Genomic DNA, 57,671 nt, shown 5'->3' on the forward strand with positions numbered 1-57,671 from the left:
ACGATGGCATTGTTCGACTATGGTTCGCTGTAGGTGATTCGATAGATCACCCCGGCCGAATCGTCTGAAACCAGCAGCGCTCCATCGGGCATCACGAGGACATCAACAGGGCGACCCCATGCCCGTTGCCCTTGAAGCCATCCTTCCGCAAAAACCGAATATCGCGTTCGCCCTTGCTCATCCCGCGACACAAGCGTGACCCGATATCCGGCTTTCTCGCTCCGATTCCAAGACCCATGTTCGGCGATAAAAATTTGATTCCGATATTCCTTCGGGAACATGGTGCCGTTGTAAAAACGCATGCCCAGGGACGCGACGTGCGGGCCCAGTTCGGCGGCAGGCGCCGTGAATTCGCCGCAAGCATGTGTGCGGCCGTACTCCGGGTCTGCAATCGTTCTCCCATGGCAATAGGGATAGCCGAAGTGCAGTCCGGCCTTCGCCGCACGGTTGAGTTCGTCCGGCGGTTGATTGTCTCCGAGATAATCGCGGCCGTTCTCCGTGAACCATAAGTCATGGGTGATCGCATCCCAGTCGAAGCCGACCGAATTTCGAACTCCGCGCGCGACGATTTCATATCCGCTCCCGTCCGGATTGAGACGGCCGATGAGCGCATAGCGATCGGGGTCGGGTTCGCAGATATTGCAGGGCGCTCCCACCGGCACATACAATTTCCCATCGGGACCGAATGCGATAAACTTCCATCCGTGCCCGGTCTCTTTCGGAAAGCGGTCCGTGATGACCACCGAAGGCGGCGGATCTTTCAATTGCGTATCGATATCGTCGAACCGCAAGATGCGATCCACGGAGGAGACGTACAACGAGCCTTTTCGATACGCCACGCCTACCGGCATGCGCAACCCGCGCGCGATCGTCAGCACTTCATCGGCGCGCTGATCGCCGTTCTTATCCAGCACAGCGTAGACCTCGCCTTTGTCTTTTGTCCCCACGAAGAGCACACCGTCTTGCCCTCGCACCATGCCGCGCGCATTCGGAACATTGTCCGCGTAGAGGGCAATGGTAAAACCAGAAGGAAGCTTGATCGTCTCGAGAGGAAGACTGCTCGCTTCGATCCGGCTCCCGAAGAAGAACAGTGTCAGCGACGCGCAGATCGGCCCGACCAGGCGATTCATAACCGTGCTGGTTCTCACGCGCTTTGTGCTCATGATGACTTCCTCATGAATGGATTATAAGGCAGGATCTTCCGATCTCTTCACGCTTCACGAGATACGAACCATTCGACCGGTCCGATGCTCGAACAGGACCGGGACTCCGGCGTTGCGACCGGCCTGAGCTTTTGCCGACTCAATGACGTCATGGCCGGGAGCGAGTGAGCAGGCAGGGTCGGTCATCCCGGCATCTCCGATGAGATGAAACGCTTGGCAGCGACAGCCTCCGAAGTCCACGGCGCGTCGCGCACAGGTCCTGCAAGGATCGGGCAGCCATTCGTCGCCACGGAATCGGTTGAATCCCGCTGAATGGCGCCAGATATCCGCAAGCCGGCGCTGCGTGACATGCTCGAAGCGCAATCCTGGTACCGTATGCGCAAGATGGCAGGGCAATGCGAGCCCTTCCGGATTGATCACGATGAACCGGCGCCCCCATCCTTCCATGCAAGATTTGGGATACTCCGTGTAATAGTCGGGCGTGACGAAGAGCACTTCCATTCTGCCGCGAAGACGCGTTTTGGCCTCAGCCGCAACGGTTCGCGCGCGCTCGATTTGTTCCCGAGCGGGCAGGAGCGCGACACGATTCTTCAATGCCCATCCCAGATATTGCGTATTCGCCAACTCGAGCCGCTCGGCGGAGACACGTTCCGCCAGAGCGATGATCTCTTCGATTTCAGAAATATTTTCTCGATGGAGCGCGACGTTCAGGGTCAAGGGAAGTTCGAGCGACACGGCCCATCGCATGGCCTCCAGCTTGCGGCTGAAGGATGTCGCTCCGGCGATTCGGTCCGATGCGGACGATCTCGTGCTTTGAATAGATATTTGCACACTATCCAGACCCAGCGCGCGAAGTCGGGAGAGCCGCTCGAATGTAAGTGGAATACCGCTCGTAATGAGGTTCGTATAGAGGTCGAGCTTGCGGGCCTCCTCGACAAGCCGTTCCAAATCATCCCGCAACAACGGCTCGCCTCCCGTGAGGTTGAGTTGAACCACGCCAAGTTCTTCGGCTTCCTGAAAGACCCGCATCCAGGTGTCGGCGTCGATTTCGCTCTCATGCCCTACAAGGTCCGACGGATTCGAACAATAGGGGCAGTGAAGCGGGCACCGATAGGTCAGTTCGGCGATCAACGTATAGGGGCGATACGTGTTGTTCATGTCGCGCATCGAAGCAGGCCACGATCGGCAAGAATGCCCAGAAACTCGCGCACCCCTCGCTTGATTTCGGCAGGAGACACGTCATCATAGGCTCGGGCGAGATGATCGACCATGTCATCGATCGTCCATTCGCCCGTGCAAAGACGGGCAATCGCCGCGGCGGTGTCGTTCAGGGCAAGCCCTGTTTCTGGGTATAACAGCAGGTGGCGGCCGGTATGCCGATCGACTCGAAGGCGAACTTTCGGGCTAAGCCGAGGTCTGATCGCGATGATGGGCATAGGCTCTGCGCTTTCGTTCTGATCCCGTTTCGACATAGGCCAAGAAGAGATGATCGAGCATGGTCCACAAAATATCGGCCTTCTTGATCAAGGCATTCACGCATCGTTCTTGGAGGGCATAGGTGGTCGCGTGCTGAACCACGAATTCGACGGCCTGGTTCGAATCAAGCGTTGCGCGAGCGATGCGCAACTGAAAATACTCCAAGCACTCCGCGCTCACCCAGGGATAATGTCGTCTCCAGGCTTCGAGGCGCCGCGCCATGAGAGAGGGCGCAAACAATTCCGTGAGCGAGGAGGCCACCGCTTCGATAAGCGGAGCCTCATGGACGAATCCGACATATTCGTCGCATGCGAGCCTGACTCCCGGGAGCACGTATCGATGGCTCTTCACCTCCTCGGCGTCGAGTCCGACGCCTCGCGCCAATTCAAGCCAGAGGGCGAGTCCGCCTTCCCCTTCCTGGTCGCCGTCATGGTCCCGAATGCGGCGGAGCCACATTCGCCGAAAGGCCGGGTCATCGGATTTCGCGATGACGAACGCATCCTTGATGGGAATTCGTGTTTGATAGTAGTAGCGGTTCAGCACCCACTGCCGTAGCTGGGTCTTCGTTAACTTCCCGTCGTGCATCAGTGTATGGAAAGGATGGTGGTCATGGTAACGACGAGAGCCTTCCCGCTTGAGCCATTCGATAAAGACATCCTGTGGGAGTCGATCCCGATGGTGATTGTCCTTCATCGTCACAATAGGATCTCCATCCCGTCCCATGCGACTCCCCACCCTGCCGCCGCAACGAGTTGTCGTTCGTGAGAATCCTCTCGTATCATGGGATTGGTGTTGTTGATATGGGTGAACACCCGGCGAGGAGCGGCGATATTCGAAAGCCGCGACAGACTTCCCTCTGATCCGCCGACGGGACAATGGGCGAGATCTTCCGCCGATTTTTCAAGGAAGCCCGGCGCGGAGAGCTCATCACTCGACCAGAACGTCCCGTCGAACATCACGCAATCGGCACCTTCGAGCGCATTGAGAACCGAGGGCGTGATCCGGCCGACAGCGGGGAAATAGGCCAGCACTCCTCCCGTGAGCAAGTGGCGAAATCGGAGTCCGATATTCACCTCCGTCTCGACGGATGAAACGAGTCCTTCCAAATGGATCGGAAGCTTGCCCGGAGCGGCCACGGCCGTCACCGTCAGATCCGACGGTCTTCCGGCCGCATCCGACACCGGTTCCTCGACATCGAGTTTCAACGTCCGCCACGTGACCTGTCCGGCGAAACGCTGGAGTGTCCGATAGAAGACGTTGCCTTCGGTGAATCCGCGACGCACGGAGTCGGTCGCATAGAGAACGAGCCGATGATTCTCCCGTAGCGAGAGGAGTCCCAAACAATGGTCCAGATCTCCGTTGGTCAAAAAGATGGCTTGGATCGGCGTCGAACGGGATCGACGAGGATGGAGGAAGGCACAGCTTTCGATCTGAGCGCGAATGTCCGAAGAGGCGTTGACCAGAAACCAGTTATCCTCATCCGCGCTGAGACTGATGGATTCTTCTGTCCGATGGCTCGCAGCGATCAACCCTTTCCTCATGTCTCCGCAATTCACACAGGCGCAGTTCCACTGCGGGAAGCCTCCTCCCGCAGCCGAACCTAGGACCCGAAGGCGCATCACATCCTCTCACCAACCTTGACAAGTAGCACGGATGACTCCGTCGGTGGTTCCTTCGCGCCGGGAGCATCGCGTAAATCATCCTGATACGAATTGATCTCGGCATCCATTTTCACTTCCACGAATGAAGGCCCTTCCCAGTTCATGACGGGTCCTCCTTTATCGACAATGTGGTATAAACGCTCGAACCATGGCCACAAACAATCGTTGGTCAGCCGTTCTTCCGAACGTCGAGACTAATGGTCCGTGGTCGGCGTTCGAACCAATCAAGACCAAACAATTACCGCTACGGCGCAGACACCTGCTGAAGCATGGCCGTAGTTCGGCCGTCGTAATGATCCTCATGGTCGCGGACGGCATCCTGCTTTGCAACATGCACCACGCCGTCTTTGTGTTCCGGTGGGCTGTAGATGGTATACAGCTTCAATGCCTCATGACCTGAATTTCTGATGTTGTGTTCGGTCCCTGCCGGAATGACGACCGCTGAGCCGTCTTCGAGCGGATACTCCGCGCCGTCGAGGTACGCGGTGCCGCGACCCGCCTCGACTCTGATGAATTGATCCAGCCGATGGGTTTCCGTACCGATATCTTCCCCCGGTCTGAGGCTCATCAGGACCAGCTGACTGTGCGCTGCGGTGAACAAGACCTTGCGAAACATGTCATTTGTAATCGTCGCTTCTTCAATATTCGTGATGTAGTGGCCCATGTCGGACTCCTCCTCTGGGAAGGGAATGTCATTCGAATGTGTAGCGGGATTCCGGCAGATTCGATACTGGTACTTCCCCTAGCGCGGTCGGTCTTCACTATTTCGCAATGGTAATGCCGGGAACGGGGGCTCCAACGGGCTGCACCATCATTTGGAACAGTTGATATAACATGCCGAAAGCCTTGGCATTGCGGATCTCTCTCGGCTTATCCGGCGTCGGCTTCCGGATCCCGTAGTATCGGTCTGCATACCGTACCGACACGGCGGCGTTCTCCAATGCGCTTTCGGATTCTTCAATCGTCAAAAGGCGAGTCGTATCCAGATCATGGCCGGTGAATTCCCGCGCGACCCGCGCCAGGAACTCCAAGATGGAGTTGAAGCTACGTAGCGTGATCTGCCCCGTCATGGGAATTTCCCCGCCTGGAAACCCGGGCCGAATGTCGACGAGAATGTCGTTCGGCGGCCATTCCCTCAGACGATCCGCCAATTCTCGACGCACCGCATCGTCCACTTCATGCGGGCGATAGTTTGCGATCAAGATGCGCATGCGGTTCAGCCGATACCTCTTGTCTCCGGCCGACTTCCATTTATAACCTTTGTCCAAGGCGGCCAACACATCTCCGGGAGCGAGACCCCCCGGCAACGCCCCGATCCAAGCTTCCTCCGACATGACAGGATCGATATGTAGCCGATGCTCGTCATAGAGCGATGCCAAATGACCCACGCGTCGTTGGAATTCTTCATATTCCTCGGGGCGTCCAGGATCATTCAAGTACACAACCGTTCCGGCGTCGGATTGAATCCGCAAGGAACTGGCCGCCATTTGCAGCGCCATGCCGACGTCCGCGCCGACCTCGAGCAATTTGAGAACTTTTCTTTCATCCAAGGGAGTTAGAAGGCGCGTGGTGAATTCCTCACCATCGATCGGCACGATGGTGATGGTCGGGTTTTCAGCGGCTGTCGCACTGAACAGCGGGCCGACCAATCCTCGAGCATCTCCTTCCGGTGGTGTAATACCCGCGCTTACGCGGAAGTCGAACGTAGCCGCGACACTGGAGACCTTCGTGAAATGTAGCGGCTGGTAAAATCGAGCGCGAATGATGTTCAACAACAGTTGCTCGCTGGTCACCCGTTCTACGCTTCGATCATAAGCCAACACCGCGTGATGAAGCGCGGTCGGCGAGATACATCCCATGAGAAGAGACATCACGCCCACTACGCACGCGGGCGTGAAAGCATATGTGCATCCTGAGAAAGGGCGGCCCACAATTGTATCTTATCCAGATAATTGGGCAGACCCACTAGGGAAATCCACAGTACGCCTTTATTCAACTGTAGGGCATGTTCTCGATTGGCTTTCAAGCTAGGACGCGGGCGATCCGCATCAGCACCGCATCACGAATGTCGTCGGAATTTATCATATCTCGTCGCGTGCAGAGGGATATGCATTTTATTGAGATATGTATTTTGTTGAAAGGCGCGGCTTCTCGACAGGAGCGATATAGAAGCGGCGGAAGATCATAAACAGTTGCGGCAAGACATATCATCTCAACGCTCGGTCGGCCGCCGAGCTGAGTTGCAGAAAACGAGCTGAAACGTTTCCGTATGGGAGGGCAGCATGAAAGACAAACCAGCCGATCAGACCACCTCGATATGGATGGCAACGGCGAATCCACCGGAGTTGTCGCCGCTCCAGCAATCATCGCGCGCCGACGTATGCGTCATCGGCGCGGGTATAGCGGGGCTCTCCGTGGCCTATGGCCTGGCGCGCGAGGGAAAGTCTGTCATCGTCTTGGATGACGGCCGCATCGGGAGCGGAATGACCGAGCGCACGACAGCCCATCTTTCGAATGAAATCGACGACACCTATACGGAGATCGAACGGTTGCACGGCCGAGAAGGCGCGCGCATTGCGGCCGCAAGTCACACGGCGGCTATCGATCGAATCGAAACCATCGTGCGAGAAGAGGAGATAGACTGTGATTTCGAACGCCTGGATGGATATCTCTTTCCGACAGGGGAACAAGCCGAGCATTTCCTCAAACAGGAAATGGAAGCCGTTGAGCGCGCCGGTCTCGGGGTGGAGCGGCTCGATCGCGCCCCCGTAATCCCGCTCGCGCCTGGTCCTTGTTTGCGCTTTCCCCGCCAAGGACAGTTCCACCCGTTACGATATCTCATCGGCCTGGCCGCCGCGATTCACCGGCAAGGAGGCCGCATCCATACCGGAACCCATGTCCGCCGAGTGCAGGGAGGAGCCGAGGCGCAAGTGGAAACAGACGACGGACGGCGCATCATGGCCGGCTCGATCGTGGTCGCCACCAACAACCCTATCAACGACCTTGTCGCCATTCATACCAAGCAAGCCCCCTACACAACCTATGTCATCGGCGCACGGGTGCCGGCCGGCTCCGTGCCCAAAGCCCTCTATTGGGATACGGAAGATCCGTACCATTATGTCCGGACCCAGCGGGTCAAGACGGCGAAGAACGCATATGATTGTTTGGTGGTCGGTGGAGAGGACCACAAGACAGGACAGGCTCAGGATGGTCAGGCCCGTCATGCGCGCCTGGAACAATGGGCACGAGAGCGGTTTCCCATGATTGAACATATCGAGTATCGTTGGTCGGGACAGGTCATGGAGACGGTGGACGGCATTGGATTCATCGGGCGAAATCCCGGTGACGAAGAGAACGTCTACATCGCCACGGGCGACTCGGGGATGGGCATGACGCACGGCACGATCGCCGGCATCCTGATCACGGATCTCATCATGGGACGTCATTCCGCATGGAGTACGCTGTACGACCCGGCCCGTAAGTCATTGGGCGCCGCCGGGGAGTATGCGAAGGAAAATATCAACGTGGCCGCGCAGTATACGGATTGGGTGACGGCCGGAGACGCGCAGTCCGTCGAAGAAATCCGAAACAACAGCGGAGCAGTCATTCGTCGCGGACTGGCGAAGGTCGCCGTCTATCGTGATGACGCGGGATCGCTTCATGAACGATCGGCGGTTTGCACGCACTTAGGATGCATCGTGGGATGGAACGACACCGAGAAAACTTGGGATTGCCCTTGCCACGGCTCTCGGTTCGACAAGCTGGGCAAAGTTATCACCGGTCCGGCCAACAGTGATCTTGCTCCTTCCTAATTGCGAAAGAAGGCCTCGACGATCCGGACAAATTGCAGACGAGTCCGCCGGTCGAGCGGCGCGATTCGACGATCAACGTCACAAACAATCCACAAAACGAAGGCGAGTGGTGTATCATTCGTTTATCACAGCGAGGGCGACTTCACGCGAACGAGCGTTGGTTTCCGGACCGGCGGCCGTTTGATTACCTGCTCATGCGTGGGCCACTGCTTCTTGTCGGGAAGTGAGACGGACAGGGGGCGGCCGGTTTTCGCCGATCGGTACAGGGCCTCGACAATCGCCACATCGATCAGGCCTTCCAGCCCGGAGGGTTCCGGAGTGCGATCGTTGAGAATGCAATCCGAGAAATACAGAAGCTCCGGCGCAAACTGATCCCGGCTTGCGTATCGCCGGGATCGGCTTTTGCCGTTGAGCGCGATGTTTTGCTCGAGTTCGCCCACATATTCATAGGCCGGATCCATCCGCACATGGCCTTTCGTGCCGACCACTTCATAGGCCGAGACATCGGCTGCGCCGAAACTACAGACAAAGGTCGCGAGCCGGTTGCCCGGAAATTCCAGCCAGGCCGTCGTCATCTCATCGACTTCTCGAAAACGACGGTCGGTTCCCTTGACCATAGAGGCGCTGACTTTTGTCGGGTTGGCTTGATAGATGTACCGGGCCGCATTGATGCAATAGACGCCGATGTCATACAGCGACCCACCGCCTAACTCGGCCTCCACCCGAATGTCCCCTTCGCGGACTTGCATGGTGAAGACCGAATTGAACAGTCGGAGGTTGCCGAGCTTGCCGGACCTGGCCAGCTCAACGGTGTTCATGTTGGCCTCTTCGAAATGCAGCCGGTACGCGACCATCAATTTGGTATCGGCCTTGTCGGCCGCTTGGATCATGCGCCGGCATTCCTGCGCCGTGACCGCCATGGGCTTTTCGCACAGCACATGGATTCCCGCCTTGGCCGCGCGGACGGCATAGTCGCAATGCAGGCTGTTGGGCAGCGCGATGTACACGGCGTCGATATGACCTTCCCGCAGGCATTGGTCGTACTCGCGATACGAATAGCAGTAGGGAACCTCATACCGACGGGACAACTGCTTCAGTTTTTGGGGATCATCCGAGACCAACGCCGTCAGTTCGGAGTTTCTTTCCGCGTTGCCGAAGGCTGGTATCACCGCCACCTGCGCAATGTGGCCAAGCCCCACGACGGCATAACGGACCGGCCTCGCTTGAGAACGAGAGCCGGGACGACGAACGGTCGATGGCTTTGTGGGCACGGTTCGTAATGGCATTCGCCTCACCTTTCGAGAGGTTTTCGAACATCCTTCACACCATCGCTTTGCGGGAGGCCTTGGCGCGGGCCGCATCTTCGGCGGTTTTGACATCCTGTTCCTCCTCGGGAGGCGGCAAGACCGCCGGCAGGCCGAGAGACTCCATCCACAGCTCTCGGCTCCATCCCATGGAATGGTACAGGTGCTCGTCTTCCTGGTCCTCGACCTCGTCGTGGGCCTCCTTGATCGCCGTGCCTTCGGCGCCCAGATCCTCCGCCGCTTGTCCGAGCAGTTCCCAATTCTGATGATCTTTCGTCTCGGCGGTGACGACGCATTCCGCGGCCACCAATTGCGCGGCCTGGGGATTGTTCTTTTTCAACGCCAGTTTCATCACTTCCACCAGCGATTCGCCTTTGCGCCGGACGATCTGGCGGCCCGACGTTTCTTTCGCCGGATCCAACCCCATCTGCTCCAGCAATCGGCGCATCATCTGCTCGTGCGTGCGCGTCTGTTCCAAATATTTCCGCCATTCTTCCTTCAGATCCGGGTGCACGGCACACTGCAGGGCCGTCTCGTACACTTGCACGCCGCCCGCTTCGGTCTCCAAGGCTTGATACAACAACTCGTGAAGTTGGTCCTTTTTCATGACGACTCCTTTGTGATTTGATTGTGGATCCGGCCACACCTCATTGCTTATGCCGGGACTTGCCCCTTCAGTTCGCGGTCCCAATGCCGATGTTGCCCGACGGCTTTGATGAACTGCTCGGCGAGAGGGACGATCTTTGCGCCACGACCGACGATGATGCCGGAATCCGTGTTCAGGGGAGCGGTCGGATCCTGGATGGCGGCCTCGGCATGACTCTCCGATCGTCTGTCTTGGCCGGGGTGAGCGGCCAGCAGCAACTTGACGCCCGCGTCGGTGGCGGCGATGGTCTTACAGTGAAGAAACGCCTCCAGAACGAAGGTCAGGGCTTTGGCATCGCCTTTGAGGATCTCGACGGAGGCCTCGCCTCCTGGAATGTAGACGGCATCGAAGAGAGGCGATCCCGCCGTGAGAAAACTGAAATCGATGGGCACCTGCGTTCCCTTCACGCCGGTCACCGTGCCGAGTCTCGGAGCGACGACTTTGGCTTGCGCGCCGGCGGCGGTCAGCGCCTTTTTCATGCCCGCAAGAGCCGCGTCATCGACTCCGTCGGCGGCAAGAATGGCGATCTTGCGGGTGTCGATGCCCTTAATGGTGTTCGCCATGCTGAGGGCTGGTGACCGATCGAGCGACGGGGTTTTAGGCTTCGGTTGAAACTGTTTGATATTGCCGTCCGCCGGAATGCTCATGTTGAGGGGTCCTTCTATTCTAGCCGGCACCTCCGTCCCAAGCCCTTGGGCGACCAGGCCCGCCAATGTGCGATCCACCTGCGCGAGCATTCCCAGCATCCTTGTCCTGATGGCCGCGGTTTCAACCTTTCCCAATTCGAACCGAAAGGCCTGGACAATATGCGCCTTCTCGGCATGGGATTGACTGTTCCAAAACAATGCGGCCTGCGTGAAATGATCGAAGAACTTCTCGCTCCGCGCGCGCGCTTTCTGCCCTTCCAACCGTTGCGCAAAACTGACGAAGCCGCCCATATCGGCCTTGGCCTGCATCGGACATCCACCGCCGAGGGAATTGGGATGGTAGCTCACGCGACCCTGATTGATGGTCTGGCGCATGTGTCCGTCGCGTTGATTGTTATGCACCGGCGCGATGGGGCGATTGATGGGAATCTCATGAAAGTTCGGACCGCCGAGCCGAATCAGCTGCGTGTCGAGGTAGGAGAACAGCCGTCCTTGCAACAGCGGATCGTCGGAAAACTCGATGCCCGGTACCAGGTGTCCTGGGTGAAAGGCGACTTGCTCTGTCTCGGCAAAGAAATTGTCCGGATTTCTATCCAGGGTCAGTTTGCCGATGCGTTTGACCGGCACGAGTTCTTCCGGAATGATTTTCGTCGGGTCCAGGAGGTCGAAATCGAACGCATGTTCGTCTTTCTCCTCGACGAGTTGGACGCCCAGTTCCCATTCCGGGAAATCCCCGTTTTCGATCGCTTCCCACAAGTCGCGGCGGTGAAAGTCAGGATCGAGGCCGGAAATCTTTTGAGCTTCATCCCATACGACGGAATGCACTCCCAGGAGGGGTTTCCAATGAAACTTGACGAACCGGGATTTACCCTTCTCATTGACGAATCGAAACGTGTGCACGCCGAACCCTTCCATCATGCGATAGCTTCGAGGAATCGCCCTGTCGGACATCACCCACATCACCATGTGCATGGACTCCGGCATCAATGAAATGAAATCCCAGAAGGTGTCATGAGCGGCGGCCGCCTGCGGCATCTCATGATGCGGCTCCGGTTTGACGGCATGAACGAGGTCGGGAAATTTCACCGCGTCCTGAATGAAAAACACGGGAATGTTGTTTCCGACCAGGTCGAAATTTCCCTCCTGCGTGTAGAACTTCACCGCGAATCCTCGGGCATCCCGCGCCAAATCGGTCGACCCGCGCGAGCCCACCACGGTGGAAAAACGCACGAAGACAGGAGTGCGTATCGAGGGATCATGGAGAAATGCCGCCTTTGTGTAGGGAGCCATCGACTCGTAGACCTGGAAAAATCCGTGGGCTCCCGCGCCCCGGGCGTGAACGACCCGCTCGGGGATGCGTTCATGGTCGAAGTGCGTGATCTTCTCTCGCAGATGAAAATCTTCGAGCAGCGACGGCCCCCGTTCTCCCGCTTTGAGGGAATTCTGATCGTCGTTTACCCGAAGACCCTGGTTCGTCGTCAGCGATTGGTTGGCGCTGTTCTCTTTGTTCTCCGCGAGGTGCTCGACTTTGCCGTTGTCCTTGCCCTTCTTGGTCCGTTTCATCATGACCGCCCCTTCGTAAATGGTCGCTCGTCGACCCGCCAAATGCTATTGCCATATAGTGGTAATTTGATGGTGAATCAACCTAGGAATAGTCCTAGGCTGATGCGCGCATAAGGAAACAATATATTGAGAAGCGGCTTATGGTATTGAGACTAGGTGTTCACTAGGCATTCTGTTTCGTGAAGCGTATCTCGTGATACGTGAAACGCAGGATCCGGGATTCTGTTCAGCCTGCGCTTCACGCTTCACGAACGACGTGATACGTCGGAATGCATTCCGTCATCCGGCTCGTCGGAACTCTGCTCGATCGCCATATTCTTCCGCCTGCACTTCGAGAGTGAGTGTCTCCGGTGTGCCGGTCATGCCGCCTGCGATCGATACACCTAACGTGACGAGGCCAAGTGCGGCGAGCCACATCGCAATCGTTCCCATACGATCCAGCGCGCGATTGCCGGCTTCAACGGATTGTTGTTTGACTTGCTCGGCCTTGTCCTTCAGAGGCTCTATGAGCCCGATTGTCGATTGCACCAACTGCCTTGCCTGGGGCTCGGTCATATTCATCTTGGTGGTCATGACATTAATGGCTGCGTCACGGTCCAACGCCATGAGCTTTTGCTGCAATTCTCGAAGAGCCGAATCCGCCGTCTGTTGCGGCGGCTGTCCACTTTGTGATGAATCGGCTATGCGGTTCACATCCTTTCGCACCTCGCCTGGTTGGAGCTCCTTTTTCCCTGTCGCCGCCAGGATAGATTCGGTTTGGCGACGCAATTCGTCTATTGAAATTGAGATGCTGTCCCCGTTCAGTTGCGAAGCGGCCGCGGACACGACTGTCGTAGCCCCTTGGCCGAGACTTTGTAGCGTCGCACCGAAGGCGGAAAACACGCCGCCCAACATGGTGGCCATGGCGGTGGTCGTCAACCAAGCGAAGACCAGCCAGTTCACGCCCCAAACGATCAAGCCATGATAGAGGCCGTCGCTTCGCAGCCGGCTGCCGGACATGCGCGCGGTGATATAGCCCCCCATGAAGGCTGAGATGAGCATGGAAACGCCGGTCCAGATTCCGGTCCCGATCGGCACTCCGCTTCCCGATTCGGCATCCTGTAGATCGATCGACCAGGCGCCGATAGCCAGTCCCAGCAATGTGAGCACCAATTGTGTCGCGAGACCCACCACCCATCCTGCCATGACCGCGCCCCATCGCACTCGCACTCCTCCGAATGCCCACTGTTCTATCGTTCGTTCCATCTGCATGAAGACCTCCGTGTAAAGATAAACCTGCCGATCCGCCGTATGCGGAAGGCAAGGTGCTTTTACGTATGCAATTGCAAGACCTTCGCCGGCTCTCAATAATGTGTTGGAATCTTGGGGCCTGGGGAATCGGCGCGCGAAATGCGGGAAGGACCGTTCGATCCATCATGTCTCTATCTAGACAGCATGTCCACGCTGAAAGATTTGCGCGGAGAAGTCCGGTATCGGCCTTGTCTCCTTTTCAAACAATCTTCTCTCCTGTTTTCAGCAGTTAATGAAGTCGAGGACATTCACTGGCGCCGTCCCGCCGACTGGCGTGAATGATTCCGGCAACGGCACATGGGTTGCACTTTGACAAGGCATCGCAACCATTATTTGTTCTAAAGGAGGCAGCATGAAAATTCTTATCGCGTCCACGTTCCTTACCGTAGGAATCGGTCTAGTCGGAAGCATGGGGTTGTTTCTTGCGGCGGGGGCTGAGGAGCACACTACGTCGTCCGCGACACATCAGATGACCCCTAAATTTCCGAAGTCCGATAAATGCACCACTTCGGCGCCGTGCCGCGATGTGATTGGGGAAATTGTGAGAGTCGAGGAATCTTATTGGATTAAGATGCCCAATGGGCACGAGACTCATATGCGCGTCACTGCCGACACGAAGATGGATTCTCGTGTCAAAGTCGGCGATCCGATCGCGGCGCAATTGACGTCGAGCGGCACGGCGGATGCGATCAAAAAGTTGAAGGAGCTGCCGAAGCCCACTGAGTTGAGCATCGAGAAACAAACAAAAGAAGTAGAAGAGCCGACCACGTTAAAAGACATGCGCCAGAAATGAGCAGCTGTCTCCAATAAAACGGTCCGGAGGGCGATTCTTCTTTTCGGTGAACGCCGCCACTGGCAAGAGAACGATGCCGAGATCATAGCCACGGAAGGGTGGCCAGGATCATGGCTGTCCTTCCTGGCGATTGCGTGCTCCTCACGGCAGGAGGACTGTTTCATGGAGGGATCATCGTCCCGATGTGGTCATTCGGCTTCGGAGTGCGAATCTGCTTCCTTTATAGGGATGGGTAGGGAGCGGTGCCCTGGTATTGTTCCTCATAAATTTGAAAGGCCGCCATCGCAATGGCCAACAGAATCGGGCCGAGAAATAATCCGATGAACCCGAAATAAGCAAGGCCGCCGACCGAGGCAAAGAACAATGCCAATACGGGCAAGCTCGCGCCGGATCCGATGAGATAAGGTTGTAGAACATTGTCCATGATCCCCACCAGGCCGCCTCCCACGGCGATCATGACGGCTCCTTTCCAGACCGGTGCGACGACAAACAAGTACAGCGCCACCGGGCCCCACACGAAGAAGGTCCCTCCGAACGGCAGAAGAGACAGTAGTGCGCTGAGCGCCCCCAAGAAAACCGGGAAAGGCACGTCAAGCGACCAAAATGCCAGGCCCGACACGAAGCCCTGGGCCATCGCCGTCAGCAGGGTGCCGCTCACGACCGCGACGATCGTCGTCCGCATGCGCTCGAACAACCTTGCCTTATGGTCGGAATTCAACGGCACGGCGCGATACAACCGATCGAACAGGTGTTGGCCGTCGCGAAACAAGAAGAACAAGGTGAAGAGCATCACGAGAAAATCGGAAGCGATGAGAACGGCATTCTTCGCCACATCAGCCGCTTGGGCGAGCAAAAATCCACTGACCACCCGTCCTCCCGTCATGATTGATGCTTCGAATTCCTCTCGATGGACGATAAGCCGTCCAAGCCATTCCTGACTATAGGCCCCGATCAACGGTACGGTTGAGATGTATTCGGCCGCCTGAGTCAAGCCGCCGGCCTGGAGCCACTGAGCCACATGTTCGTACGCCGCCATGCTTTCCTGCACCAGGGCGAAGACGAAATAGGCGGCGGGGGCCACTGCCAACATCAACACGGCGACCGTCATGATGGCGGCGGCCGGATCAGCTCGACCATGAAGCCGTGCGAGAACCCGCCGATAGATCGGATAGGACACCCGGACCAGGATAATGGCCCAAAGTATCGGCATGAGGAATGGGCTAAAGATGAGTCCCAGGAAGTAGAGCAAGGCCACGAGCAGCGCCAAAAAAAAGAGCGCGAAGATCCGGTTGCGGTCGAAGCCGTTCGATGGATGCGCCATACAACTTATTTCGCCAGCGCCTGTTGAATCAGCACCTGCCGAATCAACATCTCCAAGTCTTGATGCATGAGTTCGACCGTACTGGCAAGGATCTTCAGCATCGCCGCCCGCGCCCGCAAGTCTTGTAGTTCGTAGACGCCTCCTTCGCGAAAAAACAGCGCGAGCCTTTTCTGCTCGATGTCCGAATCAGGCTCCCCCAACCGCCCTTCCTGTCGCCAGGCTTTGATCAACTCCGCTCGATACGTACTGCCGTCCAATTCGGTCTTGGTCTGACGAGTGAGATACCGCCACACAGAAGAGGGAACCAGTGAGCTGGTCTTAGGTCCTTCCCAGACTTCCCGCAGCAAGTTCCGTGGATGGCTGTACTCTTGATGTGTCTCCGCGAACAGAGGCAGCGTGGCGAGTCCGGCAGCAACCGTGCCTCCCCCGATGGCCGCAGCGGCTTCCAAGGCCGTCAATCCGGCCAAGAGCGCTCCTCCCGATGCAACCGCGGCCACGCCGGCCACGACGATGGCGCTCAGCGTTTCGTACCTGACACGACCGGCGTTCTCGTCCTGCAGCCGGTCCGCCACCTGATTGGCGCGATCCGCTTCGCAGTCGATCTCGGCCACCAGGCTGTTGACTTCTTCGATTCCCAGGAGGATACGACCGACCAACTTCTCGCGGATGGTCAGCAATGTGATCCCGTCGGTGCCCCCTTCCTGTTGGAGGGCGTGCAGCTCCCTCAGCAGAGGAAGCGCTTCGATCGCATAGGCGGCATCGAGAGCTCGAAGGGAAAATCCTTCCGGATCCGGCAAATCCTCCGTGACGACGCCGCTTTCACCGACGGGACCTTCCAGCGCCGTCAAGGAGACATTTCGATGAATGGAGGGCGGCTTACAGCGGGACTCAAAACTGCGGGTCTTGTCGTGGCCGGGCGGCGGGAGCAAGCGGCTACATCCGGAAAACAGCACAGCCGAGATAATGCACAAACATAAGAGCAGCGGCATCATACTTAGTGGACGGAATCCCGACTCTTCATCTATCCCCCACTCTCCACTACTCCCTTTGTCCAGCCTCCACCACTCACGCTCCACTCGCTACTGGGGATCTCCCTTGCCGTTTCCTCGCTCGGTTTTCCTCCCGCTCCTTCACCTCGACGGGCGCCGTCCCGACAGCAACACGCCGATGTCCGCGATGGCGTTGAGCTCGAGGGTCATGTGGATGAGATTCAGCGCGGAAGGACCGAGGAGAACCCGATCATGACGCGGCCGCGACCACGTGCCCGCATTTCCCCGCCGACTTTCTGAATCAGATACAGAGTGCCGGTTACATTGGTGTCGATGACATGCCGCACGTCGGCGAAGTCCTGATCGAGAAAAGCCTTCCCCAACCCATGACCGGCGTTGGCGCATAAGACGTCGATGGGATGACCCCTTGCTTCGCGGTACAACTCATCGACACCTTCGAGCGTGGCCAAGTCCGCTTGCACCGCGTCGACAGACACCCCCATCCCTCGAAAATCAACCGCCGCTTGTTCGATTTCCGGCTCATCCGCCGCAATCAATAGATCGAACCCTTGTTCGGCACAGTATTGAGCCAATTCGTAGCCGATGCCGCTTGAAGCGCCGGTCACAAGAGCGAACGGCCTTTCCATGGTATGAGTCATCTCCGTACGACTCCTTTTCTACGTTTCCGGATCTCGTCTGGTCGTCAGACACTCGTCTACAGGCCAGCCGAATTGCTCCCACATCGCAAGCTTGTTCCACTCTTTGATGAATTCAACGAGCTTTCCGTTTTCGACGCGAAACAACGCGCAGGCCGTCCAGCGCGATTTCCTGCCGGTGGGCAGCATGCCCCGGTGTAAGTCACCGCTGTACGTGCCTTCCGCCGTATATCGCATGCAGACACGGTCGCCTTTCGCAAACAGAACGTCGAAGCTCACAACGTGAAGGTCCTTCACCTACTTCATGAGGCGGCCGTGGTCCTCGGCGAATTCTTCCAGCGTATGGACATCAGGGAACGTCGTTGATGCGATGAAGCGATTACCCGGGGCGCAGAGATGGGCGACGGCCTCGGCACTCGCCCGTTTCGGGTCATAAGCGATCTGCATATACTCCGTGACCAAGTCGATATTCTTCTGTTCCTCCGGACTTGGGATCTCCGTGCTGGTTTCCATCGCCGCCGGGCGCATTGAACCCTTCCCTACGGCGTCATCACGATTTTGACGCAGCCGTCCTGCTTGCGATTGAACATGTCAAACCCGAGAGGAGCATCGGACAGCTTCATGCGATGCGTGACGACAAAACTCGGGTCGATGTCTCCACCGGCAATGCGGTCGAGAAGCGGCTTGAGATAGCGCTGGACATGCGTTTGCCCCGTCTTGATCGTCAGCGAGCGATTCATCACCGCGCCCATCGGAAACTTGTCGATGAGGCCGCCGTACACGCCCGGAACAGAGACCGTGCCGCCGTTGCGACAGGCCATGATGGCCTGGCGCAACGCGATGGGACGATCGGACTCCGACATCAGCGCCTGCTTGAACCGATCATAGTAATACAGCGGACCGGGCATGTGCGCTTCCAGGCCGACGGCGTCCATGCAGGAGTCCGGACCCCGGCCGCCTGTGAGTCGCATCAGCATGTCGTAGACATCCGTTTCTTCGTAGTTGATCGTGTCCGCGCCGCCGTCGCAAGCCATGCTGAGCCGCTCGGAAAAACGATCGATCGCAATGACTCGTTCTGCTCCGAGCAGAAAGCAGCTGCGGATCGCGAACTGACCGACCGGCCCGCAACCCCAGATGGCCACCGTGTCCCCTGGTTGAATGTTGCATTGTTCGGCGGCCATATAGCCTGTCGGGAAAATGTCGGAGAGAAAGAGAACTTGCTCATCCGACAAGCCGTTTTCAATTTTCACCGTGCCGACGTCGGCGAACGGCACGCGAACATATTCGGCCTGCCCTCCGGCAAAACCGCCGGTCAAGTGCGAATAGCCATAGATGCCGGCCGGAGAATGGCCGAAGAATTGTTCCGCCATCCATGCATTGGGGTTCGTATTTTCACAAAGGGAGTAAAGTTCGTTTTTGCAAAAAAAACATTGCCCACAGGAAATCGGAAAAGCGACCACGACGCGATCGCCGACGCGACGGTCCTTGACGTCCGGACCCACTTCCACAACCTCGCCCATGAACTCATGCCCCATGATGTCGCCCTGTTCCATCGTCGGGACGAAGCCATTGTAGAGATGCAGCTCCGACCCACAGATTGCCGTCGATGTGACTTTGATGATGGCGTCATACTTGTTGAGAATTCGCGGTTCCGGCACATCCACAACCCGCATGTCCTGTTTACCGTACCAGCAGTTGGCTTTCATGATTTCTCCGTTTCAGGTTTCAAGTTTAAGGTTTCAAGTTTCAGAGTGCGGATTCTGAGAACTTGAAACTTGAAACCAGCAACTCGTAACTGCCGTCAGCGGCGCACGGCTCTGTCATATTTCCACGACGTGCTTTCCGGCCGTCCCGCCGGCTGACCATCCGTCGTGATCACCTCGCCCGTTTCCATCACTTGCTTGAATCGGCGCAGATCCATCTTCACCGTTTGACTCGGATCCTCTCCGAACCAGGCGGCAACGGCGGAGCCCACCGTTCCCAGCGGAGGTCGATATTGCAGTTTCACTGTAACCATGGTGCCCCGGCCGCCTGGGGCGGACTCGAATCGGACCGAACCGGCATGGTCCACTTCGGATCCGTCGACTGAACGCCAGGCGATGCATTCGTTAGAACGGTCCTCGGTAATCTCGGCATCCCACTCGACCGTCGATCCCGCCGGCCCCTTTGCGACCCAGTGCGACAACCGGTCGTCCGTCACCTCAATTCGAACTAGATGCTTCATGAATTGCGGCAAGTTGCTGAGATCCCGCCATCGGCTGTATAACTCTCCCCGCGGACGATCGATAATGAGGGCTGCCGTAATCGGAGTCGTGCCGTTTCTGGTTTCAACTGCCCGGCTCAACTGCTGCGCAACAATGAGATCCATCACCATCGCTCCGGCCACGGAAGCCGTCGCCGCTACCAGTCGACCTCGATCGGACCGACGCGACGTGAGCGCTGCGCTTAAGAGCGCAAAATCAAGCACATCGCCGGCAACGCGAGACCAGATTGCAGTGGTCGGCTTCCGTTGAATCACAATGGCCATGCCGCTGGTTATTTCGCGCAATCCCATCGTACGAATCAGTCCCTCGTGTCCCGGAGGCGCGCCGATTATCCTCGCCAATCGACGAGGCGCTGTCATTTCCGCCAGGCCGAGTCCAATGCCGAACCATCCAAGCCCATACGCCCATTGTTCTTCTTGAGTGAAGTTTCTAGCGCCAGACACATCCGAGCGTCGCGGGACATGCCGGGATGTTCTCCCGTCTCCACTATCATGCTCGACAGCCGTGGCTTGTTCACTCCCACGCTCCGATTTCAAGGGTTGCTGATGTTTCATATGGCCGCTCTTCATAACGTCTCCTTCTACGTCTCCTTCAGGAGGTCTTTCTTGAGTCATCAACATGCGTCAAGGCGTTTTCACGCCGATTTCCAAGAGACTTCACGCCCATCCTGAGATCATGGTCGAGTCTTGTCAGACTGATCTCCTCGGGATCCTGGCTGACCTTCCGTCAGGGTGCCGCTCGACACGCGCATGATGGACAGCTCCCGGGTTCCCTTGATTTCCAACTTTACGGGAGTTCCTGCTTCTCCACGAATCATGGAGACGACCTGCTCATAGCTTTTCCCCGCCACCGGCGTCCCATTGACAGCCACGATCTCGTCGCCATGTTTGAGCCCCGCCGCATAGGCTGGGCTGTCTTGGCGGACACTCATGACATACAGGGCCGCAGGCTCCCCAATCCGGTTAGCCGCTACTTGGATGATTACCCCGATCACCCCCGTCGCCGGTTTTCCATCGTCGCCATGCCCATAGGGGGCTTGGCTTGTGGGCTGATCCGCCTTGGCCGTTACCGTCGCCAAAAGACTCAGAAGGAAACATGTCGCGACAACGACGTCTCTCATCTTTCTCATATATTTCCTCCTCAATATTTTTAACGCGAATGCGATGGGAGACCAGTCCAAGAGAGACCTGCGTTGCGATTCGCACAACCTCTTCCTGAACTCAGGTTCCGACATTTTGCGATGCATTCCTGCAAGAATGCCGGCTGGCGTCACCGTTGCCATGATCGCCACAACCTGGTTCTTCCAGCCGGTCAGGCATCATCGTCGAGGATTCATGAACGACATCTCCCAATGTTTCACAGTTTATGGCGACATGTTCTACTGGGAATATCCCCTGCATCAGCGGGTAGATAACGGGAATCGGCGAAGGATTTGCACACGACACGTAAATTGCCCTTGGCTTCTTTCGCACCAAATAATTGCAATGACCCGGCTCGGCAAGCCACCACCCTTGTTTCTAAGACCACACGAACGGCGAGATGCAGATGAACGAGACTCGCGAGGCCTCTACGCTGTGCCCCTGATGTAGATACCGGCAGCTACCGGTGCCTACGCCGCACCCTCTCCGTAATGTTTGAACAGCGCGACCTCGTAATCCGGCGTGACGGGATTTGACGGATCATGAGCGGGTGCCGATTCAATAGCGCGCCGAGTCAGGGACATAGTGATCGATCGGTTTGCCCAATCGATCTGCTGGATCCGGTGGGTCGGCACCAACACCTTCTTGCCGGGTAGCCAGTTCCGCGTATCGACCTGAACATACCGAATCATCCAATCTTCATCGTTGACGACGAGGTCGTCGAGACGGCCGATTTCGCCGTCCTTTGCATGAATCCCGCAGCCTATGACTTCAGCACTGCTGCGAAGGTAGGATCGTTCCCATGGCTCGGGCAGGAGCGGCTTGTCAATAATCATGGTTGAATCGTCGAGGAAGCGAATCGGATTTCCGTACTCCGGGGAGTCCGGCTGCCAATATGGCTGCCACTGAAAATGCTTATAGTAGACTTCTTCGAATCGGCGCGAGATCGGCTTTGCCCGGTCAATAGACGGAGATTCCTCGATCTGTTTCTTCCGGAGATTGATCCTTAGGGAGGCGTCCGCATCATCGATATCTGCGATTGTAACCGGCGCAATGAGCACCTCACGACCCATGAGCCGACCGTCGGTCCTCATGACGAGGTATCGGACTATCCAGGTTTGATCGTCGAAATAAAGCTCCTGTACCGTTCCCACCCGTCCGTCGTTTCCATACAGGGTCGATTTGGCGAAGTCTCGTACGCGTCGGTATTGCTTCATACGCTCTCCGAACACGATAGTTGGGTGGCCGTCGAGGCTATCCAGCCTTCGCTAGGACAAACATCTGCTGCCGTTCCCCGGCTTTGAAATCCGTGGGCGGCCGGCCGTTCGGCAAGGCATAAATCAGTTGGACCTTGTTTTGTTCGGCTTGGATTAAACCCTTCGCAACCTGACCGACCTCCGGAGCCTTGGTGCTGATCATCGTGATGTGCCAAGGCGTTTGTTGTGTGTCGAGCGTATAGGTCGCCGCAAACATTTCTTTCCGCTCTTTGTCGTAGGCCACGATCGTGGTATCGCTGATAATAATAATGGCCGCATTGTTCAACTCGTTCTGATCGATTGGAGCGCCGTTGCGCTCGCCGCCGACAATTCGATATTCTCCAGTGACATTGACTTTCTGCTGCTCCGGGGAGCGCGCGGTACAGGCCTGCATGAGGACAAGAAGAATGGCGAACGCAAAGCAATATTGTGCTTTTGGATAGACCATGAGATCCCTTTCTCTTGAGCGATTCAGGTGTATGTGTTTCGGACGGATATCGGGGATGATCGGACGGGGCTACCGCTTCTGATGCATTGTGCCTTTTCAATCCGGCGATGATGTCGCATGTTCACCATCCGCCCCATTGTCATCCCTGTGAAGACCATAAATAAATATTGGTACACCTCTTCTTCGGATTAAACGTGCCGCGGTTGTCGCCAAGACTTACGCGAGACTTCACTTCATCCCCACCGATCAAACTACCTTTGCTCATCAGATACGTGCCGGTATAAGGACACCTTTCCTCGCTTGATCTCTCGTTTGCCGACGTCAGCCGGCAAATTAGCGAGCCCGGCTTGGGTGGGTGAGACTCCGGTGGGAGCCTTTCCTGTTGTCCATCCGCTCGCGCTCCATTCCGCCGCGCGCTGTTCAATATCCACCGCTCCACATCGATCAAGCCTGTCGGCAATCTCATCCACTTGACTGTCATCGGCTCTGACACTCACGACGGTCCCCCCGCGACGGACTCCCTCCTGATACATGGCCTGGTTCGACGGACCGAACCCGAGGGTCTGCGAGAGACTTTCCCAAAATCCTTTTGTCGACGTGTCTGTTCCTCCAGTGAGCTGAAACCCGGCTTGATCAAAGACCTGGATATCAAGGCCAGGAATTTGGAGAGCCATGATTTCAGACCTGGCCTTCTCCGCTTGCGTCGGACCGTCAAATAATCCGATAACGGTACTGGCCATGTTCGGTCTCCTTTCTTAAGTTGTATAGGCCCGAGGTGAATGAAAGGTGCTGGAACTTACTCTTCAAGCTTCGTTAAATAGAATGAGTGCAACGGTTATGCCTTAGACTTCTCCCCTGGCCCTTGTGCGCTGAGCCTGTACACTCCTTGTCTTAAACCAATTGGTATGCAAAGCTTGTTGAAAGCAATGGGATGATGCCGGACAGATTGTCAGTCTGCTGGACAATCTGTCTGGATCCTATCGCTCAATCGGGCAAGATGCGGAGTGACGACCAGAATTCTTCATGCCGGTTCATTCCTCCTCCATGCCTGGCGAACGAACACTTCAGGGGCCCTAGCCGGTCACCTATCGCGAAGCACACGTCCCTTCCTCCGGGAGATCGCGAGTCGCGCTTGCCGACTTGGTCTCCTTTCGCATACCCGTCGGTTTTCAACATCATATCGATCGGTGGGAAAGAGATTCCCCAGTATGACTGGGATTGAAGATTATAGGCCCGTGGAACGCCCTGTCGCCCCAATCCGCCTGCCATCGTTGAAACCTCAGATCTTGGATTACTCTCAAGCCTGTCGATGCTTGTCATGCATGCGAGCTGGAGGAACCAGACGTCAATCAACGTTCGTGCTGTCCTGGTCCACGCCGATGATCCACACGCATAACAGGCTCATTATCCTTTGCTCATCTTTTGTTTCGGCTCGAACCATGGAAAGAGAATAGGAAGGACCAGAAGCGTCAGCGTGGTCGAAGTCAAGAGGCCGCCGATCACCACCACGGCAAGGGGACGCTGCACTTCGGAGCCCACACCCGTGGCTAGGGCGAGAGGCGTCAAGGCGAGCAGCGCGACCGTGGCGGTCATGAGCACAGGGCGCAAACGCAGCATGCAGCCCTGGACGGCCGCCTCCTTGGCGGATTCTGTGTTCTCTCTCAGTTGGGCGATGTACGACAACAGCACGATGCCGTTCAGCACCGCGATGCCGAACAGATTGATGAACCCGACGGAGGCGGGCACGCTTAAATATTCGCCCGTCACCCAGAGGCCGACGATGCCCCCGATCAATGCCAACGGCAGATTGAGCATGATCAAAGTCGCATATCGGAATGAATTGAACGAGACATAGAGCAAGAGAAACATGATGCCGATCGTGATCGGAACGATGATCTTTAAGCGGGCCATGGCCCGCTGCATGTTCTCAAACGACCCGCCCCAGACGATGTGATAGTTCGAGGGAAGTTTTATTTTGTCAATTTTCTTTTGGGCCTCCGCGACGATGCTCCCGATGTCCCGTCCGTGGGTATTGAATCCGATATAGATGCGCCGCTGCAATTGCTCCCGGCTGATGAGGGCGGGGCCTTCACGCAATTCGACTTGCGCGAGGTCGCCCAAGGGAATCAGCGTGCCGGTGGCGCCGCGCAACAGAATGTTGCGGATAGTTTCGACACTGTTCCGAAACGGCTCCGGATAGCGCAACGTCAGATCAAAACGTTTTTGACCTTCATACACTTGTGTGGCCGGTTCCATGCCGATCGCCGTCGAGACGATGTCCTGAATATGAGCGACATTGATGCCGCGCCGGGCGATCTTCTCGCGATCGATATCGATCGCGAGGTAGACTTGACCGAAGAGTTGTTCTACGCGGATATCGGCCACTCCGCGCACCTCGCTCATGATGCCGCGGATTTGCTCGGCGGTTTTTCGCAGCACATTCAGATCATCTCCCAAGACCTTGACGGTGGCCTCCGATCGAACACCCGACAGCAGCTCATCGACGCGCTGTTGAATGGGTTGGCTCAGCAAGAACGTGGCCCCGGGGATCTGTTCCAGGCGTTTGCGGACCGCGTGATCCAGTTCCGCCTTGGTCTCCGCCGTGGTCCATTCTTCCATCGGCTTCAGCGCGACGACGGGATCGCTCGCGTTCGGCTCCTGTGGATCGTTGCCGATCTCGGAACGGCCGATCTTTGAGAGCACCTTGGTGACCTCGGGAAATTCCATGACCGCTCGCTGCATCTCCTTTTCGATTTGTATCGACTCCTCGAGGGAGATGCTTGGATGGCGAATGGTTTGAGGAGTGATGGCAACCTCGTTCAGAATTGGAATGAATTCTCCGCCCAGGAATGGAAACAGGGCCAAACTGCCGGCCAGCATCGCTCCGGCGACGCCGAGCAAAAGGAGGCGGTGCGCGAACGCCCAGTCCAACATGGGGCGATAGCCCTTCTTCGCCCATCGAACGAGGAACGGATCCTCATGGTGGCTGCCTTTCAACAACAACAGGCACAAGGCCGGCGAGAGAGTAAAGGACAACAAGAGAGATACGAACAACGCCATCATGATCGTCAAGGCCAACGGACCGAACATTTTGCCTTCCATCCCCACGAGCCCCAGGATCGGCACAAAGGTCAGGGCAATGATCAATTCCCCGAACAGGCTGGGACCGCGGACCTCCGCCACGCCCTTCAGCACGATCGGGAGCCGACGTTCCACGGACCGACGATCCTCCTCCGAGGCTTCCGACAGATGCCGGGCGACATTCTCCACTTGAATGATTGCGGCGTCGGTAATCATGCCCAACGAGATGGCCAACCCGCCAAGCGACATTAAATTGGCCGACAGATCGTAGTACCGCATCACGATGAAGGTACAGAGCGGCGCGACGATCAGCACGATCGTTACGGCCAGGGCGCTGCGAATGCTGCCGAGGAACAAGTACAGGACGATCACGACAAAAATGATGCCTTCGATGAGCGCCTTGTAGACCGTATGCAAGGCGGCATTGACCAGTTCCATGCGGTCGTAGTACGGCACGATGCGCAGACCGTCCGGAAGGATATGTTTGTCATGGATCTCGTCGATTTTCTCCTTGACGGCGTGCACTACCTCTCGCGCATTGCCGCCGCGCAGCATCAGCACCAGGCCGGACACGACTTCGCGCGAACCATTGAGCAGGGTGGCGCCATGCCGCACGGCATGGCCGAACCGCACCTCGGCCACATTCCGGACGTATACCGGCGTGCCGTCCACCTCACGCAAGACGATATTGCCGATATCGTTCAGCGTGCGAATCAGACCGATGCCGCGGACGATGTATTTTTCTTCCTCTTTTTCGAGGAGACTTCCACCGGCATTGGCGTTGTTCTTGGCAACCGCATCGAAGACGTCATGCAGGGCAAGATCGTATTTGCGGAGGAGGCCCGGATGGACGACGACTTGATATTGTTTGACATAGCCGCCCATCGAGTTGACATCCACGACGTCCGGCAGTCCCTTGAGCAGCGGGCGAATCACCCAATCCACCAAAGTTCGTCGCTCGGTCAATTCCTCAACGGTCGTCCGGTGATCCGGCTCATTGTCGTGCGGACCCTCCAGGTAGAATTGATACACCTCTCCCAGACCAGTGTAGTTCGGCACCAATTGTGACGAGGCCCCGGGGGGAAAAAGGTCTTGGACCTCGAGGACCCTTTCCAAGACGAGCTGGCGCGCCAAATAGATATCGATGTCGTCGCGAAAGACAGCCGTGATGATGGAGGCTCCAACCTTGGAAAATGAGCGGATCTCCGTCAGCCCCGGCGCTCCACGCAATTGCAATTCAATCGGAAAGGTGATGAACCGTTCGATTTCAGCGGGCGACAGTCCCTCGGCCTTGGTGACCACCTGTACCAAAATCGTGGTGACGTCCGGAAACGCATCGATCGGAATCGTCTTGAATGCATACAGCCCTCCGGCGGCCAGGCCTGCGGACAAAATAAGGACAAGAATCCGTTGCCGAAGGGAAAACTCGAGAAGCTTGGTGAGCATGGGCTAGAGTTCTTCGCCCGTTAATTCGGCTTTCAGCGTGAATCCGCCGTTCGTCACGACCGGTTCTCCTTCACGAAGGCCATTGAGGACCATGACTTGTGTGCCGTTGGAGTCGCCCAGCTTGACGTCCCGAGCTTCGAACGTCCCGGAATCGATTCGCACGAATACGAATCGCCTCTCATGATCGCGTTGAACGGCGTTTTCCGGCACAGTGAGCGCATTGCTCGTCGGGCTGGAGTACATCCGAATGGTCGCGTACATGTCGGGTTTCAATTTCAAGCCCGGATTCGGCAGTTCGAGGCGGAGGTCCATGGTCCTGGTGGCCACATCCAAGACAGCGCTGACGTAGGTCACCGTGCCGCGGAAGACCTCGTCCGGATAGGCATGGACGTGCAACTCGCCGATCTGGCGGCCGCCCGTTCGCTCGGAATTCAGAATGAACGAAATGTCTTTTTCAGGAATGTTGGCGAATACCCACACTTCCGACAGGTCGGCCACCACAAACATGGTTTCCGTCACTTCCACGACCTCCCCGACCGCGATGTTGCGCGCAATGACGAACCCCTGGAATGGCGCTGTGATGTAGATGCGGGGGTGGATGGATCGGCTTCGAGCAAGCTCTTTGATCTGCTCGCCGCTCATGCCCATGAGGCGAAGATGCTGGTACGATTCCCGCAGTTCGGCTTGCGCGCGGACCATGTCGCCCTCGCGTCTTTGTCCCTCGGCCACGGAAATGATGTCTTCCTTCAATAACGCCTGCGCCCGCTCGTACGCGCGGGTGACCACGTATAATGTGGACTTCGCTTTGAGATAGGCCGATTGGGCATCCCCGAATTCTCGACTCTCCAACGTGGCGAGCAAGGTTCCTCGTTCAACTTCTTGTCCGAGATCCACGTGCACTTCGATCGCACGCCCGCGGACCAGCGTTGTGAGATTCGCCACTTTCCGCCGATTCAATTCGATGGTTCCCGGAAAATCGCGATGGCTGCGGAAGGGTTGACGCTTGACCGGTTCGACTGTGATTCCCCTCTCCGCCATCGCTTTTTCGTCGAGGCTGACCGTCCTGAGGGCCTCCTCTTCTGTCGATGATTTTTGGGATGTCTCGGCGGGTGTATCGTTTGATCCGGCGTCACACCCGTGGGTCAGGCTCACGAGGGTGAGAAGAACGATAAGACGGTACGGCTTCTGTGTTATCTGCACGGTAGCCGACTCATGGAAGATCCAGGCGACGAATCGCGCCGGCTTCGATCCTCTTTATCGAACATACAAACTTCCGCCGACAAACCGTTCCAACTGAGTCGTCGCAATGGAAAGATCCTGGCGGGCCTGCCAGTAATCCAGCATGATTTCACGATGAACTCGTTGGGCATCCAGCACCTGAAGCAAACTGCTTTCCCCTCGTTTGAAACTGAACTGCGCCATTTGCAACGCGATTTGAGTCTTGCGCAGCAGGCCTTTTTCAAACACCCCGACCAGGCGACCTGCGGTTGTTGCATCTCTGAAATGTTGATTCACTTGCCGAATAAAGTCATATCGGACACGTAAAAGATTGGCCTCTTCGCGCCGTAATGTTCCCAGGGCTGAGGCAATTTCGCCCTGGCGTTGATACCAAATTGGGACGGGCAAGCTGATGCCTCCCTGCACCGCTTCACGCCCCACTTCACGCCAATAGCCTCCCTGCACAGTCAGGTTGGGCACACGAGCCTGACGTTCAAAATCCACTGTCCGGCCCGACTCTTCGATCACTTTACGCAGACGGCGAAGTGTGGGGTGCTGTTGCAGTGCGTCCTCAACCAACTTCGTCCGTTCGAGAGCCGCCGGTAAACGCTCGAATTCGCCTTCAATCCGATACCGGGAACCGAGCGATCCGGCCGTCAAGGTGTCGAGCACGACACGGCTGATTTCGACATTGTTTTCTTCTCGAGTCACTCGTTGTTCCGCTTTGAGGACTTCCACTTCCGCCTTGATCGCCTCGAATCGCGGAGTCTCTCCCAGCTCCACCCTCCGGTCAACGGTCCGACGGATATCGTGAATGATGGCCAGGTTTTCTTTTGCGAGTTGAAGACTCTGCTGTGTCGAAAGAAGCGTCCAAAATGCCAGCTTTACATCAGCCCGAAGATGGAGCAGGGTTTCATCATATCCGACAATGGCGCCTTCCAATCCGGCTCGGGCAGCATCCTTTCGCGCCTCTCGTTTCGCCGGCCACTCGAAAGGTTGAGAAACCTGGGCATTATATTCAGTCACCGAATTCGGTGGCACCTCCGAGAAGGCCCCAGGTCCCAAGATCCCGGTATCCCGGATCGAGCCCTGACCACCGCGGCCCATGATAGTAGGATTAGGATAGGCGCCGGCCTGGACGAGTAATCCTTGCTGTGTATCGATCACGCCGATGGCACCGGCAGGCCGTGGGTTGTGATCGATAGCCAACCCGATGACTTCCGGCAACGAATACGATCGTTCTTCATCCTGCGCCAGTAATAGCTGCCCATTCCCACTGAGGAGAAGAAGCAGCATGAGCACTAGCGCCATAATGTTGCTTGGCTTAAGAAGAATCCATCCTAACATCGTCATGACAGACCGTATGATCGAACGTTTCTACCAATAAAAGGGATACCCATAGTAGCCACGATATCCCCAACCATATGGATAACCGTAGCCGTAATACGGGACATACCCGCTTTTCACACGATCCCAATCCCAAACCGTGAGGTGTTTGAGGGCCAGTTGAGGAACCTGTTCTTGTACTTCATCGATTGTGACGGTGGTTGTGTCCAGCACCTCCCCCACGACCGTGATGCGTTTGTTTTCATCGTCGAATATGGTCGGATCGGCCACCTGGTCACCGCGGTCGATAACCACGAATCGCCCCTTCGACTCGGTTTCACGACCCGTCGGCATCAGATCCCCGGACAATGGGATCTGCAGCACTTCGATTCGCGTACCATCTTTCATGCGTTTGGCAGTCAGCACCTTGCCGCCCGCCAGCATCAGTTTTCCTTTGTGGGCAGGGGGATTGCTTTTGATATCGGAATATCGCAGATCGCGATCAACCTTTCCCTCGAGCCGTTCGGGGATCACGTCCGCCCGATTGCATCCATTGACGAACAAGAACGCCATCGACATCATCGTGACAATCGACACATTCATGGGATTCCTCCTTTGCAGGTCTACAGACAGTTACGTCTTGCGATGGACCCGAATGGATGCCCTGATGATTCACGTACCGATCAGAAAGGAGCGTAATCAATCGAGCGAGACCACCAGAGACTTAAAGGCGATATCTCCCGCAGCGAACATCTCCCAACCCACCGACAGTCTGTTCACACATCCACGCCGGTGGATTGATGAAAGCCCTCTAATCGACCCAAGGAACCGGGAGAAGCACCTGGTTCTGAAAGGCCACCACTGCCCGGATCCCTCGGAGCTGGATCACCTTCTGGACCTGGTCTCGCGCCAGGCCGCCGTCATCTCATCGACTTCTCGAAAACCGCGATCATCGGAGACCAGCGTCGTGAGCTCCGAATTTTGTTTCGCGTGAGTGAAAGCGGGCAGGACCGCGCCCTGCGCAATGTGACCGAGTTCCCCTCACGGCATAACGGGCCGGGGTCACTTTGGGAGGCATCTTGACACGACGCACAATGGAGCTTTTGGTAGAAGACGGTACCGGCCATCAGAGCTCACCACAACAACGATGCCGTACCGTAGCATTGCCTCGTTCAACCTGACACCTATTGATTTCCCTAGTCGGTAACACACCGCTTCCATTAGCTTGGCGCTTACACCAGACACCGGGCGTAACGAGGTCGGACATCGTCACCCATACTTCATTTTCAGTACAACGTTCATGCCGGCGAGCACGAACGTGACGGCGTTCGCTAGGATGATGGGTAGCGAGCCGATCATCAGTCCATAGATCAACCAGCATAAGACTCCGGTCGTAAACGTGCCCAACATGGCCAAGGAAAGGTCCTTGGCCGATTTGCTCTTCCAGATCCGGATCACTTGCGGCAAGAAGGCGATCGTCGTCAGCGTTCCGGCCAACAACCCCAATGCGGTGGTAAAATCCATGAGTCCCGTTTCTCTGGTTTAGACCAAAGGACTGCCGTCAGTTTCCCTTCTCCACCTGAACGTCCAGCTCACCCCGCTGCTTCACCACATCCACCTGAACGCCCTGCCTCCCGCGTCGAAAAGCGAGATCGACGACCGCTTCACCCACATGCAACCGCTGTAGTTCCAATCGGTCGAGAAACTCGGGCAACAGCGGCCGGCTGATGCGGAGTCGCTTCTCGAACGCCTCCGGCGTCAAGCCGAGTAATGTCGTCAAGAGACACGGGAGCGTGCCGGAGGCCCAGGCCTGCGGATGGCAGGCAACAGGATAGTTGATCGGGATTTCATACTGCTCTCGGCCGAAGCCGCAAAAGAGTTCGGGAAGCTGATGCGCATGAAAATGATACGCCGCATCGAACAGTCCATGAAAAATCCGCAGCGGTTCCCGATCTTGTCCGTAGCGCCGGCATCCCGCCGCGACGATCGAATTGTCGTGCGGCCACACCGTGCCGAGGTGATAACTGATGGGGTTATAGGCGCGGGCCTTTGACGATAGGGTACGGACGCCCCATCCGCTGAACATGTCCTCGGCCATGAGCCGCTTGATCGTCCGCTCGGCTTTGTCCTGATCCGCGATGCCGGTCCACAGCGCCTGGCCTGGATTCGAGGAGACGACAGCAGCATGGCTCCCATCCGCCTGCAGAGCGAGCGCGTAGCAGCCTTCATCCTCCATCCAAAAGTCCAAGTTGAACCGCTCGCGCAGCCGCCTGGCTTCGCGAATCAAACGATCCGCCCGGTCACGATCGCCGGTCCGCGTGAGCAACCCCGCGATCCCGAGTTTCGCGGCATACCCATACCCCTGTACCTCAACCAACGCGAGCGGAGGCGCAGCGACTTTGCCCTCAGCGGTCACAATGGCGTCTCCCGAATCTTTCCATCCCTGATTGACCAACTTGTCTTTCGATCGGCTGGTATAGGCGAGATAGGCTTCTCCGTGCCGATCGCCGTAGGTATCCATCCAGGACAGCGCCCGGTCGATGGGAGCCCGCAATTCATGGAAGAGGCTCAGAGAACCGGTCCACGCCGCATGTTCCGCGATCAGCATTAAGAACAACGGCGTGGCATCGATCGTTCCGTAGAACGGCGTATGGGGGATCGCGTCCAGGTTCGCCATCTCGCCGACTCGTAGTTCATGAAGAATTTTCCCCGGCTGTTCGTCCCGCCATTGATCCTCTTTCGTGCCTTGATATTGTGCCAACAGGCGCAGAGTTTGCTCAGCGATCCTCGGATTGTAGGCCAACATTTGCCAGGCGGTGATCAGGCTGTCGCGTCCGAACAATGCGACGAACCAGGGCACTCCGGCCGCAAAGAACGTTTCGTTTCCCACGTGTGTGCGCAACACTCGCAGCCCTCGGAATGAGCGTTCCATGAGCTGATCGAGGGCCGAGCCGTTGGTGACTACCTGGGTGACATGCGCCATCCAGGCCTGCGTTTCCCGTTCGAGCCCGCTATCCAATCGGCTGAAGTCCGCGGGATCGGGTGTCGGACGGAGGGCGGCCGCCCTATCCTTGGATTCACCGATGACCAAGGCGACCTCGATTCGCTGTTGGCCGCGGGGGCTCAAACGCACGACGAACTCCGCCGTCGTTCCATGACGCTTGTCGGGCGGCGGGTCGCAATAGGCCGTCACTGTACGGAAGATCCCGTCTTTGCCGTCATAGGATAAGCGCAACACCCCGCCTTTCCAGGACGGCGGATGGAGCGTGCCCAAGTGCTTGGACAAGAGGCCCCGAACCGCGAACAGATCCTCGAAGGCGGATTGAATTGTCAGCGTGACGGGAAACTCGAGAGTCTGAAGCGTGAAGTTCTGAATGAGGAGGCGATCGCGCAGCGCCGGAGTTTCGTTGTCGATGAGCCGCCGCCACGTGATGCCAAGCTCCTCCTCAATGAGAATGCCTCCGTCCGCCAGCTCGATTCTGGGGTTGGTCAACGTAAAGACTCCGATCGAGCCTTGAACCGACGAGGCCGACAGATGAGCCGGTTTCGTTCCCGCCAGCTCGATTTCATAGCCGTTCACGTACCGGCAGTCGTGATAGTAGAGACCCATGCCATGTGAGTTTGCCAAGGGCACGTTTCCGTCCGGTCGCGCCACGAAAAAGACATTCTCGTTCTTGATGACGATCGCGTCGGCCAGGCTGTCCGCCATGGCCGGGCGTGCTTTCGTGAGCGTTTCCTCTCGCCGATCGTCCTTGGATTCTGCAGCCTGTAACAAGGTACCGGACCAGAGCGGCACGGTGGCCGGCCATACGAGAGAGAAACGAAGCAACGAGCGCCGATTGATCCTCATGGTGCGCCTCCTTCCGCCGTCACAATCATCGTGAGCTCGGCGGCACAGCTTCCTCCAGCGTTCCATGAACGCTTCTACTGCACCCGCCGATACACCGCTTCGACCTGCATGACCGAAGGTGCCTGCGGCCAGGTGGGCGGTGCATGATCCGGGCTTGCGCCATCCGCCGGAAGCAGCCCAGTCACTCTTGCGTTTTGTGACTTTTTTTCTTTGTCGCCCAATACAACCACGCGTACCCCATTACTGCGGCCATCAGCGACGCCGCCAAAATTCCGACTTTGGCATCCGCGCGCAGCGGCGCTTCATCAAACGCCAAACCGGTCATAAACAGCGACACCGTGAAGCCGATCCCGCCGAGCATTGCGACGCCCATGAGATGCGACCAGGTGATGTCTTTCGAGATGGTGGCTATTCCGGTCTGAACGGCGAGCCAGGAGAACCCGGCGATCCCCGCGAGTTTTCCGATCACCAGTCCGCCCACGACGCCGAGCGTCACCGGACTAGCCGCCGCTTCTCGAAGCATCGAACCCGATAAGGCGACTCCCGCGTTAGCCAGCGCGAAGAGCGGCAGAACCAGGAAACTGACCCATGGATGGACGATGCGTTCCAACCGATCAAGCGGCGCTTCGCTCATCCGCGTGAGTTCCTCGATCTCTCCCAATACCGCCTCGGCCCTCTCTGTCGCGCCATGGCGGAGCGCTTCAGCAACATGATCCACGCGCTTCGCCGCCGAGGCGACGAACGTCTTGCGGGTGAACGGCGCGTGGGCTGGAATGAGCGCGCCTAAGATGACCCCGCCGATCGTCGCATGGACACCAGACTTCAAGACCGCCACCCAGAACAGAACGACAAGCATGAGATACACCGCAATAGTGCGCATCATCCCACCCTGGCGCATCGCCAGAAGGAGGCCGAGCAACAGCGCGGCCAGCGCCAGCGCAGGCGGCGAAAGATGCGCCGTGTAAAAGATCGCAATCACCACGATAGCCCCGATGTCATCGACGGTCGCCAGGGCGAGCAAGAAAATCCTGAGGTGAGGTGGAATGCGTTTTCCCAGGAGGGCCAGCACGCCGAGCGCGAAGGCAATATCGGTCGCCATCGGAATGCCCCACCCTCGGCTCCCTTCCCCTGAGGCGATCGACAGAAAAATGAGCACCGGGACAACCATGCCGCCGAGAGCCGCCGCAATCGGCAACGCCGCGTTTCGAGCGTCCGACAACTCGCCTCGAACGAATTCCCGCTTGATTTCCAAACCAACGACAAAGAAGAAGCTCACCATCAGTCCGTCGTTGATCCAGTGCCGGAGATCTTCCGACAGCGAAAACCTTCCGACGCTCACCGTGATCATCGTTTCCTGGAATGCCTGATAAGACGCGTGCCACGGCGAGTTGGCCCATGTCAGGGCCGCCAGCGCGGCGATCAAGAGCGTGACGCCGCTGACGACCTCATTGTGAATCACGTACTGGGCGGGCAAAAGGACGGTGCGGGAAACAGGCGAGCGTTTTGCCTGGATGGTTTGTGAGCCGATTGTCCATGGTGGAATTTTCATGACGTCGCCTGCGGAGCCGGTGAGATCAGCGCACAGGACACGAGCAAGGCCGCCAGCTTTCAGCAGCTCCGCGACCCGACCTCCAAATCGGCTGAACTGCTCCTTCCGTTGTGGAGCGAGGGTGGCCATGAGTCCGATGGCCTCGCCGAACGGTTCATACACCTCGGTCGCTTGAAACAATCGATGATGCCACAGTTGAGCGCCGAGCCACGAGGCGGCCGCTCCCAGCGCGTCCAGCACAACCTCGCCGAGGAGCGCGCTCAGAGGCGGCGCGCCCGCGGTCGTGGGTCAGCTTTGCAGTGCGCCCATCGACTGATCAGACCCCCCGCGCCGAGCAGCGCGAATGCGTCGACCATCCACGCGCTCCATCCCGGAAAACCGAATCGCCGAAACAAGAGCACCTCGATGCGACAAACGCAACAATGAGATAGAGGACACTAAACTGGCGCCAGCACGGAGCTCGACGACCTCGCTCATGCATCGACCTAACCATGCGGCTCACACGTTCAGTAACTCGCACGTTCCCTAGCCTGTTAGTTCCGACTCGCGAATCGAAGGCCAAGATCATGGACGGGTATTCGGATTTCGCACTTCATGCCTACGGCGCAAGCCCTCACCCGAGGGCGCGTACAATTGATTGCAAACGATCGCACGAGTCTATTCTTCCCATGCGCGTGTGCGTCCATCATGGAGGCAGCCGTTCGTAAGTGGATTGCTCATCGGAAAAAATCACGGCGCCATAGATCAGATATCCATTGTACGCGCGGGCCGTTTCCCGCACCCACCCCATGCTCAGCATCGTCAACATGGCGCAGCCCGCGATCACGATGAGGATTTTCTGACTCGCGCGATCCTGGCCGCTCATGACAGCGGTCGTCCAGGAGACAGGGCCGGCGAAGGAACGCAAGAAGAGAATCCAATTCAGCAAGCCGAAAAACACCAGCGCCGCGATCGCGAAATATTTGTTCGGCTGCATTTTTCCGAGGGGATTGATCGGGGCGTCGGTCAGTCGGGAGAGGAAGGGAACATGTTGCAGATGATACGGCATGGCGAAGACAAGCCAGGCGACGATGAGCACTGCCAAGGATACCGGAAGGATCATGCGCGCGACGCTTTCCGGCCCGCTACCCGAACGGACGGCGCGAAGAATGTATGAAGATCCGAGCACGGCGATCAGCCCGTAGAGCAGGGCGACCAGATCGAACAGCCATGAGCGCTCGCCGAGCATGAGCGTGTGGAAGGCCTGCGGTTCGGCGTATCGCACATGCAGTAAATATTGGTAGCCGATCATCGGCATGATCAGGAGCGCCCCGAAGCCGACGGCGAAGCACCAGCCGCCGGCCCAGCGATAAAAGCGGCGGTCTTCCTCTACCTGCGAGCGCAGGAACGCGACGCTGCACAAAGCCGCAAGGACAAACCCCGCCCAGGTCAAGTTTCCGAACCACCGATGGAGGTCGAGATCGATCATGGTTGGGTTCAAAATATTGGCCCACGACGAGTCAAGAGGATGGGGCGTCAACATATAGGATGACGTGATATCGATGAAGAACATCGCGACCACCGCGCAGAGAGCGGCGAGCCAGCTGAATGCGAGATGAACGAGCCTGCGCCATCCCGCGGCAGCAGACCAAGCCCACAGGTAGTACCAGGCATAGGCGAAGACGGCCTCGCCCAGGAACAATCCCGCTTCCAACACGAACGGCCAGAACATGATCCGAAAAATCTTGTGCCAAAACCGGGGCCAGAAAATATTGAGCGCGAAGATGAAGGATACCCCGAGAAACGAGATCATGGCGGTACACAACACCAGGGCGAATGCGATCATGTGCGCCAGCCTCCGATATCGAGGTTGATCCGTCGCATGCGCCAGCGTCGCCGCGATGGCGCCGATGACCGCGCTTCCCACAACCAGCGTGGCGAACAGACTGTGGCTCAGTGCCACCGTGGCAATGGCAATGCGGCCGTAGAGCAGTGGGATGTTGAGGGGATCGAATTCCATGCTGGTCCGAGGTTAAGGTTGAGATTTAGGCTGAGCCGGCGGGATCTCAACGTCGGCCTGCACTCCTCCTTGTCGATGCCGATCGAGCGCCGGTTGCCTGGCCTCATCTTGGAGTGAGATCACGTGACGCACGGTGTCCGGACGGCGCGCCGTTTCCCGGATGGTACCCATCGTCAAGTATGTCAGCGCCGCAATGACCGCCAGAGCGGCTGAAAGGTATCGAATGAGCGGCCGTTGGTGTTGCTCCGGGGACGCCGCTTCCGCGAACAGGCCGCGGGCTCCGTACAGGGCCACGGCGCTCAGTACCACGAGTAAAAAGGTCCAGACGCGCCGGAGGTCCGGACGGCCGACGGACAGCACCATCGCGAGCGCCGATATGCCGGCTGCCACAACGGTCCACCGCATCGGTTTCCCGGCGGACCACGCATGGTGGAGCCACAGATGGCTGCCGAGGAATAACAACCCGATCAGCAGGAATTGAGCGTAGACCAACGGCTGATAGGGCCCCTGCGTCAGCTGTCGATAGGCTTCCGGCGCCGACGCGCTGATCGTGTTGGCGTAGAGCAGGCCGCTCAGAGGCTGAAGCATCAGCATGGTGAATCCGAGCAGCAGGCTCGCCTTCAACAGATGCGCATAGTAATCGGCATCCTCCCCTCGCGCGGCGGCGAGCCGCCACGCTGCATACCCCGCCGTCACGTATCCGGCCATGACAAGATTTCCCAGAAAACGATGCACGACCAAGGGACCCCAGGTGGGGTTCGCGAGGCGGCTCCACGCGCCGTCGGCCCGTGGCGGCGTGAGCATGTACGATCCGATCCCGTCGAGCACGGCAACCCAGATGAGCATGAGCAAGGCGGCGAGGAATCCAAGCGCCCGATGAATGCTCGGGCTTCTGGCACGCAAGGCATCCCAGTAGTGATAGTAGGGATAGAGCGCAAACAGCTGCAGGAGAAAGGCGCTCACCGCGACGAAGATCGGGTAGCGGAATCGGTTGAACAAGTGGGTGTTCGTCAACGGAAACAACCCGATGAACAGATCCACCATGATGACCGCCAACACCAAGCTCGCCGTATAGGTGACGATCGTAAATCTGGTCATCGATCGGGCGGCCTCGAGCAACCAAGGGCGCGCCTCTCCCAGTGATTCGGCCAGCGGCGCGAGCATCATGAATCCGACGCCCAAACCGGCGAGCAGGATGTGTAGGAGCGCGAACAGGCCCACCACGAGGCTGTTCCCGATCAGAGGAAATTCGATAGCAGGCAATGTCGGCATAGCAGCGTATCTCGTTCATGAGTTCCAAGTTTCACGTTCAAAGTTTCAAGTCATGCAGAAGACCTGAAACCTGAAACTTGAAACCGTTGGCCGGTACGCTTCACGATCGACGTTTCACGTGGATTACGGTTGAGACAACGATTTGACATATCCGGCCACAGAGCGCCGTTCGCCGGCCGACAGCTCACCCTTGAACGGCGGCATCACATCCTTCCCCTCAACCGCGAGCCCATACGTCACCGTGTCGTAGATCGCGTCTTCGGACAATCGCTGCACATCCGGGTTGTGGAGATTCGTCGGCTTCTCCTTTAAGAATGGGACAACAGGACTAGTACCCATTCCATCTATTCCATGACAATGGGAACAATTGATGAGGAAAAGCCTGGCCCCCTCATCCTGGGCTGCCGGCGGGACGGCGTTGGGAGTGATCGAGCGGCTGTGGCGCGGCACGCTTCCCACGGGCGAATGGAGGCGCGGCGCTTCTTGTGGCTGATAGGACGGCTGCTCTTGCATGTCCCGCGAACAACCGGCAAAAGAGGTCAAGACGCACAACGCGGTTAACCCAACAATCCCGGTGGCGGCCCCTCCCTCTCCCACGGATGTCCAGCAAGCCGAGGCCTCTTGCTCCGACGACCGGATTTCCACCGCCCCGGCTCGCTGCAAGAGATCCCGAACCTGACTCACCCGATCCGGATCAATCGGTAGCGAGACGACCAGCATGCGATAGCCGTCATCGATACGCGGATCGCGTTCGGCAATATGTCGATGGGCACGCCTGATACCGACGATCATCGTCACGAAAGTCGTCACAATCGCGAGCAGCATCATCGTCTCATAAGCAATAATGGCAACTACCGGCACCGCAACGATCGGCTTGCCTCCCGTCATCAACGGATACAGGGCGGCGGTCCCACCCGCGAAGAAGACGCCCACGCCGATTCCAACGAGGCCGGCGATTATCGTCACGAGATACAGAGGCATGGCGCCGACGCGCGCCGACGCGCGCTCGGACAAGGGCAACGGCGTCATGATCGACACCGCCTCGTCCGCAATGCCGGCCTCACGCAGCGATTGCATCAAGGACTCCGGCTTAACGTCCTGTTGAAAGAGCGCCGTCAGGTTGTCCCGGTCATCCATGGTCGGAAGCGCGCACGCGCCCTTCTTTTTCTTCCCATACGGAAATAATCGGCACGAACTTGACCGCCAACAGATAGAGGAGGATCGCCAGGGCCAACGATCCCAAGAGCATGGTCAGCTCTCCCCATGAGGGGAAATAGCTGCTCCAGTTGTACGGCAATCGTGGCCGTGCCAGCGGCGGCACGATGATCAACATCCGTTCGATATACATCCCGAGATTGATGCCGACGCCGATCAACATCATGCCGAGCGGCCACCGACGAAAGGCCGGCAGCGTCACGGTGCAGAGCGGAATCACATAGATCAGCACCAGCATCGTCCAAAAGGGCGCCGCATAGACGCCCGAGACGATTGCCGTGAGTATCGCCGCGTGGTCGGGAATCCGGCCATACCAGACGGTGAGCTGATCGGCAAAGTAGAGATAGGCGAGGCTCAGCGTCGTGACGACGAGCAGCTTCCCCATCTTGTCGAAATGCTCCGGCCCGATGTAGGCCTCCAGCCGATAGGTGCGCCGCAGGAAGTACATGCCGATCACCACCATGCCGAGTCCTGAATGGACGGCGCCGATCACGAAATAGGGCGCGATGACCGTGGAATGCCAGCCCGGCACCAGCGACATGCCGAAGTCCCATCCGACGATCGAATGGACGGAGATCATCACCATCACAATCAGCGGCGTGATGATACGGATGGCGGTGTTGAGTATTTCCCATTCTTTCTGTGTGCCCTTCCATCCGAGGCAGAGCATCGCATACAACCGCTTGCGCCAGCCGCCGATCCGATCCCGCGCCAGCGCGAAATCAGGAATGAGCGGCAGGTAGAGATAGATGGCGCTGGATGTCGAGTAGGTAAACACGGCGACCGCGTCCCACATGAGCGGAGACCGGAAGTTCGGCCAGATCTCCCGCTGATTCGGATAGGGGATCAGGTAATACCATCGCCACACGCGGCCCAAATGATAGAAGACGAAGAGCATGGCGATCGTGACCGAAATGATGGTCATCAATTCGGCAATGCGCGTGACCGGTCTCCTCCACTGCGCTTTGGTCAGCCGCAGCACGCCCGAGATGAATGTGCCGGAATGGCTGACGCCGATCCAGTAGACGAACGACGCAATGAAGGCTCCCCAAAAGACCGGCGGATGCATATTCGTCCGTCCGATGCCGGCTTCGATTTGGTAGGCCCACGCGCCTAAGCCGGCCGCCGCCATGACCGTCAGGACAACTACCAGTGACAGATAGCCGATACTCGCGCCGTGAAGCGGGGCGAGCAGATCCCGATTGATCGTGGGCATGTCGGCGCACGTGGCTTGTCCCGTCGCCATCAGGAGTCGCTCCTCGCAAGTTGAAAGGACGAGATTTGAATCCCAAAGGATGTTGAAATAGCCTTCCAGTTTTCACCCACCCACCCCGGCGCGTTGAAACGCGCCCATCCCCAGGCAAGGCCGCGCTGAGCGTCACGCATGGTGTGGTGACAATACCCCGCAAGAACGCTGCTTGGGACAAGGCGCGTCTGGACGCGCCAGGGTTGGACGGGTGAGAAGAGATGATTTTGCGACATCCTTATGTGATCCGTTTCAAGTAGGTGACGGCGGGATGAGTCCCGAGCGATTCCAGGAGATGAAAACCTCGGTCCTGCCGCGCCAGTTTCGAGACTCGACTATCGGGATCGTTGCGGTCACCGAAGACCAACGCCGACGTCGGACAGGTCTGGACACAAGCGGGCACGATGTCTCCATCTCGTACCGGCCGCCCTTCTTTCTCTGCCTGTTCCTTCCCCTGCCGGATGCGCTGCACGCAAAACGTGCATTTTTCCATGATGCCGTTTTGCCGGACCGTCACGTCGGGATTGAGCTGCTCCGCGAGTGGTTCATCCCAATGCGGGTCGAACCAATTGAACTGCCTCGCCGTATACGGACAGTTGTTGCCGCAATAGCGAACCCCGATGCAGCGGTTGTAGACCTGTGCGTTCAACCCTTCCGGCGTGTGGTACGAGGCATAGACGGGGCAGACCAGTTCGCAGGGCGCATCATCGCAGTGCTGGCAGAGCACCGGCATAAATCGAGCCTGGACGTTTGGATACTCCCCCTCCCAGTAACGCTCGATCCTAATCCAATTGATCGCCCGGCCCTGCGCCGCCTCCTCTTCCCCGGAGATTCGAATGTTGTTCTCTGCATGACAAGCCACGACACAGGCTTCGCAACCGGTACAGCGATCAAGATCGATGACCATCTCCCATTTGTGAGGCTTATTCTCTTTTGGCTGGCTCATATTGTGCCGCTCCTCTTCTTCTCTCGATCATGAGTTCCAAGTTGTTCAAAAACCTGAAACTTAACTTGAAACATGAAACCTGAAACTAGAAACACAGTACCTATCGCTTTACGCTTCACGAGATACGTTTTACGCTCCATGCTGTCGCTCTATCTCGATCAAATCACTTTGCTCCATCGCCGGTCGTTCGAGCGTCACTAGTCGTCCTTTCGCACCGGTGCGTTCGATGCGAACCCTGGTGGCGCCTGCTGCCAAAGTCCCGGTCACATTGTCCAGGACTGGTGCCAACAACTCGATGGGGTTCACACCGCGGTTCTTTGCATACCGGCCATAGCTCGAATGACCCTGTCCCAGCGGCATGGCCACGACGTCAGGCCTGATGCCAGGGAAAAGAACGGCCGGTGCCTCTAGCGATCCAAACGGCGAAATAACTCGCACCATATCGCCTTGTTGAATGCCAAGGTCCTTCGCCGCAATGGGATTTACTTCCACCCAAGAACCCCATACCACCGTCGTCAAGGTGTCGGGGCACTCTTGCAACCATGGCCGATTGGCGCCTTCACCGTGACCGATCGCCATCGAAGGATAGGGATGGAGGACGAACGGAAATTCGCGCTCTCCGCCGGAGAAGTTCGCCGTTTCGAATGCCCGCGAGGGAGCGAAGGTCAATGGAGGTTCGCTTCTGCTCTGCTCGGCCCACCACCCTCCTTGCCGGAGGGAGGCGACCCAGGCCTTGTCGAACCAATCAGGCGTCTCTTCGTGCGGCTTGTCGGCCAGGAACGTTTTCCATCGTTCGCGAAGCAAGTCGTAGAAGGTCGGTCCTTGAGCGTGACCGAGGTTCAACCGGCGACTCACGTCAAGAATCGTGTCGCCGATCTGGCGTGTGTCATACAACGGCGTCACGACCGGCTGAGACAACCCAATGGCCGGTGTCGTGGTCTCGGGGACATGATCGCCCCACGACTCCAGCGCGTCCCGATCCGGGAGTAAAAGCTCGGCCGTCTCGGTCGATTCATCCAGGAACGAACTGAAGCTCACGATGAACGAAGCCCGTTCGAACAATGACTTGATCGGTACCGATGGCGGCATCGTGAAGAGCGGATTGCAACCGTACAAGAGCAGGACAGGCCCTGCGCCGGCCTTCTCCTGTTTCTCAACCAACTCGAACACCCGACGCTCGGTCAGCCATGGGATCGAACGGTCAGGACGGTCTCCGTACCGAATGCCGTGTGCGACGGATTCTCGGCCCAAACTTTCGACCAGGGCATTCAAGCCGTTGATCGCGATCAACGATGCCGTCCCGTTTGTCTGAGCGCAGCTCGTGCCGCCTCCGATGGCGAGCGGGGCTCGCGCAGAAGCGAAGTCATGGGCCAGACGAACGATCACCTCTCGAGGAAGTCCCGTGGCGTTCTCCACCTCATCCAGTCGAACAGAGCCATAAAATCTATGGAATGGATCGAGTGCTTTCCCCGCCGACTTGGCTCGATGAGTATCGAGAAGAAGCTGTCCGATGCCGAGAGCGAGCATCCCTTCCATGCCCGATCGAATGGGAAGCCATTGGTCGGCATTCGCGGCGGTCATCGACATCCGAGGCCCAATATGGATGTACCGGCCGCGAACCGTCGAGCGCCCCTGTCGCATGTGGCCATAGGCAATACCCATGGAGACCGGAGACAACCAGTGTTCGAGAAAGGGGGCGCCGAAGGAGAGCAGATAGTCCGTCTGAGCCAGGTCGTAGAACGGCGCCTCGTCGGAGCCTACGCTCTCATGCCATGCGGCATGCAGCGGCAATTCGGCATCCGGCGCATAGAAGTAGAGCTTGCCCCCCAAAGAATCCATAAAGTCCGACAACAATCCGGCAAGCGTTCCGGAAAGCGGCCTGGTTACCATCAGCGGCGGCACCCTCCTATTTTGGAGAGCCTGCGCGCAACGTCGCAGGCCTTCTTCCCATTCTATTGGGATAAATGTTCTTTCCCCTCGACGGCCTTCTCGTTGAAACGGCCCTCGAAGCCGATCAGGATTGTAGAGACCTTGTAATGAGGCCTGTCCTCTTGCACAGAGCTTCCCATGATTCACCGGATGATCGGGGTTGCCCTCGATCTTTTTGGCTCGGCCCTCCATGGCGCGGACAATCACGCCGCATCCGGCAGAACATTCCCTGCACACGGAGGCGTACCAATCGGCGACGCCTGGCACGATCTCTTCATCCGGCAGGAGGTACGGGACCACGCGATGCGCCGCGCGCTCACAGCCTGGCAGGGTCGAGCTCAATGCGGCCAATGCCGCCGTCTTGAGAAAAGTACGTCGTTTCAAATCCATCTCAAATCGTAGTCCTCACGACACAGTCCTCGCTTCATTTGTGGCATGTCCAACAATCCAGGGACGCACCCCGCTGTTGATGACAGGTCAGACACCAGCCCATTTCGTAACTGGCGGCGCGCGGTGTCAGAGACACGCGCCCCACATGACCGTGGCAATCAATACACCGCAATCGGGCCCTCAGATGCATTTCATGGGTGAAATACACAAAGTCCGGCAACCGATGCAGCCGCACCCAGGGTATCGGCTCCTGTCGTTCCCAGTACCCCAATAGTTTCCGGGTATCCGGAGTTTCTTTCATCAAGTTTCGATGGCAGCTCATGCACAGTTGAACGGACGGAACCCCCGCAGTAGCGGAGAGAGAAGCAAAACGATGGCAGTACAAACAGTCCACTTTCAGTCGCCCCGCATGCCGCGCATGACTAAACGGCACAGGTTGCATATCTTGGTCTCCTGTGTCGGAACTGCCGGCGGAATACAGCATACCCACCCAGGCGGCCATCACGCCGGTAAACAACAGCACGGCCACTGCGAGCATGATCGAGCGATGACGCGTCACAGCTCGCAAAAATGCAAGGACCAGACCCTTCCAACAATCCGGGGTGAAAGGGGGATCGAACGATCAAGCGATTAGACGATCGGACAATCTGTCCGGTTTCAGACAAGTTGACGCATGCAAAGAAAACATCCCAGTGATGAGATTGCCGAGCACGGCAACGTTGTCGTGCTTGTTTCGAAAGGCTTGCTTCATAGAGCGAGTACCCTGGGTGGAAGTCGCTTTCCCTTCCTTTTTCTTGGCGCGACGAACCGTCTGTTTTTCCGGCCGGACTCCAGATCACACGCATTGCTGCGCGTTATGACATCCGCCGACCGTTTACACCATGCTTCAAAGGAGTTCTTTTTGATCGAGCGGATTTCCGACGCATCCCTCTCCTTGCTTTGGTCTCTCCATGCCTGTTACCGACCATAACGGTGAACACCGGGCGTGGATTCCCTGCTGCCATCTATCAACTGATCCGATAGGATTCCTCGTCCGCGTCACTTCGCCCGAATATATGTCTCTGAGCGGACGGAAGCGATGACGCCTTGCTTGAGTCCTACACGATGAGAAGTAGATGACGCGCCGAGCTCCGGCAGAACACAACCTGCCGGAGCTCGGGCTCGGTGGAAGGTCCTAGGCGGCAAACACTCCTCTCGCATAGATTTGTGCAAAGCCACTGAGAGTTTGGCCGACTCGCTGCGTCTAAGACACTCGGTCGTACCCGGCGACTTTTACGAGTTTGTTGTAGACGCCGAAGAGCAAAAACGGCGCTATCCATTGGCCCACAAAGAGGCCGTCTTCCCTTTTGCCGGTGCCGTGAAAGAGCATTGAAACACCAATCGCGGCGAATGCGGCCCATAACCACACATCGGAAGGCAGCTTTGCCGTCTGCTCTTCAATGGCGCGCGCAACTTTCCCTTCGCCGTGCGCGTGAGCTTCTTGAGCGTCGCTGTTATGTTTCGCTTTCGTCATTGTTTCAGCCATCGGTACACTTCCTTTCAGATGAATAGTGAGACGAACACGAGACGTCTCGGCTATCAGACAATGTTTCAACGGCTCACAGGAGCTTTCCCCTGACCGGACCGTTCCACTATCGCTTTCTGCAACGCGAGCAGCATCGTCCGCGGCGCGTCTTCTGCTTCTACCGTCGCATCACCGGCTCCTTGCCGTTGCATCATGTCCCAGAAGATTTCCTGCGCCAGGCTAAAGAACTCAGCCTGACGATCCGTGGGTATGCCCATCAATGTCGCCAATGACGACAAGTATTCTCCCCTGCCCCGAGCCATATCTTGCGACACATGGTCGGCATTCTGATCGACGAACACCGTCAATACTTCCCGCTTTACGATCATCCCGTTATTCGTGCATCCTGACGTTCCACTGGTGATAGCAAAGGGCTGAGTGGGGACGTTCAAGGTAGACCCGAAATGCTGCATCAAGATGGATTTCGGTTGGGTTTTGAATACCATCACCCCTAACCCACAGCCGGGACCTTCTCCCCAGCCCGCCATTCCGATTGAGGTACCCATACAGACCGTGGCAAATACGGCCATCATCGCTGTTTTCATCATGGTTGAGTCCTCTTCGCTTTTGTGATCTTTCTAGTCTCTCCTGTAGAAGAGAACATTCGGCTTGAACTATAGGTGCGTCCGTAGCGCGGCGTGTAAGAGCCGGGCCTTCTCACGATGCGCATTCACGACGGGCAACATGTCATGGATCCATTGTCGCAGGTCCGGGTATGGCAACGTTTGCGCATAGCGCTCCCACTCGGACAGGGTGCTGTCGTGACCGGACACGATATGATTCATGTATGCCAGATCAAAATCATGGCCGGTCAATCGCGATAATTCGTCTATCTGTTTCTCATGATCGCGGTTGAGTCCTGGATGCAGCACCACGTGTTGATGCAATGCCAATTGTTCCACGGCCATTTTGGTCTTCATATGCTCATCGAGCATATGCGTGCTGGAATCCTTGACGCGCTCGTTCTCCGCCCTCTGGGCGGCCAGCAGACTGACCGTGATCTCGGCTTGTTGTTCTTCCGCAACCCGCATGAGAAACGGTCCCGCGTTCATGATGGTTTCAGGATTGATCGGAGCGAAGGCCACCGTAGTCGCCATGAGAACAAGCAAGGCCCATCGCGTAGACATGTGTTCCTCCCGGCTCGGCCGACAACATCAAAGCTCGACGAATTGATGGTCCTGGTTGCGACTTCTCCCGATTCATTTGATCATGCAACGGTCCCCCGCCAGGCGCCGGTTTCCTGGCCGCGTGACTCGATGAATTCCTTGAACCGCTCCAGGTCCCCTTCCACTCGTTGAGAGACCACGCCGACGGCATCTCCGGTTTTTTCGACCATCCCTTCAGGTTCATACTCGATACGAAGATTGATCTTCGCCTTGGCGGCCGACATGGGCGCGAAGGTCACCACTCCGCTGTTCTTCGCCCCTCGCTGGCTCTTCCACGCGATGCGTTGATCGGGGATCTGCTCCGTGATTTCCGCATCCCATTCCTCTTCCTTGCCGCCGATGCTGGCTTTCCAATGTAGATGTTTGTCGCCTTTTTGCAGAACCTGCACCACCCCTTCCATAAACCGAGGAAAGTCTTCAAATTGCGTCCATTGATTGTAAGCGGTATGCAAGGGCACATTGACCTCGATCGATTTTTCTATGACGGACATAGTCGCCTCCTTGTTGAATGGATTAACGGACTCGTCGGACACCGGTAGATTTTCAATCGCTTGCTTCATCGTCCATATCTCAGGTTCATCTGGTCGTCTGATCTATCCCCTGTATCTGGTCTCGTCTTTGTCTCCGGAAACCAGACAGACCTCCCGCGCCGGATAGACCTTCTATAGCTATAGCGCGCGCAGGAAGGCGACCAACGATGTTTTCTCTTCTTTTGTCAGCTTCAGTTCACCGACGATATTGAAAAATTCCACCGTATCTTCCAACGTCAAGAGCCGCCCATCGTGAAGATACGGCGGCGAATCTTTGATCCCCCGCAACGTAAAGGTCTTGATCGGTCCGTCACCTGGTTCGTCCTTGAGAAAGCGCTCGAGGCGCAGGTCATGCATCTTGTCGTCGAGGTAAAAAGGCGGAGTATGGCAACCCGCGCACTGCCCCTTGCCGAAAAAGACTTTTTCTCCCCGCATTTCCGCCTCCGTGGCCTTCTTCGGATCGAGCCGACCCGTCATGGGATCGAGCTTGGGCGCGGGAGGAAAGTCGAACATGTTCTGCATCTGCGCCATGTGACTGACTTGGATACGGTCTAAAATGTTCATCCCTTTCTTGATGGCATGGATTTGATCGCCGTTGAAATAGGCTGTTCGTTGCTCAAACTCCGTAAAATCTTCGATCGAGCGCAAGCTACGCTTGGATGAGTGGATCTGTTGGTTGAATACACCCCGTATACTGGTCGTATCGAGGCGCAAGCGCCGCTCCTCAGGCCGCATATCGGGATTCAGATGGAACTGTCCGGTCGTATGGCCATTGACATGACAGTCCAAACAGGTGACTCCGAGGCTAGGGCGGAGGCTCTTGCGGTCGTCGGTCGGGTTGAACTCCTCCTGCGGAAACGGAGTCAACAGCAACCTGAGTCCGTCAAGCTGGACGGGGGTGAGAAGATCCTTGAACAACCGATAATAATTGTTGATGGACACCACTTCTCCCCGGGACACATCGCCCAATTCCGGGCGGTTGCTGAGGAAGATCGCCGGAGGAAATTCAGGCAAAAAGGCTTCGGGAAGGTCAAAATCTACATCAACCCGCTCAAGCCGTGGGAACATGTCGATTTGCATTTGTGGGAAGACCATGCCACCAGGAGATTGCAGCGGGTGCGGCAGAGAGGGATAAGGGAAGAGTCCCTGTTTCTTGATCTCTTCCGGGTTGAGTCCGGCGAGTCGTTCCCATGTCATACCTTCAGACAAGCGGGCCGTCGGGCCGACCGGCAGCGGTTTTCCCCGGGACATCTTGGCTTCGGAATCCAGTTTTGGCTTGAGATGATACCGGCGCTCCAACAGTTTGCGATGTGTCTCCATGACCTTTGGCTTAGCGGCGATATCCTTCTTCATGATCTCTTCCGGCTCTTGCATGGGCTTCTCCGCTCCCAAGGGATCGCGGTAGAAGTCGAAACCCAAAGTCTTGCCGTCTCTCGGTTGGTCCAAGAAAGTAGGCGAAGAAGGCCGCGCCTTCTGCGCATCGAAGATGGCTGAGCGATCGTGATCCGTCTTTTTCTGCTCAGGGCGTTCGATAGGAACAGTCCGGGGCTCTTGCGCCTCGACCACCGCATCGTGGGGCGGGCGAGAAGTCTTCGGGTCCTGAGTTTCGGCTGCCGTGACAAGGTCGGTCGCATGGAAGGACAGGCCCCAGGATACGAGCGAGACGATCACGGCCGTCATCATGAGCCGCCTGGGTGAAGAACGAGTTGGTTTCATCATGTTGAGACTCCCACGTACTTAGATGGAAATTGGATAGAATTGAAGCGGCCTACGAACTATCTTCCTTATATCGTCGATAGTGGTCCCTGACGACTAGCAAACTCCCGAGGTATGGGTGAGATAGCAAAAGTGCCACCGCTCCGGAATCGCAAATGGAGCGCGGTCATCAGTCTCGCGGCGGCATGAAGTGATCCGGCGCTGGATGACGCAGCTTCAGCCATTCTTCTTGTTGGACAGGTGCCTCGACACGGTGCGCTCTAATTCATCGTTGTCCGACAGCAGCAGGCCATTGACGAAGAAAGTCGGCGTCCCTTGTACCCCGCACCGATGACCTGACCCCTCATCACGCCGCACTTTCAGTACACCGGCTCCCATATGAAGATCGTCTTTGAAGCGCGGGACGTCCAGTCCCGCCATCGCCGCGTAGCGATGGAGATCGTCTAGTGTAAGGTGCGTTTGGTTTTCGAACAGGACATCATGCATGGGCCAGAATCGGCCTTGAAGCGCGGCGGCTACGGAGGCCTCCGCCGCAAGCTGCGCATGGGGGTGTTTCTTGACCAGAGGAAAGTGCCGGTACACGAATCGGACGCGATCGGTGAATCGCGCGCGCAATCGACCGACGGCGGCGTGGGCTTGCCGGCAGTAGGGGCATTCGAAATCACAATAGGCAATGATGGTCACCGGCGCGGTCCCCTCGCCGATCACATGATCGTCCGGCAACACGATGAGGTCATCTCGATCACACCGGCTCTGGGCCACGTTGAGCATGGCGCCTACACTTTCCCTTCGCCACCGGCCAGGGAAAAGACGTCGGTCTCCATCTGTTCTTTGAATCGCTGTAAATCCTGGGCCAGCTTGGTATTTGGGTCTTCTCCGAACAACTTGGCCAGAGCGACGCCGAACTTGCCGCCCGGAGGTTCGTATTGCAGCGTCACGGTCAGCCATGTTCGATTCCCATCCTCGGTCGGCTTGAACTCTACCGACCCGGTATTGTTCACGTCCGCCCCCCGCAGTGACCTCCATCCGATGCGTTCGTTTTTCACATCGTTGATGATTTCCGCATCCCATTCGACCTTGGGCGCGCCCGGTATCGTTGTCACCACCCAATGAGACAATCGGTCATCGATGACCTGAACGGAATCAAGATGTTTCAGGATGCGTGGCAGATTATTCAACGACCGCCAAAACCGATACATGTCATCCGGCGGGCGATTGATCTCGATCGCTCGTTGCATTTTCATCGCGCGGTCCGTGCGCACCTTACGCCGACCCAAACGGCTCGTGTCGTTCGGCCGATCCGGTCGGTCGTGGCTGCTCATATCGATTCCCATGGCCCCGAACGCCGGGCAATATCCGCTCGCCGCCCGATAGAGAAGCCCGCCTCCCACTATCGCCTTGACCGCGCCGGCCCAGTTACGGCGGGATAATCCGGAGACGAGAAAGGCCATTCCCATTACGGCCGACAGTACCCGCTGTCCATCCCCGATATTTTCTCGATGAACCTCGCGATTCGTTCTGTTATTCATTCGCTCCTCCATGCGACCCTGGTGTGTGTCATCGGACGATGTGCCTGAGGGACTGGACGATGTGCCTTCCGATAGCCTTGACGACAACGGTTCCCTGGCTGGCCCCATGTATAGCCTTGCCGGCGGTGATCGCTTGCGCCGTGCCTCCACCCGACAAGACTTCCCGCGTTGCCGGCAACGTGAAGTCCCAGTCATGAGACTTCCCATCCCGGCCGTCCTGAATGTTGTATTCCATGTCGACCCTCGCCCGAATTTGCAAGAGGCCGGACTGCCTCACAATTGTCCATGGATGTATAAAAAACCGTGCTTACGCCTCCGAATGAGACGACGGCCGCGGTGCGGTCCCGTCGTCTCATGCAGCACGATGATAGCTTTCCGCTATTTCAGCGGCTTGCGCGCGTTTACCGTACCCAAAATAGGCGGCAAAAGCGGCAGTCCCGCCATGGAGCCATACATCCCATCCATGTAAAGGAACGAGACCGAATGTCATGCTGAGCAGGGGGATCGTGCCCATGACAGTCAGGATGCCGTACAACCAGGCGAGGCCCCGCGCAAAGCCGTTCGCCTTGCTCACGCTGCTTGCGGCGGATAATCCCGCAATGCCCACTCCTAGGTGAACGAGATTATGAATCCAGTTCACCGGGAAGAGGCCGAATAGAAGGCCATACCCGTCATCCGCGGATAAACCAGGCACCGCGTTTGGGTGAGGAGTGGACACGAGTAATGGGATGAATCCCATGACCCCCACCGCGAGAAATAGGACTCCGATAATTTGTGCGAAAGTTCGACTAGTCATGTGCTTGTAACCTCCACGCAGTTATGATCGCCCCCTCTGCTACGGCCTTCATGTGCGCAGTCGGCATTACAGATTTCATTCCGTGATGCGACCTAGCGACTCTCAAACAGTCTTGCAGGAACTTTGCCCATGACTTGTTCACACCGTTCGCCGGCAAACTGCGCCCGGGTAGACAAATTCACTTCCTAGGTCTTGTGAGGGTGGGTGGCGCGGGGGACTGACAAAGGACAGGCTGTCTTCTTCCGGACAACTTGTTTCCGGGCGCCGGCGCATGAGAGCCGCAATGGTAGCTGTGTCGATTGCTCAATCACTACTAACTCAAATAGGCGACGTTCCACAGGTCAGATCACTTCACGGATCTTGTTCTCAATCACGGTCTTGATAATTTCCATCCTATCCTTCTGCCCACGCGCCATGGATTTTGTGAACTGCCATGCCTGGTCGGAGCTGATTTTCCCAGGCAACGGCGGTTCGTACGGATCGACCGTGGCTTCCACGACCGCCGGTCCCTCGTGCGCAAAAGCCTCACGCAGAACAGATCCCACCTGCGCTGGGTCATCGACGGTATATCCCTTTGCGCCACATGCTCGCGCGACAGCGGCAAAGTCAATCGGCTGCAAATCCACCCCGTGCTGGGGATTGCCCTCAAATGCGATCTGTTCCCACTTGATCATGCCGAATGAATTGTTTTTCATGACCACCACTTTGACGGGGAGACGATATTTCACGATGGTGGCGAGTTCGCCCATCAGCATCGTAAGCCCTCCATCACCGGCGAAACAGACGACCTGCCGTCCAGGATGCGCCACGGCCGCTCCGATGCTATAGGGCAATCCATTCGCCATCGTGGCCAACGTCCCGGATACCGAAAATTGCATGGTGCCCCGGATTTTGATGTGCCGCGCCGCCCATGTCGTGACGGTGCCCGTGTCGCAACAGATGATCGCATCGTCCGCCAGGACCTCATTCAGTTGATGGGCGACGACCTGGGGCTTCAATGGGGTGTCGGACCGTGTCCCCCGTTCCTCCATCAGCTGATTCCACTGTTTCATATGCCCCTGGGCCCGTTCGAGAAAACTCCGGTCTCGTTTAGACTGAAGGAGCGGAAGCAACGCTCGCAAGACATCCCAACATTGACCGACCAACCCCACCTCCACCGGATACCGCAATCCGATCCGGGCCGAATCGATGTCGATCTGTACGGCTCTCGCCTGTCCTGGTTTCGGATAGAATTCGAGATAGGGAAAACTGCTCCCCGCGATAATGAGCGTATCGCACGCTTCCATCGCATCCTGGGACGGGGCCGTACCCAATAATCCGATCCCGCCGGTCGTGTATGGATGATCGTCCGGCACGACCGCTTTGCCGAGTAACGGCTTGACGATCGGGGCGCCAAGCAATTCCGCCAACGTGACGATCTCCTGGCTCGCCGCCAGACTTCCACGGCCGGCCAAGATCACGATCTTCGTGCCGGCATGGATCAACGCGGCGGCGCGCTCGAGCTGCGCTTTCCCCGGGAGGGGCAATGCTTCGCTGTACAGGTCGCCGCTGTGATCAGGCACATTGGCCTTCGATCGAGCTCCGTCGGCAGGCCAATCCTGGATATCTTTTGGAATCGTGATGTGGGCGACCGTTCTCTTCGAAAGAGCTGTTTTGATGGCCTCATCCACCACGTTGCAGACATGCGCCGGTCCCATGACCCGCTCGCTGTACGAGGCGACATCACTGAAGACTCGTTCCAAAGACACATCTTGTTGATAATGGGTGCCGATGAGATCGTGAAACGTATGGCCCGTAATCGCCAAGACCGGCTGACCGTCGAATTTGGCATCGTACAGGCCGTTCAGGAGGTGGACCCCGCCTGGTCCTGATGTCGCGAGGCAGACTCCCAGCTTCCGAGCGAACTTCGCATAGCCGCATGCGGCGAGCGCCGCGGCTTCCTCATGTCGCACTTGAATGAGCCTGATCTCGTCGCGATGGGTCCGCAATGCTTCGTAAATGCCGTTGATGCCGTCTCCGGGCAGGGCGAAGATGGTGTCGACCTTCCAGGCGATCAAGCGCTCGACCAGCAAGTCGGCAACTGTGTGTGTCATAAAGTAAGGCCTTTCACCATAGGAGATCTGAAGACCAGGTTGAGCGGAAGAGGCCGTGCCTCGCTTTTCACAGCCGGCCGATCACTACGTGATCGATGTATACGGCATGACGTCCACCATCTCTCTACACGATCAATGAGCAAGCAACCGTTTGAGCTCGCTCGCGTTTTGCACGGCGTAACCAGCCTCGTCGTTGTCGAAATAGACGTATGCAGCCGACAGTTGTTGACTCCACCGATCGAGCCGGCGAGCCCACGCTCGCATCGCAGCCGATGAATACTTGCCTTGATACCGCCGCTCCGGTCCGTGCAGGCGCACATAGGCGAAGTCGGCCGTGACGACCATCGGCGTTCGAAATCCCCCCAGCTCATAGAGACAGAAGGCTGCGTTGTGATGCCGCAACGTTCGATACACAGCCGAGGAATGCCAGCTCGCGTCTCGGAATTCGAAACTGTAGCGATACCCCGGCGGCAAGGCTTCGAGAAACGCGGTCAGACGTTCGACGTTGCAGTGCCAACGAGGCGGCAATTGAAACAGGATCGGCCCCAATTTGTGTCCAAGCCGATCGATCAACGGCATGAATCGTTCGAGAATCGTATCGGGATCCGTCAATTTCTTTCGATGCGTAATGAACCGGCTCCCCTTGACGGAGAAACGGAAATTGTCCGGAGTCGTCCTGCCCCAGGTCTCCAAGATGCCTGCCGTCGGGAGATGGTAGAAACTATTGTTGATTTCAACGGAATCGAAGTCTCTGACATAGAACTTCAACATGTGGGCAGACGGCAGCTTTTCAGGGTAGTAGGGCCCTCGCCAATGTCGGTAGTGCCACCCCGATGTTCCAATCCGAAGTTCCATTCGAGCCTCGAGTCGGTACGCTTCTTTCCTCCGCCCGCCTCACGCGTCTTCGGGCTGTTGTTTGGTCTTTTGATACGCTCGCAGCACCTCGGCGACACTCCAGGCCTGCGCGATACAGCCTCGGGGCGCATACGGCGGTTCGGCATCGAATATTTCACTGATCGTTCCGAGGCCGTCCTCGCTCAAATGGGCTCGGAATCCGTCCAACAGCCGGCGAGCCTCGACCCGGTCCAGACCGGCCTTCAACCACGCGTCGATGTAAGGACCGATGAGCCATGCCCACACCGTGCCTTGGTGATAGGCGGCGTCGCGGGCTCTCAAATCTCCGAAGTACATGGATTTATAGTCACGATGCCCCGGCGCCAGGGTTCTCAGACCGAACGGTGTCAGAAGCTTGTCGCGGACGACGGAAAGGACCTGTGTCCAGCGGTCCTTGTTCAAGATCGGATGACGCAATGAAACCGTCAGCACCTGGTTGGGCCGAAGGCTGGCGTCATCGCCGGACTCTCCGTCAATGACGTCGTACAGGTACCCGCCGGCTTCGTACCAGAACCGGCCGTTGAACGAATCTTCGATCTGTTTCGCCATCCCCTGCCAGCGTTCGGGACGGTCTCCCGCCGCTTCCGCCCATTGCCCCATCAAGCACACCGCGTTGTGCCAGAGCGCTTGAACCTCCACCGGCTTACCTCGCCGCGGCGTCACGATCCAACCGTCTACTTGGGCATCCATCCAGGTCAGCGCATGCCCGTCGGCTCCGGACCGCATCAATCCATCCCGTGGATCCATACCGATGCCGAAGCGCGTCCCATTCACATGATGTTCCATGACCTGGACCAATGCCGGGTACAGGGCCACCATTGTGTCTCGATCGTTCGTGACTTCGTAGTAACGATCCAATGCATGGAAGTACCATAGGGTCGCATCCACCGTATGATAGAGCCCGGTTCGCTCGCCTTCCGGAAACAGGTTGGGAATCAAGCCGTCACGGATATACCGCGCGAAGGTGAGCAAAATGGCTCGCGCTTCACGGTGTCGATTCGTGGAAAGCGTCAGCCCTTCCAGACTGATCATCGTGTCCCGGCCCCAGTCGGTAAACCAGTGGTATCCCGCCATCACGGTGCGCGCGACATCGGCGGAGGCTTCCGCCAGCGCCTGTTCTTCCCGACGGCTGCCCGGGAAGACGATAAACTGATCCGCTGCCAGACCGAGAAGCAGCTCGAACTCTTCTTTCTCTCCCGGCCATTGCGACATCCACTTCTGCAACCGATCGCGCTCGCCGGAAAGTACGGCATCCGAGCCGCGCTCAAGCATCTCCCACGGCTCCATGCTGGCCACGAACGCCACGGAGCGGTCTTGTTCCAACTCGATCGAAAAATAGCCTGGGCTGAACAAGTTCTCGACGTGCGGCGATCCTCGGTCACGGTCCACCCGATAGGAAATCTCCGTGCTGATCGTATGATCGGCGATAAATACGCCGCCCTCCGGCCGAAGACACAATTTCATGGCCGGCACTCCGTCGCAAAGATGCACCTCATAACATCCGCCCACGATCGTGAGTGGAAACGGAGATTGGCGAGCCTCGCTCAAAGGAGCATCCGGCCTGCGAAAGGTCACAAAGGGGCGTAGTCTTAATCTGAGCGGATCGCCTGCCTCCAGGCGATACTCCACATATACGGAATTCTGACCGTAGGGCATGATGATCCGTTTACTCAGTCGGCGCCCGTGAAACGCATACTGCCAAGTCGGGGTTTGCCACTCCCGGCGAAACTCCGTGAGGTATCGCGGCAAATCTGAATCAAGCCTTCCGTCCGCATGCTCGGCTCCGCTCAATATCACACGTGTATCGCCGATCTCGGCTTCGTCGTCGAGTCGGGGGACCACGATGGTGCGTCCTCTCGGAGACGGCAAGTCGGGCACAAACACACCATGGTACCGGCGGGTGGCCACATTCATCAGGGAACCGGATGCGTACCCGCCCAATCCGTTGGTGACCAACCATTCGCGGGACAGCAACTTCATCACATCTTCATCGGAACGCCAGGGGACGACGATGGTCGGCGAGGGCGCGCGGCATACCTCATCCATGCTCGCCCTCTTGGGCTAGTGCGGCGACGCCCGATTCCGCTCGAAAGAGCCAAGCCGATTCCGATGGGATATGCCATCCTTGTTCCGTGAGCGGATTAGGCGCGCCCGGACCTCCGTAGCGGGGATCGTCGCTTGACCACATCAACCGCCAATCCCCGTTTGATTGTGGAGCGAGCAAGGGCTCGGGGGCAGGCACGTAGTGGAGATCTGGTCCAAGATTGAGAAGTAAAAGACGATCACAACCATCGGCTTCAAAGTACCGTAGTGCCAATGCCTGGGGACCCAATACCGCGCCATCCACCCGTGCTCGATCCTGAGAGGAGATCACGATGTCTTCGCGGCGAAGACGCAAGAGATCATAATGGAGGCGATACACAGGAGCCTGGGTGTCATCATCGGTAAAGTTCAACTTCGATCGCTCGAATGTCATGGAATCATTTGGATCCGAGATGGCCTGTTGGGCGTCCCGAGTGGCATAACTCGGAAACTGACTGAGGAACGTTTTGCGCCCCTGAAACACCTGGGAGCCGATCTCCTCTCCCGCATAATCGACGAAAAATTGGAAGGGGTTCGATACCCCCGATTCTTGCCCCATGAAGAGCATCGGCGTTTGCGGAGCCAAAAGAAGAAGCGCAAGGAGCGCGCGATACCGTCCCGGACTCGTTTGCAGATGCAATCGTTCGCCGTGCACGCTGTTACCGACTTGATCATGGTTTTGAAGATAAAAGACAAAGCCGTTGGCCGGTTCGTCCTTCACCGTCGTGCCTCGCGGCTTGCGTTGCCAGTCGTACCGCTGCCCTTGATACAAGAAGCAGCGCTTCAGCAACGAAATCAGTTCCTGTGGACTACCATGGTAGTCCGTGTAATAGGCTTCTCTCCGGCCGGTCGCCGCCACCCGACAGGCATGATGGAAATCGTCGCTCCAGACAGCGTCCAACCCCCACCCCCCTTGCTCCACCGGCTGAATGGCGCGAATCTCCTGACTCTCGCACTCTCCGATCAGTATCACGGTTCGTGGTTGCGCCACCTGCCGGACTCGTTGAGAGATCTCTCCTAGAATGTGTGTCTCGCTGAAATCATGAATGGCCTGGGTGGCGTCGAGTCGCAATCCGTCGAGATGGAATTCGTGAATCCAATAGCACGCATTATCGACAAAAAATCGTCGCACCTCCCGGGATCCTGGCCCGTCAAAGTTGATCGCCTGTCCCCATTCATTGGGGTGACGATCCGTGAGATACTCGTCGCTGAAGCTGGGAATATAGTTCCCGTCCGGGCCGAAATGGTTGTACACCACGTCGAGAATCACGCCCAAGCCCCGTCGATGAGCCGCGTCGACGAATCGCCTGAAGGCGTGATGGTTGCCATAGACATGAGCCGGGGCAAACAGGTCCACGCCGTCATATCCCCAGTTCCACCGCCCTGGAAATTCCGCCACGGGCATC

The 57,671-nt window shown here is 57.5% G+C and carries 52 protein-coding genes (1 of these 52 running past the window's edge); 2 read left to right on the forward strand and 50 right to left on the reverse strand.

The features are described 5' to 3' along the window. Positions 1–17: 17 nt before the first annotated feature. From COMA2_RS18325 to COMA2_RS18355, 8 genes are all read right to left on the reverse strand, one after another. A complete protein-coding gene (locus COMA2_RS18325) occupies positions 18–1,163 on the reverse strand; it encodes a PQQ-dependent sugar dehydrogenase (protein WP_217490822.1) in 1,146 nt (381 codons plus the stop codon). Positions 1,164–1,217: 54 nt separating this feature from the next. Continuing rightward, positions 1,218–2,321: a pyrroloquinoline quinone biosynthesis protein PqqE gene (gene pqqE / locus COMA2_RS18330; protein WP_090901880.1), complete on the reverse strand. Its 1,104-nt coding sequence runs from the start codon at positions 2,319–2,321 to the stop codon at positions 1,218–1,220. Continuing rightward, positions 2,318–2,599 (reverse strand): pyrroloquinoline quinone biosynthesis peptide chaperone PqqD, encoded by a 282-nt coding sequence (gene pqqD / locus COMA2_RS18335; RefSeq protein WP_090901883.1) that lies wholly within the window; start codon positions 2,597–2,599, stop codon positions 2,318–2,320. Before pqqD ends, pqqE begins: the two co-directional genes overlap by 4 nt. Continuing rightward, a complete protein-coding gene (pqqC, locus tag COMA2_RS18340) occupies positions 2,568–3,362 on the reverse strand; it encodes a pyrroloquinoline-quinone synthase PqqC (protein ID WP_217490823.1) in 795 nt (264 codons plus the stop codon). The genes pqqD and pqqC overlap by 32 nt, the downstream gene beginning before the upstream one ends. Beyond that, positions 3,335–4,258, reverse strand: coding sequence for a pyrroloquinoline quinone biosynthesis protein PqqB (gene pqqB / locus COMA2_RS18345; protein ID WP_090901888.1), 924 nt, complete (start codon positions 4,256–4,258; stop codon positions 3,335–3,337). Before pqqB ends, pqqC begins: the two co-directional genes overlap by 28 nt. Beyond that, the gene (locus COMA2_RS20375) at positions 4,258–4,404 is read right to left on the reverse strand and encodes a hypothetical protein (RefSeq protein ID WP_175304716.1); all 147 of its coding nucleotides are present in this window, start codon (positions 4,402–4,404) and stop codon (positions 4,258–4,260) included. The genes pqqB and COMA2_RS20375 overlap by 1 nt, the downstream gene beginning before the upstream one ends. Before the next feature lie 140 nt (positions 4,405–4,544). Then, complete coding sequence (locus tag COMA2_RS18350) at positions 4,545–4,964, reverse strand: cupin domain-containing protein (protein WP_090901891.1); 420 nt, start codon at positions 4,962–4,964, stop codon at positions 4,545–4,547. 97 nt (positions 4,965–5,061) lie between these two features. After that, positions 5,062–6,171, reverse strand: coding sequence for a hypothetical protein (locus COMA2_RS18355; RefSeq protein ID WP_139077488.1), 1,110 nt, complete (start codon positions 6,169–6,171; stop codon positions 5,062–5,064). A 411-nt stretch (positions 6,172–6,582) separates the two neighbouring features. Between COMA2_RS18355 and COMA2_RS18360 the strand changes: the two genes are divergently transcribed. Next, positions 6,583–8,112 (forward strand): FAD-dependent oxidoreductase, encoded by a 1,530-nt coding sequence (locus COMA2_RS18360; RefSeq protein WP_090901897.1) that lies wholly within the window; start codon positions 6,583–6,585, stop codon positions 8,110–8,112. 125 nt (positions 8,113–8,237) lie between these two features. On the opposite strand, the gene COMA2_RS18365 is transcribed toward COMA2_RS18360, so the two are convergent. The 4 genes from COMA2_RS18365 to COMA2_RS18380 form a co-directional block, all read right to left on the reverse strand. After that, complete coding sequence (locus COMA2_RS18365; RefSeq protein ID WP_090901900.1) at positions 8,238–9,398, reverse strand: Gfo/Idh/MocA family protein; 1,161 nt, start codon at positions 9,396–9,398, stop codon at positions 8,238–8,240. Between the two features lie 34 nt (positions 9,399–9,432). Then, positions 9,433–10,023, reverse strand: coding sequence for a hypothetical protein (locus COMA2_RS18370; protein ID WP_090901903.1), 591 nt, complete (start codon positions 10,021–10,023; stop codon positions 9,433–9,435). A gap of 47 nt (positions 10,024–10,070) precedes the next feature. After that, positions 10,071–12,275, reverse strand: coding sequence for a catalase (locus tag COMA2_RS18375; protein WP_090901906.1), 2,205 nt, complete (start codon positions 12,273–12,275; stop codon positions 10,071–10,073). 276 nt (positions 12,276–12,551) lie between these two features. Then, positions 12,552–13,523, reverse strand: a complete 972-nt coding sequence (locus COMA2_RS18380) for a YrzE family protein (protein WP_090901909.1) — start codon at positions 13,521–13,523, stop codon at positions 12,552–12,554. Between the two features lie 391 nt (positions 13,524–13,914). On the opposite strand from COMA2_RS18380, the gene COMA2_RS18385 reads away from it, so the two are divergent. Then, a complete protein-coding gene (locus COMA2_RS18385) occupies positions 13,915–14,355 on the forward strand; it encodes a hypothetical protein (RefSeq protein WP_090901912.1) in 441 nt (146 codons plus the stop codon). 220 nt (positions 14,356–14,575) lie between these two features. Here the strand turns inward: COMA2_RS18385 and COMA2_RS18390 are convergent, their stop codons facing one another. The 38 genes from COMA2_RS18390 to treZ form a co-directional block, all read right to left on the reverse strand. Continuing rightward, positions 14,576–15,676 (reverse strand): AI-2E family transporter, encoded by a 1,101-nt coding sequence (locus tag COMA2_RS18390; RefSeq protein WP_090901915.1) that lies wholly within the window; start codon positions 15,674–15,676, stop codon positions 14,576–14,578. A gap of 5 nt (positions 15,677–15,681) precedes the next feature. Continuing rightward, a complete protein-coding gene (locus COMA2_RS18395; RefSeq protein WP_090901918.1) occupies positions 15,682–16,668 on the reverse strand; it encodes a hypothetical protein in 987 nt (328 codons plus the stop codon). A gap of 218 nt (positions 16,669–16,886) precedes the next feature. Beyond that, on the reverse strand, positions 16,887–17,324 hold the full coding sequence (locus COMA2_RS18400) for an SDR family NAD(P)-dependent oxidoreductase (protein ID WP_217490825.1): 438 nt from the start codon (positions 17,322–17,324) through the stop codon (positions 16,887–16,889). An 18-nt stretch (positions 17,325–17,342) separates the two neighbouring features. After that, on the reverse strand, positions 17,343–17,600 hold the full coding sequence (locus COMA2_RS18405) for an ester cyclase (RefSeq protein WP_175304717.1): 258 nt from the start codon (positions 17,598–17,600) through the stop codon (positions 17,343–17,345). A gap of 18 nt (positions 17,601–17,618) precedes the next feature. After that, positions 17,619–17,849, reverse strand: coding sequence for a hypothetical protein (locus COMA2_RS18410; protein ID WP_090901923.1), 231 nt, complete (start codon positions 17,847–17,849; stop codon positions 17,619–17,621). An 11-nt stretch (positions 17,850–17,860) separates the two neighbouring features. Further along, positions 17,861–19,027, reverse strand: a complete 1,167-nt coding sequence (locus COMA2_RS18415; protein WP_090901925.1) for a zinc-dependent alcohol dehydrogenase — start codon at positions 19,025–19,027, stop codon at positions 17,861–17,863. A 95-nt stretch (positions 19,028–19,122) separates the two neighbouring features. Next, positions 19,123–20,139: an SRPBCC family protein gene (locus tag COMA2_RS18420; protein WP_175304718.1), complete on the reverse strand. Its 1,017-nt coding sequence runs from the start codon at positions 20,137–20,139 to the stop codon at positions 19,123–19,125. A gap of 119 nt (positions 20,140–20,258) precedes the next feature. After that, entirely contained in the window at positions 20,259–20,714 is a 456-nt protein-coding gene (locus tag COMA2_RS18425; protein ID WP_217490826.1) for a PDZ domain-containing protein, read from the reverse strand. Between the two features lie 480 nt (positions 20,715–21,194). Continuing rightward, positions 21,195–21,941 carry a PRC-barrel domain-containing protein gene (locus COMA2_RS18430; protein ID WP_090901929.1) on the reverse strand — a complete coding sequence of 249 codons (747 nt, stop codon included), beginning with the start codon at positions 21,939–21,941 and terminating at the stop codon, positions 21,195–21,197. Between the two features lie 37 nt (positions 21,942–21,978). Then, a complete protein-coding gene (locus COMA2_RS18435) occupies positions 21,979–22,428 on the reverse strand; it encodes a TIGR03067 domain-containing protein (protein ID WP_090901931.1) in 450 nt (149 codons plus the stop codon). 251 nt (positions 22,429–22,679) lie between these two features. After that, the gene (locus tag COMA2_RS18440; RefSeq protein ID WP_090901934.1) at positions 22,680–23,168 is read right to left on the reverse strand and encodes a hypothetical protein; all 489 of its coding nucleotides are present in this window, start codon (positions 23,166–23,168) and stop codon (positions 22,680–22,682) included. A 664-nt stretch (positions 23,169–23,832) separates the two neighbouring features. Then, the gene (locus tag COMA2_RS18450; RefSeq protein WP_090901939.1) at positions 23,833–26,955 is read right to left on the reverse strand and encodes an efflux RND transporter permease subunit; all 3,123 of its coding nucleotides are present in this window, start codon (positions 26,953–26,955) and stop codon (positions 23,833–23,835) included. A 3-nt stretch (positions 26,956–26,958) separates the two neighbouring features. Beyond that, positions 26,959–28,155 (reverse strand): efflux RND transporter periplasmic adaptor subunit, encoded by a 1,197-nt coding sequence (locus tag COMA2_RS18455; protein WP_090901943.1) that lies wholly within the window; start codon positions 28,153–28,155, stop codon positions 26,959–26,961. A 54-nt stretch (positions 28,156–28,209) separates the two neighbouring features. Further along, the gene (locus tag COMA2_RS18460; RefSeq protein ID WP_175304719.1) at positions 28,210–29,469 is read right to left on the reverse strand and encodes a TolC family protein; all 1,260 of its coding nucleotides are present in this window, start codon (positions 29,467–29,469) and stop codon (positions 28,210–28,212) included. Between the two features lie 81 nt (positions 29,470–29,550). Further along, positions 29,551–30,102, reverse strand: a complete 552-nt coding sequence (locus COMA2_RS18465) for a Slp family lipoprotein (protein WP_090901949.1) — start codon at positions 30,100–30,102, stop codon at positions 29,551–29,553. A gap of 666 nt (positions 30,103–30,768) precedes the next feature. Beyond that, on the reverse strand, positions 30,769–31,023 hold the full coding sequence (locus COMA2_RS18475) for a SemiSWEET transporter (protein ID WP_090901954.1): 255 nt from the start codon (positions 31,021–31,023) through the stop codon (positions 30,769–30,771). A gap of 37 nt (positions 31,024–31,060) precedes the next feature. Continuing rightward, the gene (locus COMA2_RS18480) at positions 31,061–33,349 is read right to left on the reverse strand and encodes an amylo-alpha-1,6-glucosidase (protein ID WP_175304720.1); all 2,289 of its coding nucleotides are present in this window, start codon (positions 33,347–33,349) and stop codon (positions 31,061–31,063) included. 181 nt (positions 33,350–33,530) lie between these two features. Next, positions 33,531–35,138, reverse strand: coding sequence for a Na+/H+ antiporter NhaA (gene nhaA, locus COMA2_RS18485; RefSeq protein WP_090901960.1), 1,608 nt, complete (start codon positions 35,136–35,138; stop codon positions 33,531–33,533). Between the two features lie 445 nt (positions 35,139–35,583). After that, positions 35,584–36,897 carry a cytochrome ubiquinol oxidase subunit I gene (locus tag COMA2_RS18490; protein WP_090901964.1) on the reverse strand — a complete coding sequence of 438 codons (1,314 nt, stop codon included), beginning with the start codon at positions 36,895–36,897 and terminating at the stop codon, positions 35,584–35,586. A 12-nt stretch (positions 36,898–36,909) separates the two neighbouring features. Further along, positions 36,910–38,169, reverse strand: coding sequence for a hypothetical protein (locus tag COMA2_RS18495; RefSeq protein WP_090901967.1), 1,260 nt, complete (start codon positions 38,167–38,169; stop codon positions 36,910–36,912). A gap of 123 nt (positions 38,170–38,292) precedes the next feature. Further along, positions 38,293–39,306, reverse strand: coding sequence for a quinol:electron acceptor oxidoreductase subunit ActD (locus COMA2_RS18500; RefSeq protein WP_090901970.1), 1,014 nt, complete (start codon positions 39,304–39,306; stop codon positions 38,293–38,295). Next, a complete protein-coding gene (gene nrfD, locus COMA2_RS18505; RefSeq protein WP_090901973.1) occupies positions 39,299–40,630 on the reverse strand; it encodes an NrfD/PsrC family molybdoenzyme membrane anchor subunit in 1,332 nt (443 codons plus the stop codon). Before nrfD ends, COMA2_RS18500 begins: the two co-directional genes overlap by 8 nt. Before the next feature lie 238 nt (positions 40,631–40,868). Next, on the reverse strand, positions 40,869–41,576 hold the full coding sequence (locus COMA2_RS18510; RefSeq protein ID WP_090901976.1) for a 4Fe-4S dicluster domain-containing protein: 708 nt from the start codon (positions 41,574–41,576) through the stop codon (positions 40,869–40,871). Positions 41,577–41,705: 129 nt separating this feature from the next. Further along, complete coding sequence (locus tag COMA2_RS18515; protein WP_175304721.1) at positions 41,706–43,889, reverse strand: molybdopterin-containing oxidoreductase family protein; 2,184 nt, start codon at positions 43,887–43,889, stop codon at positions 41,706–41,708. Between the two features lie 40 nt (positions 43,890–43,929). Next, positions 43,930–44,454, reverse strand: coding sequence for a cytochrome c3 family protein (locus tag COMA2_RS18520; RefSeq protein ID WP_090901982.1), 525 nt, complete (start codon positions 44,452–44,454; stop codon positions 43,930–43,932). Positions 44,455–45,138: 684 nt separating this feature from the next. Beyond that, positions 45,139–45,420: a hypothetical protein gene (locus COMA2_RS18525; protein ID WP_175304722.1), complete on the reverse strand. Its 282-nt coding sequence runs from the start codon at positions 45,418–45,420 to the stop codon at positions 45,139–45,141. A 65-nt stretch (positions 45,421–45,485) separates the two neighbouring features. Then, positions 45,486–46,007, reverse strand: coding sequence for a DUF3015 family protein (locus COMA2_RS18530; RefSeq protein ID WP_090901985.1), 522 nt, complete (start codon positions 46,005–46,007; stop codon positions 45,486–45,488). A 66-nt stretch (positions 46,008–46,073) separates the two neighbouring features. Then, on the reverse strand, positions 46,074–46,586 hold the full coding sequence (locus tag COMA2_RS18535; RefSeq protein ID WP_090901988.1) for a DUF4142 domain-containing protein: 513 nt from the start codon (positions 46,584–46,586) through the stop codon (positions 46,074–46,076). Positions 46,587–46,666: 80 nt separating this feature from the next. Beyond that, a complete protein-coding gene (locus tag COMA2_RS18540; protein WP_090901991.1) occupies positions 46,667–47,116 on the reverse strand; it encodes an SRPBCC family protein in 450 nt (149 codons plus the stop codon). 177 nt (positions 47,117–47,293) lie between these two features. Beyond that, positions 47,294–48,874 (reverse strand): hypothetical protein, encoded by a 1,581-nt coding sequence (locus tag COMA2_RS18545; protein WP_217490827.1) that lies wholly within the window; start codon positions 48,872–48,874, stop codon positions 47,294–47,296. Positions 48,875–49,087: 213 nt separating this feature from the next. Then, positions 49,088–49,642 (reverse strand): DsbA family protein, encoded by a 555-nt coding sequence (locus COMA2_RS18550; RefSeq protein WP_090901996.1) that lies wholly within the window; start codon positions 49,640–49,642, stop codon positions 49,088–49,090. Positions 49,643–49,647: 5 nt separating this feature from the next. Then, positions 49,648–50,400: an SRPBCC family protein gene (locus tag COMA2_RS18555; RefSeq protein ID WP_175304723.1), complete on the reverse strand. Its 753-nt coding sequence runs from the start codon at positions 50,398–50,400 to the stop codon at positions 49,648–49,650. Positions 50,401–50,428: 28 nt separating this feature from the next. After that, on the reverse strand, positions 50,429–50,635 hold the full coding sequence (locus tag COMA2_RS20380; RefSeq protein ID WP_175304724.1) for a hypothetical protein: 207 nt from the start codon (positions 50,633–50,635) through the stop codon (positions 50,429–50,431). 117 nt (positions 50,636–50,752) lie between these two features. Next, positions 50,753–51,196 (reverse strand): DUF4383 domain-containing protein, encoded by a 444-nt coding sequence (locus COMA2_RS18560; RefSeq protein WP_090902002.1) that lies wholly within the window; start codon positions 51,194–51,196, stop codon positions 50,753–50,755. 341 nt (positions 51,197–51,537) lie between these two features. After that, positions 51,538–53,289, reverse strand: coding sequence for a thiamine pyrophosphate-dependent enzyme (locus COMA2_RS18565; protein WP_090902006.1), 1,752 nt, complete (start codon positions 53,287–53,289; stop codon positions 51,538–51,540). A 132-nt stretch (positions 53,290–53,421) separates the two neighbouring features. After that, the gene (locus COMA2_RS18570; RefSeq protein ID WP_090902009.1) at positions 53,422–54,144 is read right to left on the reverse strand and encodes a DUF72 domain-containing protein; all 723 of its coding nucleotides are present in this window, start codon (positions 54,142–54,144) and stop codon (positions 53,422–53,424) included. Between the two features lie 39 nt (positions 54,145–54,183). Further along, positions 54,184–56,229 (reverse strand): amylo-alpha-1,6-glucosidase, encoded by a 2,046-nt coding sequence (locus COMA2_RS18575; protein ID WP_090902011.1) that lies wholly within the window; start codon positions 56,227–56,229, stop codon positions 54,184–54,186. Continuing rightward, positions 56,222–57,671 carry the 3' portion of a malto-oligosyltrehalose trehalohydrolase gene (gene treZ / locus COMA2_RS18580; RefSeq protein ID WP_342672630.1) on the reverse strand. Its footprint extends 491 nt past the window's final position, so the window shows 1,450 of its 1,941 coding nt (coding positions 492–1,941); its start codon lies beyond the right edge, outside the window; the stop codon is at positions 56,222–56,224. The genes COMA2_RS18575 and treZ overlap by 8 nt, the downstream gene beginning before the upstream one ends.

The organism is Candidatus Nitrospira nitrificans, assembly GCF_001458775.1.
Classification (GTDB): Bacteria; Nitrospirota; Nitrospiria; order Nitrospirales; family Nitrospiraceae; genus Nitrospira_D; species Nitrospira_D nitrificans.

Coding starts and splice junctions, on each gene's coding strand:
- COMA2_RS18325 (WP_217490822.1), bottom strand. CDS start 1,163: ATGAGCACAAAGCGCGTGAGAACCAGCACGGTTATGAATCGCCTGGTC.
- pqqE (WP_090901880.1), bottom strand. CDS start 2,321: ATGAACAACACGTATCGCCCCTATACGTTGATCGCCGAACTGACCTAT.
- pqqD (WP_090901883.1), bottom strand. CDS start 2,599: ATGCCCATCATCGCGATCAGACCTCGGCTTAGCCCGAAAGTTCGCCTT.
- pqqC (WP_217490823.1), bottom strand. CDS start 3,362: ATGGGACGGGATGGAGATCCTATTGTGACGATGAAGGACAATCACCAT.
- pqqB (WP_090901888.1), bottom strand. CDS start 4,258: ATGCGCCTTCGGGTCCTAGGTTCGGCTGCGGGAGGAGGCTTCCCGCAG.
- COMA2_RS20375 (WP_175304716.1), bottom strand. CDS start 4,404: ATGAACTGGGAAGGGCCTTCATTCGTGGAAGTGAAAATGGATGCCGAG.
- COMA2_RS18350 (WP_090901891.1), bottom strand. CDS start 4,964: ATGGGCCACTACATCACGAATATTGAAGAAGCGACGATTACAAATGAC.
- COMA2_RS18355 (WP_139077488.1), bottom strand. CDS start 6,171: ATGTCTCTTCTCATGGGATGTATCTCGCCGACCGCGCTTCATCACGCG.
- COMA2_RS18360 (WP_090901897.1), top strand. CDS start 6,583: ATGAAAGACAAACCAGCCGATCAGACCACCTCGATATGGATGGCAACG.
- COMA2_RS18365 (WP_090901900.1), bottom strand. CDS start 9,398: ATGCCATTACGAACCGTGCCCACAAAGCCATCGACCGTTCGTCGTCCC.
- COMA2_RS18370 (WP_090901903.1), bottom strand. CDS start 10,023: ATGAAAAAGGACCAACTTCACGAGTTGTTGTATCAAGCCTTGGAGACC.
- COMA2_RS18375 (WP_090901906.1), bottom strand. CDS start 12,275: ATGATGAAACGGACCAAGAAGGGCAAGGACAACGGCAAAGTCGAGCAC.
- COMA2_RS18380 (WP_090901909.1), bottom strand. CDS start 13,523: ATGCAGATGGAACGAACGATAGAACAGTGGGCATTCGGAGGAGTGCGA.
- COMA2_RS18385 (WP_090901912.1), top strand. CDS start 13,915: ATGAAAATTCTTATCGCGTCCACGTTCCTTACCGTAGGAATCGGTCTA.
- COMA2_RS18390 (WP_090901915.1), bottom strand. CDS start 15,676: ATGGCGCATCCATCGAACGGCTTCGACCGCAACCGGATCTTCGCGCTC.
- COMA2_RS18395 (WP_090901918.1), bottom strand. CDS start 16,668: ATGATGCCGCTGCTCTTATGTTTGTGCATTATCTCGGCTGTGCTGTTT.
- COMA2_RS18400 (WP_217490825.1), bottom strand. CDS start 17,324: ATGACTCATACCATGGAAAGGCCGTTCGCTCTTGTGACCGGCGCTTCA.
- COMA2_RS18410 (WP_090901923.1), bottom strand. CDS start 17,849: ATGCGCCCGGCGGCGATGGAAACCAGCACGGAGATCCCAAGTCCGGAG.
- COMA2_RS18415 (WP_090901925.1), bottom strand. CDS start 19,027: ATGAAAGCCAACTGCTGGTACGGTAAACAGGACATGCGGGTTGTGGAT.
- COMA2_RS18420 (WP_175304718.1), bottom strand. CDS start 20,139: ATGAAACATCAGCAACCCTTGAAATCGGAGCGTGGGAGTGAACAAGCC.
- COMA2_RS18425 (WP_217490826.1), bottom strand. CDS start 20,714: ATGAGAAAGATGAGAGACGTCGTTGTCGCGACATGTTTCCTTCTGAGT.
- COMA2_RS18430 (WP_090901929.1), bottom strand. CDS start 21,941: ATGAAGCAATACCGACGCGTACGAGACTTCGCCAAATCGACCCTGTAT.
- COMA2_RS18435 (WP_090901931.1), bottom strand. CDS start 22,428: ATGGTCTATCCAAAAGCACAATATTGCTTTGCGTTCGCCATTCTTCTT.
- COMA2_RS18440 (WP_090901934.1), bottom strand. CDS start 23,168: ATGGCCAGTACCGTTATCGGATTATTTGACGGTCCGACGCAAGCGGAG.
- COMA2_RS18450 (WP_090901939.1), bottom strand. CDS start 26,955: ATGCTCACCAAGCTTCTCGAGTTTTCCCTTCGGCAACGGATTCTTGTC.
- COMA2_RS18460 (WP_175304719.1), bottom strand. CDS start 29,469: ATGCTGCTTCTTCTCCTCAGTGGGAATGGGCAGCTATTACTGGCGCAG.
- COMA2_RS18465 (WP_090901949.1), bottom strand. CDS start 30,102: ATGAATGTGTCGATTGTCACGATGATGTCGATGGCGTTCTTGTTCGTC.
- COMA2_RS18475 (WP_090901954.1), bottom strand. CDS start 31,023: ATGGATTTTACCACCGCATTGGGGTTGTTGGCCGGAACGCTGACGACG.
- COMA2_RS18480 (WP_175304720.1), bottom strand. CDS start 33,349: ATGAGGATCAATCGGCGCTCGTTGCTTCGTTTCTCTCTCGTATGGCCG.
- COMA2_RS18490 (WP_090901964.1), bottom strand. CDS start 36,897: ATGGAATTCGATCCCCTCAACATCCCACTGCTCTACGGCCGCATTGCC.
- COMA2_RS18495 (WP_090901967.1), bottom strand. CDS start 38,169: ATGCCGACATTGCCTGCTATCGAATTTCCTCTGATCGGGAACAGCCTC.
- COMA2_RS18500 (WP_090901970.1), bottom strand. CDS start 39,306: ATGGATGACCGGGACAACCTGACGGCGCTCTTTCAACAGGACGTTAAG.
- nrfD (WP_090901973.1), bottom strand. CDS start 40,630: ATGGCGACGGGACAAGCCACGTGCGCCGACATGCCCACGATCAATCGG.
- COMA2_RS18510 (WP_090901976.1), bottom strand. CDS start 41,576: ATGAGCCAGCCAAAAGAGAATAAGCCTCACAAATGGGAGATGGTCATC.
- COMA2_RS18525 (WP_175304722.1), bottom strand. CDS start 45,420: ATGGCTGAAACAATGACGAAAGCGAAACATAACAGCGACGCTCAAGAA.
- COMA2_RS18530 (WP_090901985.1), bottom strand. CDS start 46,007: ATGATGAAAACAGCGATGATGGCCGTATTTGCCACGGTCTGTATGGGT.
- COMA2_RS18535 (WP_090901988.1), bottom strand. CDS start 46,586: ATGTCTACGCGATGGGCCTTGCTTGTTCTCATGGCGACTACGGTGGCC.
- COMA2_RS18540 (WP_090901991.1), bottom strand. CDS start 47,116: ATGTCCGTCATAGAAAAATCGATCGAGGTCAATGTGCCCTTGCATACC.
- COMA2_RS18545 (WP_217490827.1), bottom strand. CDS start 48,874: ATGATGAAACCAACTCGTTCTTCACCCAGGCGGCTCATGATGACGGCC.
- COMA2_RS18550 (WP_090901996.1), bottom strand. CDS start 49,642: ATGCTCAACGTGGCCCAGAGCCGGTGTGATCGAGATGACCTCATCGTG.
- COMA2_RS18555 (WP_175304723.1), bottom strand. CDS start 50,400: ATGAATAACAGAACGAATCGCGAGGTTCATCGAGAAAATATCGGGGAT.
- COMA2_RS20380 (WP_175304724.1), bottom strand. CDS start 50,635: ATGGAATACAACATTCAGGACGGCCGGGATGGGAAGTCTCATGACTGG.
- COMA2_RS18560 (WP_090902002.1), bottom strand. CDS start 51,196: ATGACTAGTCGAACTTTCGCACAAATTATCGGAGTCCTATTTCTCGCG.
- COMA2_RS18565 (WP_090902006.1), bottom strand. CDS start 53,289: ATGACACACACAGTTGCCGACTTGCTGGTCGAGCGCTTGATCGCCTGG.
- COMA2_RS18570 (WP_090902009.1), bottom strand. CDS start 54,144: ATGGAACTTCGGATTGGAACATCGGGGTGGCACTACCGACATTGGCGA.
- COMA2_RS18575 (WP_090902011.1), bottom strand. CDS start 56,229: ATGGATGAGGTATGCCGCGCGCCCTCGCCGACCATCGTCGTCCCCTGG.